The sequence below is a fragment of the Leptospira noguchii serovar Panama str. CZ214 genome (genome assembly GCF_000306255.2).
GTDB lineage: Bacteria > Spirochaetota > Leptospiria > Leptospirales > Leptospiraceae > Leptospira > Leptospira noguchii.
Genome location: NZ_AKWY02000022.1, coordinates 1 through 57,671, shown reverse-complemented (window position 1 = coordinate 57,671; position 57,671 = coordinate 1). Strand labels below are relative to the sequence as shown.

Sequence of the window (57,671 nt, the reverse complement as noted above, 5' to 3'; positions counted from 1 at the left end):
TTGGACTGTTTCGGAACAAGTTCTTAAAGAATAATAGAGTTGTTGAAAATTTTATAATCTAAATCAAAAAACTTTTTCAATCAACCATTTCCATAGAGCAAAAACCGATGGAAAATTAATTTTCAATAAATCTAATATTTTTAAAATAAACCTAATTTCAAAATTAGCAAAATCCAGAACACAAACGTTTCCTTAATTACGTCTCTTTAGATAGTTATAAATTTATAATTTTCTACTTTTTTAATCTATTATTGACCCCGGAAAGACGATTATTACAATAAAACGTTTTCCGCGAACCTGTTTCTCCCGACAAATCACGAACCTTTCGCACTCTTGTATTGTTTCTTTGTTTGGCGATTGAACTGTTTCGCTTAACGTTTGTTCAGCATAGCAGAAATAGGTTCGCAATTATTATGTCTATAAAGTCTTATAAAGCTTTTGTAATTCATAATTTTGGATCCTATCAAGCCGCTGTTTAATCTCTTCTTTTAGAGAAGAGTGGATTGAAACGTTTTCTTGTTCACTTCGATGCCTCTCTTTTGTTGTTTAATCTCTTCTTTTAGAGAAGAGTGGATTGAAACCATTTCGTTGACGTTGTCGATAGTTTAGTATATAGTTTAATCTCTTCTTTTAGAGAAGAGTGGATTGAAACCGAAAGACGGCATTAATGATTTTTACAACTACAGGTTTAATCTCTTCTTTTAGAGAAGAGTGGATTGAAACAGAATAAAGAAAGGCGATGTCCCGCAAGGTCATCTTGTTTAATCTCTTCTTTTAGAGAAGAGTGGATTGAAACCTCAGTTGAAAAAAAGATTAGGACGAGACGGCAAGTTTAATCTCTTCTTTTAGAGAAGAGTGGATTGAAACGTGCAAAACATCCAACCCTAACAACGGGTACGGTATGTTTAATCTCTTCTTTTAGAGAAGAGTGGATTGAAACTTTATGACAATCCAGTTCTTAGGAATCCGACCAAGTTTAATCTCTTCTTTTAGAGAAGAGTGGATTGAAACTCAAGTTTGCCTGATAAAAACTTATTTCGGTCTGTTTAATCTCTTCTTTTAGAGAAGAGTGGATTGAAACTTTTAAATAGTAGTTTTGGAAATTAATTAACCAAGTTTAATCTCTTCTTTTAGAGAAGAGTGGATTGAAACATATCGCCTCCTTGTTTTGGTTGCGGCTTAAGAAGTTTAATCTCTTCTTTTAGAGAAGAGTGGATTGAAACCGGTAGTTTTGTTATATACCGCCTTCGGTTCGTAGGTTTAATCTCTTCTTTTAGAGAAGAGTGGATTGAAACTTAAATGAGCGCTGACAAAAAAGAATTATCAATTCGTTTAATCTCTTCTTTTAGAGAAGAGTGGATTGAAACGAAGGCTATAATTTTTCAGATGCTCAGCCTGGTTTAGCCTCTCCTTTCAGAGAAAAAGTAGATTGAAACGATTATTTATATAGTTTCCTTGGATTCAGTCGCATTGTGAAGTTTATAGATTTTTAAATCGCATTCTTACTGTTCAATTAAGTGGTAGTTCCCACAGATTTTGTCGCATTACGGACTTTTAAATATTCATTTTTTGTAATTAGAATTTGTATGTAATAGTTCCCACATTTTATTTTTACGAAAAAATCAGGTTTTATAAAGCAAATCTATTGTTTTGAGTTTTTTTCTGGTTTCATTTTTTACCGGGTTTTTGGATATTTTGCGGTGATTTTACTTTTTATATTTTAATTCTGGGTAGCATTTTATTTGCATTTGCCCCCGTTTTCAGGAACAATTCAACACCAGCACACGTATAATTTAACTTCTTCTTTCAGAAAAGAGTAAAATCATCAAAATCCAATTCGATTTCCTGTTTAAAATTCTCTAAAAGTCTGCCTCAAGCCTAAAATGATCAAAATTTGATCATGGAAGATTTACAAATACCCAGATGTGGTGACGATTTCTGTGGGAACTACAGCATTTTATTAGAAATTTCTAATAAATGATTCGTTCTGTCCTTTGAAGTTTTAGAAAAAATTTTCAATCAATTTCTAATATTGATTATAAAAATGAACATTAGAGTTGTTGAAAAATTCCATGTTCTTATCAACAAAATCGCCTGAATCGATTGGTTTCTATAAAACAGAAAATTCATTTTTCAATAACTCAATTGTATTTTCGCGAACTCTCACAGATTCGAATCTTACGACCTATTTTGAAAGGAGATTCTAAATTTTAAACAAACGATCAGAATATTGACCTATTAGCTCAAGTTTCGGAAATTTTAAAAAAATGAATCAACAACTTTTATAAAATGAGTTTTGGAGTGTAAAATTTGCGAAACGAAGATTTCAAACTAAAATTTGATTTTAGAACGATTATCCTTGGGTTTTGTAAAATTAGTGAAACAAAAATCAATCAATTGATAATTTGATAAAATTTAAACACCCATAAATAAATCGTGGAGTATTTTTTTATATTTCAATATTATTTATTTTTAATAAAGAGATAAACTATTTGTTTTTCCAAACAAATTCCCGCTTTAACCCAAGAATAATAACCCGATTTTATTTCTACCTTATCAAAAAATCCCAAAAGAATCAAATTTGCGCGTAAAACTATCGTTTGTAGGCATTACGAAAGTTAAAAATTTATTTCAGAGGCGATTTCAAATCTAAAAAGAGTTTACTTATTCTATAATTTATATTTTCCGAATATACAAAATTCCTAAAAATATAAACCTTCTTTTACTTTTTAAAATTTTTATTTTAAAAAATCATTTTATTTAAGTAAATTTGAATTTTTTTCCGAAATTCTATATAACATTTTTAATAACTTTCCAAAACTCGAAATGATAAAAGAGAAACAATCCATTTTTCTAGCACACGTTCTTCGTAAAGATGACGGTAGTTTCGTTGAACATCTCATAGACGACCACCTCTATTCGGTAGCGGAATTTACAAAAAAATTCTGTGAAAAATTCGAAACGGGAACTGTAGGTTATCAAAATGGTCTTTGGCATGATTTAGGAAAATTTAAATTAGAGTTCCAAGAAAGAATTCGAATTCGTTCGGGACATATTGGAGAAGAAGCCCATCTAGAAGGAAAAACGGCAAAGTCCGTAAAACACTCAGTCAGTGGAGCCATTCATTGTTTCAACAAATTCAAAAAAAGCGATATTATTAAAAAATTAATATGTCTACCAATACTTTGTCATCATTCCGGTTTAAAAAATTTCGGGATCGACGTAGATATTCAGTTAAATGACGAAAGAGAAATTTTGGCATTATCCGAAACGATTTCACATATTCCTCAACAGATATTAGACGGAATCGAATTAAAACAACTCGGTAGAAGTTTTAAAGATACTTCCCTATTGATTCGAATGTTATTTTCCGCCTTAATCGACGCGGACAGATTAGACACTGAAAGGTTTATGGATCTATCCAAATTCAAAGAAAGATATTCAAAAACTATAAACCTACAAGATTTAAATATCAAATTAGACAAACATCTAAACGAAATACAAAAACAAGCAAATGCTACAAAAGTAAATTCAACCAGAAAAAGAATCTTAGAAGAAGTTCAATCAAAAACAAGTATAAAACCCGGGTTTTATACTTTAACCGTTCCTACCGGAGGAGGTAAAACGTTAACTTCTTTATCATTTGCTTTAAAACATTGTATTGCAAACAAAATGGATCGAGTGATCTATGGCGTTCCTTATTTAAGTATCATAGAACAGACCGCCGATATATTCAAAAAAATATTGGGAGAAGATTCCGTTTTAGAACATCATTCGGGTATAGACATTTCTAAGGAAAAAGAAAATTCTATAAATAGACTTTTGACTGAAAACTGGGATCATCCTTTAATCGTAACCACAAATGTTCAATTATTTGAAAGTTTATTTTCCTCTAAAACCACAAAAGTCAGAAAACTTCATAATATTATAAATAGCGTAATTATTTTGGATGAGGCACAAATGATTCCTCCCCAATTTTTACAACCGATCGTAAAAACTCTAAAAGAACTAGTAGAATATTATAATGTAACAATAATATTATGCACTGCCACCCAACCTACGTTATCTTCTATAAAATCTACCGATCTCAATTTTGACGGGATTGACACAACAATAGAATTGGCTCCGGAACCGGAAAAACTTTTTCAAAAACTGAAACGAGTAATAATTCACAAACCGGAAGAGAAAAAACTAAGTTTTATAGAAGTTGCAACAAGAATTTTAAATTACGATCAGGTTTTAACAATTGTAAATCGTAAAAGCGACGCCAGTGGTATTTTCAATCAACTGACCGGAAATAAATATTATCTAACTACAAATCTTTGTGCAGAACATCGCAGAGACATTCTTAAAAAAGTAAAAAGTCATCTATACAATGGAGAATCGGTTTATTTAATCAGCACACAATTGATTGAAGCGGGAGTTGATATTGATTTTCCTATTGTTTTTAGAGCCGTTGCCGGACTTGATAGTATCGCCCAAGCGGCCGGAAGATGTAACCGCGAAGGTAAATTACTAGATAAAAACGGACAAGAAAAACTAGGAGAAGTATTTTTATTTTATCCAGAACAAGATCCTCCTTCTGGACATCTTTTACAAACCAAACAAGCAAGTGAAGATTGTATAAAAAACTTTGAAGAGTTAATTCATCCAGATGCCTTAAAACAATACTTTAACACTTTATTTTGGTTAAAACAAAATAAAGGATTAGATAAAGAGAAAATAGAAGAATTAAAAATAAATCTTCAATTCGAAACGATCAATGAAAAATTCAAATTAGTCGACGAAGATTCCAGAGCAGTCATCGTACCTTATAAAGAAGGTAAAGATATAATCATTCAATTACAAAACTCAGCAATAAAAAATAAATTTTTAGACTATAAACTGATCCGAAAGTCACAACGTTATACCGTAAATCTCAAAACAAATTTATACAACAAACTTCTATCCGAGGGAATCATTTCCGAAATCGAAGGGATTATAGGAATCTTAAATTTTGATTCTTATTATTATAATGATTTAGGAATATTAGAATCTCCGAATGAACAAGATTTAATCATTTAATGGAAACAAAAATATGAAGGAATCAAAAATATTTCAATTAAAGGTATGGGGGGAGAACGCGTGTTTTACTAGACCCGAAATGAAAGCTGAAAGAGTCTCCTACGACGTAATCACCCCTTCTGCAGCCAGAGCCATTTTCGACGCAATCCTTTGGAAACCTGCAATTCTTTGGATCATCCATAAAATTGATATTCTAAATCCGATCCTCTGGGAATCCGTTCGCAGAAACGAATTAGGTTCTAAAATTGCTCCTCAAAATATCACCCAAACAATGGAAGCCGGAATCGGTAATTTAGCTCTTTATATCGAAGAAGAAAGACAACAAAGAGCAGGACTGTTTCTTAAAGACGTATCTTATATCTTACACGCTAGTTTTAAACTTACAAAAAGAGCAGGAGACGGAGACAGTATCACAAAATTTGAAGAGATGTTCAAACGAAGAGCAGAAAAAGGACAATGTCATCATCAGCCTTATTTTGGTAACCGAGAATTTGCCGCCTACTTCTCGTTAAACGACCAAACCGAAAAACCAATCAAAATAGAACAACAAGATTTAGGTTGGATGTTATACGACCTTGATTTTGAAGACTATGATTTTGATTCAAAAAGTTATAAAGACGCCAGCCCTAAGTTTTTTCAAGCAGAAATTCAAAACGGTAGCATTACAATTCCTGATTTGAATACAAACGGAGCAAGACTATGATCTTACAAGAATTAGTAAAATATTATGAACGAAAATTAGAAGAAGGTGAAATAGCTAGAGAAGGATTCGAAACAAAAGAAATCCCTTATCTGATCGAAATCGATGACGAAGGTAACTTCATTCGATTTATCTCAACGTGGCAAGATGAAAAAAAGAAACGGGCTTCCTCATATACTATTCCAAAAGCAGTCATTAGATCTAGTGGTATCAACGCAAACTTACTCTGGGATAATTTTGAATATATCTTCGGCTTAGAAAAAAAAGAAAAACAAAAAGATTTTATCCGCAAAATTCAAGATTTAGAAAGTAAATTCGAAGAACCTTCCTCTTTAACATCCATTCTAAATTTCTTTTCTAAATTAAAAATGTCCGAACTTAAAAAAGATCCTCTCTGGAATGAAATCGAAGAGGAAAAACACTATCTCACTTTTAAACTACAAGGACAAAATGAAATCATCTGTTCCAATCAAAAAATCATTCAAACGATTGCTCAAAACGTTTCCGATGATGAAGCAGAAAAAGGTATCTGTTTAGTTAGTGGAAAATTGAGTCCCATAGAAAGACTCCATTCTAAACTCGGTTTAACAGGAGCCAACACTTCCGGCGCCAATTTAGTTTCGTTCAATTTAGACGCCTTTGAATCTTATGGAAAAAAACAAGGCTCTAACGCGCCTACGAGTAAATATGCAAATTTTGCATACGGAACCTCAATCAGTTCATTAACCTCAAAAGACAGTCGTCAAAAAATACTCATAGGAAATACGACCATGATGTTTTGGTCGGAAACTAAAAATGAGTTAGAAGATGAATTATCATTTTTATTAAAACCCTCAGATGAAGAGCAAAAGAAAGACATAAAACGAGAACAAGAATCCCGTAATAACCAAACGATCAAAGAGCATTTTGTTTCTCCTTTCACCGGAAAATTACAACATCTGTTAAACGACAGAACTAAATTTTTTATCTTAGGTCTTGCGCCTAACGCAGCTAGGATTTCCGTTCGTTTTTGGTATCCTTCCACAGTAGGAGAAATTTCTAAAAATATAAATCAACATTTTACAGATTTAAAATTAGAAATACCTAATATTGAATTCGGTTTTATTGGTTTAAATCGAATCCTGAGTTCCACTGCCATTCAAGGCAAAATGGAGAATGTCAATCCATCCTTAAGTGGTAAATTAGTAACTTCTATTATTAGCGGAAGTGAATATCCTAGAACCTTACTTTCTTCTATTCTGATCCGACTCAAGGCAGAAAAAGAAATTTCTTTTGTAAGAGTATCTGTACTAAAAGCAATCTTAAATCGTAAAGGAAGATTTGAAAAATTTAAAAACTATAAGGAGTTAACAATATCCATGGATGAAGAAAACACAAACGTAGCCTACCGACTCGGAAGACTTTTTGCAGTAATGGAAAGACTACAAGAAAGGGTAAACCCAGGAATCAACGCTACAATTCGAGACAGATATTTTTCCTCTGCATCTTCAAGGCCTGCTACTGTATTTCCGGTATTATTCAACTTAAGTATGCATCATGCTTCTAAATCTGGAAGTATTTGGTTCGAAAAATTAAAAGGTGAAATTTTAGCTCCTTTATCAGGAAGAATCCCCAACACATTCAGTTTAGAAGAACAAGGGTTATTTGCAGTTGGCTACTATCACCAAAGAAACGCTCTTTTTAAGAAAAAAGAAGAAGGAGAATTAGTATGAACAACCCAATTCAAAATCGGTACGAATTTGTTTATTTATTCGACGTTAAGGATGGAAATCCAAATGGAGATCCTGACGCAGGCAATCAACCCAGAGTTGATCCAGAAACCGGAAACGGTTTGATCACAGACGTTTCCTTAAAACGAAAAATAAGAAATTACGTGACTATTGTAAAAAGTGCAACTCCACCTAACGATATTTATATTAAGGAAAAAGCGGTTTTAATTGAAACTCACGAAAAAGCATACGTAGCAGTCGGTGCTAAATTAGAAACTCCTAAAAAAGAAGAAAAAGAAAAAAGAACCGGAGGTGATCAAGTCGGTAAAGCGAGAGAATGGATGTGTAAAAACTTTTACGACGTGCGCACCTTTGGAGCCGTAATGGCCCTAAAAGTAAATGCTGGTGTAGTCAAAGGACCAATTCAATTTACATTCGCTCGTAGTATAGATCCTGTCATCAACTTAGAACATAGCATTACTAGAATGGCAGTTGCAACCAAAAAAGAAGCAGAAGACCAAGACGGAGATAACAGAACGATGGGCCGTAAACATACAATTTCTTACGGGCTTTATCGCGCTCACGGTTTTATCTCTGCTCATTTTGCAAATGATACCGGTTTTTCTGAAGAAGATTTAGAATTATTTTGGTCTTCCTTACAAAATATGTTTGATCACGATCGCTCCGCTGCCAGAGGAGAAATGAACTGTAGAGGTTTATACGTATTCAAACACGTAGGAGATGGAAAAGACACCAACCAAGCAAAGTTAGGAGTTGCACCGGCACATAAACTTTTCAATCTAATTTCCGTATCCAAAAAAGACGATTTAACACCTGCAAGAGATTTTTCCGATTATTCGGTCAAAATTCAGGAATCGGATTTACCTGCCGGAGTGGAATTGATCAAAAAAGTTTCTTAAAAAGAGAAACCTACAAACAATATTAATTTAGTTTATTTTTATATTCAAATATATCAATGAACTAAATTAATTTCACACCAAACTAAAGCTGCAGAAAACTCATACACAAATTATTTAGGACTTATGATGCAATATTTCAATTTCTTCGGATTTTTTAAACTCAATACTGCTCTTTATGGATCGCAGCATAACAATCGCTTTTGCATTAGTTATACCGAACCCATGTTTTTTAGGTTTATCTTAAGTTTCTAAAAAATAGAAAACGAGTTCATTTTGGTAGTTTTTTTAAAACAAGTTTTTAATGTAACAATTCCCACAGATTACGTCTCATTCGGTGAGTTTGGTAGTTCAGAACATTTTCGTTAAATTCATAAAATGAAGTAGTTCCCACATTCTAACTTTTTAGATAAATTTATAATACTCATAGTTATATAATAAAGTGCCTAGTATTTTGTATCGAACCAGGATTTTATAAAAAAAATTACAGTACTCAATTTTATAGGGATCGATAGTATTATTTTATACATCTATGCAATAAAATAAAACGGGCTTTGAATTGAATATTATTTGTTAAATAAAAATTATTTTTAAAAATTTTATCTTCAGAATTAATATATAATAATTTAAGAATATACAGATTGTATTAAATATACGGAAACATACAATGCCTAAAAGCCATTTCATACAAATCAAAATAATCTCCGGAATAAAGACATAAAACATTTTTTAAATTACATTAAAATATATTTAATAACTAAACAACATGAAATTATATCAAAATACAAATCAAATTTTAAAAAGAAATTCTTTAACCCTCAAGAAACTTTTTCAAAGTATAGGAACATAGTTTTTCATAAAATTTGATGGAACCTATCCCCAAAGATAAAAAAGTTCAATCCAATTCGGATTCCATTACCGAGTGGAACGATTGGGAATTAATTCCCATATCCGCAATCAGTCATCACCTTTATTGTACTCGTCAAAACTCTCTCATTCACGTAGAAGGAATTTTTGAAGAAAATCATCTAACGGTTTCGGGAAACATCGGTCATACATTTGTAGATCAAGAACGATCCATATCAGACCATGGACTTAAAAAAGAAACCTCTCTTAAAGTTTATTCTGATAAGTTTGGTATACAAGGAATTGCTGATATTGTCGAATTCCCAAAAGAAAAACCTCCCTTCCCCATAGATTATAAAAATGGTCGCATTTCAAAATGGAAAAATCAAGAAGCTCAACTCTGCGCCGTTGCAATTTGTCTCGAAGAAATGCTCAACGTAAAAATTCAATTCGGGGCAATCTATCATATACAATCTAAAAAAAGACACGATGTAGAGTTTTCAGATTCACTTAGAATGTTTACTATTCAAACGATTGAGGAAATTAGAAAAATATTATTAAATAAAATTCTCCCTCCTCCCACTTCCAATCGTTCACTTTGTAAAAATTGCAGCTTGTTTGATACTCGTATGCCCGACTCATACTCAGATTTAAATTTTAAAGAATACTTATTTAGGACAAACGACTCTGGCGGATATTAAACAAAACATTCTATATATTACCCAAGAAGGTTTATACCTTCATCATGAACTGGACGTTCTTAAAGTCAAAAAGGGGGACGATACTATTTTCAAAATTCCTTTTCATCATCTTGAAGGAATTACTATATTTGGCATCTGCGGGATCAGCCCTTCCCTATTACAAAAGTGTTTAGAAAAAGGAATTTTTGTTTCTTATCTTACCGCACGCGGTAAATTTCAAGGAAGACTGGAAGGTTCAAACTCCGGTAACGTTTTAATCAGAAAAGCTCAATTCAAAAAATCTGAAATAGAAGAATATAAATTAGAAATTGCAAGATCGATAGTTGCGGGAAAACTTCAAAATTGTAGAAGTGTTTTATCTAGAACCGCTAGAGAATCCAATAACGAATTAGAAAAACAGAATATTAAAGAAGCGATCGGAAAAATTGAAAAAAATATTTCTCTATTAGAAAGTTCTGAATCCGTTGAAAGTATTCGAGGATATGAAGGTGATTCCGCTAAGACTTATTTTTCCGTTTTTGATTATTGTATCATTCAACAAAGAGAAGATTTTCAATTTCATAAAAGAACCAGAAGACCACCGAGAAGTAGAACGAATGCTCTTTTGTCTTTTTTATATTCCTTACTTACAAACGATTGTATCGCGGCTTGTCAAGCGGTAGGATTGGATCCTTATATCGGTTTTCTCCACTATGAAAGACCGGGAAGACCTTCGTTGGCTTTAGATCTAATGGAAGAATTCCGTCCATTCATAGACCGATTGGTTTTTACTTTGATCAACCGTAAACAAATTCAAGCCTCTAATTTTTTAGAAAAACCAGGATCAGTCTTTTTCATGAATGATAATTCTCGTAAAGAATTAATCAAGTCCTATCAAGAAAGGAAAAAAGAAGAAATATTTCATCCTTGGCTCAATATCAAATCCACTGTTGGGGAACTACCTTATCTACAAGCTAGAATTCTCGCCAGAAACTTGCGGGGGGATTTAAAATATTATATTCCTTTTATATGGAAGTGAAGTTATGTTTATCATTGTATGTTACGACGTAGAAACGATTACCAAAGAAGGTCGTGCAAGACTTAGAAAAGTAGCAAAGACCTGCGAAAGCCACGGTCAGAGAGTTCAAAAATCCGTTTTTGAATGCCAGTTGGAACCCGCCCACTATCTACAATTCGAAGCAAAACTTTCTAAAATTATAAATTTAAAAACAGATAATCTTAGAATCTATTCTCTTGACGTTATTTCTGTCTCTAAAATCAAACAATTTGGAGTTTCTAATATTCTTGATTTCGAAAAACCCATCATTTTATGACAAAACTCTTTTGTGTTCCTGTTTTTACAGATAAGTCGTAGGTCTTTTACGCTTAAACGTATATTCGTCGTTTGGCGACGGAACAACTTTACTCAACATTCATCAAACACGACTTCATTAAGTTCGCAATGTTTATGTTTAGAAAACTTAATATTTTATTTTTATAATAGAGTTGTGGAAAAATTAATTCTACATCTGTTTCTGTTTTATGGAAACGGTCGATTGAAGCAGTTTTGTTAATCGCAACTATGGAATTTTTCAATAACTCTAATATAACGCTGTAGATTTTTTTGCCCACAGTTCTTTTTCTTTTTAAAGAGTAGGTAGATTGAAACGTTTTACCATCATTTCACCAATCTCATTTAAAAGTTTCTTCTTCTCTTTTGGGAAGAAGTGGATTGAAACAAATCGAGGAAATAAAGAAAAATCCCTTAGAATAGTTCTTCAAAAAAAGAGAACTATTCATTTTTCTTTCACAATACATTTTTAGGATTCGTAGTCAACGATCTGCAGAGCGCCCCATAGGAAGCGATGCATTGAGTTTCCCAGAGCGACCCATAGGGAGTGTTTTGCTGAGTTTGAACGCGACCTGTCGAACTTACCTAAAACGCTTTCGTAAAAAGCGTTTTGCTGAGTTCAATTTTGATTCTAAAATCCTATTCAACTTGTGGGGTTGGTTATGATAAGAAACAATGCGGCCGAGTTTTCACTCAAAAAAATTAAAGATGGGGTCTACTTTTTTATTTATATCCATCTTGTTCAGAAGATTGAAAAACTGCTACTAACTGAAGTAAAACGAAAATACAGTGCATAGCAGTTGTGATATAACCCATTTGCACACTATTTACCGCAATAAAAATTCCCCACATAAGAATATTCGCAATTCCTAATAAACTGTGAATAGCCATGGCGGTAATGTGCCAAGAACGTTTCGGTTCGGCTTTAAAAAGTAAAACCCCAAGTATAAAAGCAAGGCCATGCGCCTCAAAACCACCAATTCCGATAAATTCCTGTCCTTTTAAAAGAGAAGCAGCAGGACCTACACCGAAAAAAATTCCCAAAACGTCCATTGAAATAAAACCACCCAAAGAAGCGACCATAAGCACCACTCCGTTGATTCGTAAAACTAACTTACGCGCATATAAAGACATATAATTTCCTTATAATTTTTTTTTATAAACCAATAACTACTCAAAATCTATTTCAAGATATTTTAGCTTTTTCTAAAATCACATTTTTGATATATAAAACTTAAATCAAAACTAGATACAAGACAATTCCTAACAAACAATGTGTTCTTTTTTAGATTACTTACTATTCAGACGTACTAAAAAGTTCCAGATCGATTTTACTAAAAGTTTGTCCAAAAATCTCAAAGAATTTTATGTGATCATTCTTTAGAAATTTTTAATGAAATACAGTAGTTCCTACAAATTAAGTCGCATTGGCAATTTATGAGCAGTTCGAATGTCATTCAATTTTCGTAGTAGTGTTCCACATTATAGAACTTTTTGCCGAAACTGGGATTTGCACAAAAATTGAATGTAACTTTTACTTTCCATACAGAAATTAAAATTCCTTAAGCAGTCCTCTTTCGTTAAACCCGCGTTAAATATTTAAATCAAAACGAAATCATAATTTACAATTTTTAACTTTTGTCATAGAAATTTGATATTTTTTTTATAAATTAGGAATATTTTGCTCGAGCAATTCGTCCTACCCTCTATTAATTATCCTTTTGGTTACCTTAGAATCAGAACGAGCCGGGGGCGCAATGAGTATTCGTTTTCGCATTTCTCTCTATCTTTCCATCGTGTTGTTCATAGGTTTCGGTATTCTTGCAAGTATCAGTTGTTACACCGCATATAAAAAGTTAGAACAAGAAGTTATCAATAGTTCGGAAATTACAGCGGAACGTTGGACCTATGAAGTTAAAGATTATTTAGATACTGGTATGGGTATCATACGAGGTTTCCGATTTCCCCTTCTCTTTAGTTCTCCTCCTCGTAACCAAGTCATTGCCGCTTTGAAAGAAATCTTAAAAGTCAATGAACATTACTTTGGTGCCAGACTCGCCTACGAACCAAATGCTTTGGACGGAAACGACTTAGAATTTCAAAATACGCTAGGACATGATTCCACAGGTAGATTTATTCCATATCTTCATCGTGGTCAAACTAAGGAAGAAATCGTTCTCGAAGCCGCTAAATACTACGACTCCCTAAGTCCAGAAGGTGATTGGTACCAAGTTCCTAAAAAAACGAAATCTCACTACGCAACCGATCCGTATTACTATGAAATCAAAGGGAAAGTAAAAATTCTCATGATGTCTCTTATGGTTCCGCTTTATGTAAACGATCAGTTTTACGGTGTTGCCGGTTTAGACTATCAATTGGAGGAACTTCAACAGAGAATCGGTGTTAAAAAACCGTTTCAAGATCTTGGTTATCTAACTCTCATTTCTCCCAAAGGAATTTATGCAGTAAACGGTTTTGACTCAAATCGAGTCGGTGAAAAAATTTCGGATGCAAAAGAACTGGAATACTACCTTAGCAAAAGTCAAGAAGGCGAAAAATTCACTACTGATTCCGATGGATATACACACTACTACTTTCCGTTTCATATAGGTAAAGACAAACGTTATTGGGTCATGCAAGTCAGTATTCCAAATTCGATCTATAGAGAAGCTGTACTATCGATTCTTTTCAAAGCTTTTACCTACACCTTAGCGGTATTAATCGCCGTCATTCTTTGTCTAAACGTTATATTCCAAAAATTGATTACTGCCGGTCTTCTCAAAGCGGTCGGTTTTTCGGAAGAAATCGCCGATGGAAACTTAATCGCTCAAAGTTCTCACGATAAAAAAGATGAAATCGGAACTCTTCTCACTTCCATGAATAAAATGAGAGAAAATCTTCTCAAAGTTCTAAGAGAAATCGGGGGTTCCGCAAACACTCTCAGAGATACTTCAGAAAAAATGGCCGATTCTTCTAGAAACTTTTCTGACGTCGCTCAAACACAAGCTTCCGCTGCAGAAGAATCTTCCGCCGCTGTTGAAGAACTCGCTGCTTCCGCTCAAAACGTTGGTAAGTCCATGGAAAAAGCTGTTTTGAGTATGAAAGAAATCGACGGGAATGTAATTCGACTAAAAGAGCAAATCGTAAACATCAACAGAGAAATGCAAGATCTAGTTGAACTCGCTGCTTTATCCAAAGAACAAGGTGTCACTGGGGAAAACGCTATGATCGCTTCTACTAGTGCGATGGCTGCAATCGGTGACAGCGCATCCAGAATTACTGAAATCCTTTCTATCATCACTGAAATTTCTGAAAGAACAAATCTACTCGCTCTAAACGCTGCAATCGAAGCTGCAAGAGCTGGAGAAGCTGGAAAAGGATTTGCGGTTGTCGCAGAAGAAATTGGAAAACTCGCTTCGCAAACTTCTACAAGCGTTCAAGAAATTGGGTCTCTCGTTAATTCTACAAACAACGCTGTTTTAAATGGTAACACTAAAGTCGCAGAAGCTTTTAACATTCTTAAAAAACTAAGAGAACAAGTTGAAGAATTTGATCGTTATGCTAAGAACGTTCTTACTTCTGTTAAAACTCAGGAAGAGAATACTAAAGAAATTGCACAAAGTGCTAACGAACTGATGACCTTTAGTTTACAAATTGAAGAAGCGGTTTTAGAACAAAGACGCGCTACGGATGAAATTACAAAAACGATCATGAATATTTCTGACGGTACTCAAGAAATCGCTTCAGGAGCAGAAGATCTTACTTCATTCTCCGACAACATGCATGGACAAGCTCAAAATCTGGGGAAATTGATTGGTAAATTTAAAATCAACTAACTCTTACAAATTCAGGGTTTTACTGTAAAACTTTGAAATGTGGGAACTCTCACAAACTAAAATAGTCGGAAAAACAGTTGAACCAATGGTTCTTGCTTAGGATCCTACTGAACAATAGGTACTCTGATTGATATGAACTCGAAACAAACGGACTTAAAAAATCGATTTCTTACTGGAATGTTTGTTTTTCTGTTTTTCTTAAAACCGGCTCATACGGCCGAATCACTCAACAGAGTTATCGCTACAGTCGGAACAGTTTCCATTTCGGAACTCGATTTAGACGACGCGACGGAGAAATACAACAGACTTCAAAAACACTTAAAACACGAAGACTACCGTAAATCTTTTAGAACTAGAATCATAGATTTTCTCATAGACAGAGCAATCGTAGACGTAGTCGCAGAAGAAGAATCAATCCAAGTAAACGAACAAAGAGTAGATTCCGAAATCGAAAAAAGAATGGAAGTGATGGGAATCACAAACCGTAAACAATTTGAAAAAACAATGGAAACTTCTTCTGGAATGCCATTCGAACTCTGGATTACGGAACTTCCGTATCAAATCAAAAAAGGACAACTACTTCAATTAAAAATCGCAGTTCCTCCACCCAACGAACAAGAAATCAGAAGTTGGTACAATCAAAACAAAGATAAAGTAGGATTTGAAATTCGATATAGAATCATTTCCATCGCTCCCGAAAATGATTCCATCCAAGAAGAAAACAGACTCTACAAAGAAGTTTCAGAAATCAGAAAATCAATTTTAGCCGATCCTTCCTCTTTCGCATTGATTGCAGGTTCTCCCAGAAACGATCCCGCACTCAGATCCAGAAGAGGAATGGTAGAATGGATTTCCTCTTTCGATCTTTACAAATATAGTAAGATCACAGCCACAATCGCAGCTCCTTTACCAAACGGCGGAGTTTCCGAAGTATTTAGAGACGAAAGAAAAAGATACTGTATCTTAAAGATAGAAGGGAAAAGACCCACTCCTCTGGAAAACCTGAGAGGTGGAATCCAAAATATACTCTATCGAGACAAAGAAGAAGATACATTTTATAGATGGTTAAAGGAATCTAGAACAGAAATTCCAATCCAAATTTTTGACGAAGCTTATAGAAAAGAAAACAAAATTCCCCTTAAAGAAGAGACGTTTCATTTAGATTGATTTTTTAAATATTACACAATCCAAACTTTCGACCGATATTCATCTCATAACTATGAAATTTCCGATTTCTCATACAGCCGTTTTCTTAAATCCGGAAACGGAATCTATTTTGAAATCCTTATCTTCAAATGAAACAAACCGTCTACTTTTACTTTCTATTCAAAAACTTTCCAAAGTCCTTCCTAAATCCACTGTTTTTTTTAACTCGTGGCCATTTCTCACACAGCCAAATAATTTTTATTTTTTGAATATTCAAATATTAGAATGTTCATTTGAAATCGAGTTCATTAAAAAAGTTTCTGAACAACTGCCAAAATCCAGAACCGAAGATCCGGATTGGGACGACGCTTCCTTTTTTTATTTTACTGGTTTATTTCCCTGTTTAGACGAAAATCTAAGTTTGGAAATTTATCAAAGACACGATCGTTATCTTTCCCAATATTCTTATAGCGAAAATTTACCTTCCGGCATCGTTCCTACAATTTTATCTAGGGAATTTACAAACGCAATTCCTGAATCAATCCAAACGAGCGCTCAAGATTATCTACTCAAAAACATCAATCACTACGACGTGGAAATCTTTTATCACTCTCCCGACCTAAGACAATATAGATTAGATTTCTCCTTAAAAAACAAAAGATCCTTAAACCTGGTCAGAGGATTTTTAAAATCTAAAGAAGAATGGAGCTACTCCGAACTTCATCCTTGGATCGAAAAAAATCCGGAAGTATTTAGAACCGGACCTTCGTATTTGGAATTAGAAGTGTTTCGCGGATGTGAATTAAGTTGTAGTTTTTGTCCTAGACAATTTACTTCTAACGATCAAGACGGAAAATTTTTAAGTCCGGAATTTTTGGAGAATCTGCTCAAACAACAAGAAGAATCTTTTTCCAACGAATACAGCGTTTGTTTCGGAGGTTTGGGGGAACCACTTCTCCATCCTAATTTTAAAGAACTCATTCTTACGGTATTCAAGTCGTCATCCCATTTAATGCAAGAATTAATGATAGAAACCGCGCTTTATACGGATCCAAATAAAGTTTTAGATTTTTTGAATATTCTAGATTCTACACATAAAGAAAAAACTACATGGATCATCAATCTAACCACCCGCAACCCAGAAAAATACGAAACCCTCTACGGTAAAAAGAAACTAGAAAAAGTTCTCTCAAACTTAGAAGGACTCGAAAAAGTTTTTCCTAAAAATAGAATTTATCTTCAATTTTTAAAAATTCAGGAGGCCGAGGACGAAGTAGAATCCTGGGTGGATGAAACGGAAAAACAAGGTTACGGAGTAATTTTACAAAAATACAATCGATATGCGGGTTTGATGCCCGAAAAAAGAGTTACAGATCTAACCCCTATTCAAAGAGAATTCTGCTGGCACCTCAATCGTGATTTATACGTAAATTCGAACGGGTCCGTTTCCATCTGTAAACAAACTCCAGGAAAGGAATTGGGAAATCTTCATAAGGAAACCTTAATAGATATTTGGCGCAAAGGACTTCCCTCCTTTAGAGATTCGTTAAATTCTAAACACGAAACTACCGGCGCCCCTTGTCTAAATTGCGATGAGTGGTATACGTTCAACGCGTAAAGTCTACGCGTTCATTCAAGCCAGAACCAGTTCCTTAAGACTGCCTGGAAAAGTCTTATTAGAATTTCCTTCCGGTTCTGGAAAAACTCTCATCGATAGAATTTATGATAGAATTCTGACCGTCCTACCAAAAGAACAAATCATTTATCTTATTCCCGAAGAAGACAAAGAACTACGTTCCTTTCTAAATCAAAGAAACTATCTTTTTTTTGCAGGGAATTTACTCGATGTTAGGCGGAGATACATCGAAGCAGCCAATTTTTTTAACGCAGATTCAATTTTGCGTTTAACTGGAGACAATCCGTTTTACGACACAATTCATCTAGATCAACTTTTGCAATCGTTTCAGTTTTTTGAATCGGATCTTTCTTATGTTTCCGGACTTCCCTTAGGAATGGGAGGAGAAATTTTTACAAGAAAGGCCTTAGAATGGATGCCTAATGTTTTAGAAGAACGACACAGAGAACACGTTAGTCTACATATCAAAGAAAATCCAGATCTTTTTCATATAACAAAACTTTCTTCCTTACTTTCAGAAAAAGAAAAATTAATCCTTCCAAAATTCAGACTTACGATTGATGAGCCTAAAGATTTTAAAACTACTTCCCAGATTTTTAATCTTTTGAACGAGCAAAATCCTATTTTTGGAGCCAGGGAATGTATAAAACTTTTTGAAATAGATCCGAATGTTTTTGCCGGTAATCAAGAAGTGGAACAAATCCGTTTTCAAACTTTATCCGTTAAAAAAACTAAAAAATTTAGAATCGGAGTTTTTGCAGGTGACCCGAAAGATTTTGGAAGTGGTCACTTTGAACGTTCCAGAATTTTATTTGCATTATTATCCACAATACCTTACGAAACTTTCTGGTTGAAAGAGTTCCCAAAAGAAGGAGATTTAGACCTACTCATTGTAGATTCTAGAGACATTCCAATTCCAGAATATTCAAAAACTAAGGTGCTTCTTTTAGACCATTTCGGTTCGGATAGAAAAAAATTTCATCACTACGACCTTCTTCCTCATTCTGATATAGAAGATCATTTTTCTCTGGATCAAATTCTAATTCCTCCAAGACTTTTTAATTTAGATAAAAAACCAATCGATAATTCGTATATTCTTTGTTATGCAGGAAACATAGATTCTCATTTCACGTTCAGTTTGGATTCTTTTTTGGAGTCTTTGAGTTTTCGGGAAAATGTTTCTAGAATTATTAGAGTTGGTGGAAGCATTACAGTTTCAAATAGAATCGATTTCTTTTCTAGAGTTTCTAAATTTGAATTCCAAAATCTCCTGGCAAACTGTTCCGGTTTTGTTGGTTATTTCGGTCAGTCTTTGTTCGAAGCAATTTTTTTAGATAAAAAAGTTTGTACATATTCTATCAGTCCGATTCATTCTTCCCTTTCGTTACTCTGTAAAAAAAAATATGATATCCCTTTTGTAGGTGATCTAAACACGGCATCTTTTGGGAACGAAGTAAAATTACAATTCAGCTCCCAACCGGTCAGCGGCAAAGGTTATTCCAAACTACTTTTGGAGATCGAGCGGATTTTAAAATGAAGTCCAGTTTAAGTGATGCAAAACAATCGATCAATTTATGAATCAAACATTATGTCAAACTACATTGATTGTTATGGCCCGTCGTTTCTTACTTATCAAAACGTTTCCTGTAAGTTGCGCTTACTCACTTATGGTTGATCAGATTCATTCAAACTTTTTTATATAAAACTTACGTTAAATAACGTGAGTTCAACGTAAAAAAAAATCTGGGCAAATCCGCCCTATCACAGGCAGCCGAACCGGTCTCTCCGCTCTGGTAAATAAATTGAATGCAAGAAATTTAATACAATATTTCATCTTTAGTTTTAATATAGAACGCGATCCATAGAGAGCGTTCTGCTGAGTTTTCTCGCATCGTCCCCTTTCGCGTTCAATAAAGTGAGTCTTCTTATAAAGTTAAAAAGAATTTTTAAAGGAACTGAAATACACGAAAACTCATCATCAATTAAATTTTTGTATAAAATTGTTGTTTTACGGCCATCACAAAAATGAAAAACTATTTTTAACCTGCTCCAAAAACTTAAGATTACTGATAAGACTTAATCTGTGGAATTTATAACACTTCATTATAAACTTCTAAAACATTATTATTTATCTCCATTGAGGTTTTGGGATAAATTTTTTATAATAAAAATTTGATTTATCTATTAGTTCCCACAAATTAAGTCACATTAAAAATTTAAAACATTCAACTTTTATAATTTGACTTCTTGCATTTAAAACTTTAAAAAACATCACATAAATTCGTCCCAAAATTCAACGGATCACCATATAACACACGTTAATTTTAACTATTCGATTTTTATAGAATAGAGTTGTTGAAAAATTCTATAGTAGCTATTAACAAAACTACCTCCATCAACCGTTTCCATAAAACGAAAACTGATAAAGAATTAATTTTTCAACAACTCTATTAATCATCTCGATAAAATTAAGTGCCGTGAACTTTTACTAGAAGTCCTGTTTTGATATTTTCTATACAAACTGAGTAGAGTGTCCAAAATTTTGTTTCTAAACCCATTATAATTGTACAATTAGTAAAAGGTCGTAACTACTCTCGTTTTGAAAGATCCACAACTGCTTTCCGAATAGAAGCAAGAGCAGTTTTGCCGCTTACCGTCATCAGTCCTAGAATCCACACAAAATCGATTTTACCGACATTAGAAGAATTGACGTGAATCATTCTCTAAGGTTCCTTATCGGTATGAGTGAATTCATTGAAATCAAAGTTGGGGAAAAATCCTATCAGTTTCCGTTGATCTCTGGAACCGATGGCAAAAAAGGAATCGATATTAGAGAGCTACATCAAAAGACCGGACTGATTTCTTATGATCCTGGTTTTTTTAACACCGCTTACGCTGTTAGTCGAATCTCTCGAAGAGACCCGAATTCAGGTGAACTAAACTATCGTGGTTACGACATTGCAGATTTAGTACAACATTCTACATTTGTAGAAACCAGTTATCTATTGATTTATGGTAAACTCCCGACAGAACAGCAACTTAAAGATTTTTCTCTGAAACTTTCCAAACACTCTTTGATCCACGAAGACATGATCAACCTATTCGATGGATTTCCGGGGAAAGGTCATCCTCTAGCGGTTCTTTCTGTGATGGTCACTTCTCTTTCCAGTTATTATCCAGAAGAATACGAAGAATCCTTGGACAAAGGAATCGATCATTCCGCAAGGCTTCTTGCAAAAATTAGAACAATCGCCGCCTTTTCTTACAAGAAAATTGTAGGACAACCCTTCGTATATCCTCTAGACAAACATCCTTATTGTACAAATTTTCTTTATATGTTGTTTTCGATTCCTTCCAAAGACTATATTCCTACCGAGGACATAGATCGAATTTTGAACCAACTCTGGATACTTTATGCAGACCACGAACAAAATGTATCTAACACAACCGTTCAGGTAATCGGCTCTACACAAGCCAACCTATTCGCTTCCATATCTTCTGCGATCAATGCGCTTTGGGGTTCTAGGGAAGGTGGCCGTCAGGTCGCGGCGGTAGGATTGATAGAGGATATTCTTAAATCTAGAAAGTCTGTGCCGGAATACTTTGAAAAATTCAAAGGAGATTCGGAAAGATTATTCTCTAACGGTTTTGGACACAAGGCCTATGAGGCAAAAAGTAGAAGAGCAATCATCGCAAGTAAATTGTTCCACGATTTTTACAAAAAAAATCCAGTGGGACCAATCGCAGAAATAGCTCTTAAAATCGAAGAGTACATGCAAAATGATGAATATTATATCAATCAAAAGTTGTATCCAAATTTAGAATTCTACAGTGCAGTAATTTTTAATTCACTTGGAATACCAAGAGAACTTTTTACGGCTATGCAGGTAATCGGAAAACTTCCAGGTTGGCTGGCACATTGGAGAGAACAAAGAGTTTCCGGAAATTATAGTAAGGCTCGTCCAAAACAAATTTATTCTGGAGAAATGGGTAGAAAATACGTTCCACTTTCGGAAAGATAATCGTATGCAAAATCTGAGATGGAAAGACTGGCTTTCCCAAGCGGAACGCGATCTAGAATGGGCAAAAGCGTCTTTACACTCCGGTTTTTTTGCCCAAACTTGTTTTGTCTGTCAACAAGTAGGAGAGAAAACTCTCAAAGCACTTGCCTACTTTCGAGGTGCAGATCTCGTAAAATCCCATTCGGTAAAAACCATCGCAAAAGAATTGGGAGAAAACGGGGAAATCGAGTCTATGGGGCAAAAATTAGATTTATATTATATACCAACTCGTTATCCGGATGCGTTTATGGAAGGCGCTCCTTTTGAATATTTCGAAGAATCGCAAGCAAAAGAAGCGATCGAACTTGCAGAAAAAATCATTGATCTCATCAAAGTAAAACTCTTATGAGCGTTATTGTTTTTCCAAAACGAGATCCGCTTGGCGGAATGAGCCGGGAAGAGCTGATCAAGAAAATTCAATTTTTGATCCAAGATAAAACGATCAAAGCCTATCTTTTTGGAAGCGTTGCACGAAACACACAAAACCCTTACAGCGATATAGATTTAATTCTGATCGCTGATATGAAAATTCCTTTTCTAAATAGACCCGAGTCCTTTCCGGACCTTCTTTCTCTTCCAGTTGAATTGAATCTTTTTGTTTACAACGAAGAAGAATGGGAAAAAATCCGTGAACAAAGTCAATACGCCGGTTTTTGGAAGTCAGTTTTTTCAGAAATGATTCAGATTTTTTGAATATACTCGTTTGTATTACGTTGCGCGCAGTTCGATATGACTACTCAGATTTATTGGATTAAAAACAAGATCATTCATTTGAAAAACGAATGTTTCAAAAATCTAGTAAAACGTGATTTAACAAGAAACCTCAATATAAAAGTCATAGGAATTTGATATGTTTAAAAACTTCTTTTTAAACTTCACACTATTCTCTCTTTCAATGTTCTTATTTCGTTGTGAGGAACCAAAAGAAATTTCAGAAGAATCGTTCCGGAATTGGATTCGTGAAAAATCGGAACTGCACGAACTCAACAAATCTCGCACCATCGAATATTTAGGAATCGAAAATGAAAAAGCCGTTCTTAAAGTATCAAGTTTATCTCCTGACAATTCCAAAAAACGAAAGGAGTAATTCTTCTATACCAAAGCAAGTCTTTCCTTAATCACCTGGACTAATGAAAATTTGTATAAAATCACAATTTCCAATTATAATAAATTGTATAAATATCTCTTACTACAAAAAAATCGAAGTATTTTTTTTGATCAATATACCTTTGTGATACGAGATAACTCGGAAAATACATTGATCAATAAAAGGATTCAAATTACGAAAAACGAACATACAGTTTTTATTTTCTACCTACATGCAGATGAAGTTACATGTTTCTCTCTGAATATAAAACATTCTCCCAATAAAGATGATCTGAAATACAAAGAACTGTGGTTAAAACTTATAAATGAAATTCTAAAATAATGTGAATTCGTTTTTATATAAAAGTTGAGATCTAAACTTTATCGATCAATTTCTAAGATGTGGGTAGTTCCCACAGATTAAGTCGCATTATGAACTTTTAAAACATTGTATTTAGCTCGTATGAAGTAGCTCCTACATTTTCAAAACTCATCCTTAAAATCCAGAATTTGTGAGAGTTCCCACATTTTAGTCGCGTCTCCCGGAACACAAAAAAATACCGGCTAATCACGTAAGCAACCGCCGGCTGAATAGGTTTCAATTCTGTAAGTCCAGTTAATCAGACCGGTTCTTATCGGTCAACGTCTTCAGGAAAGTTACGATCAACTTTGTATCAGAATCCGAAAGATCTTTTCCAAGTTGAAGATGAGCCATTTTTTTGACCGCTTCTTCCAAAGAGGCAACCTTTCCGTCGTGAAAATAAGGTCCAGTAATCGCCACGTTTCGTAATGACGGAACCTTAAACATAAAAGCATCCGAAGAATTTTTAGTCAGATCCTGACGCCCTCTATCGGAAGAATTTTCATAAGGATTCACTTGACCTAGTTTACGAAAAGAATTCCCACCCAAAAGAGGACCAACGTGACAAGTAATACAACCTGTTGTTATAAACTTTTCTAAACCTTCCTGTTCTACCGCAGAAAGAGCGTTATGATTTCCTTTTTGAAAATCATCAAAGCGGTCCTGAGTTTTTAAAGTTCTTTCAAAGGCAGCAATCGCTCCAGTGATATTATCATAAGTGATTTTTTGCATCCTAGTAAGTGTATTAGAATTCTCTTTTGTTAGAGAATCAGGATATGCCTTTGCAAAAAGTTCTTGGTATTCCGGAATTTGACCAATTTTCTTTTCTACTTCTGACGCGGAAGGCATAGCCATTTCCACCGGATTTAAAATTGGTCCTTTGGCTTGTTCTTTGAGATCCTTGGCCCTACCGTCCCAAAACTGAGCTATATGAAAACCGGCATTCAAAACGGTTGGAGAATTTCTGGCTCCATTTTTTCCAAACGCACCCGGAGATGTAGGAAGATTATCCACTCCAGGGGCCTTTCCGACAACATTATGACAAGAATTACAAGACTGTGTATCGTTTGCAGAAAGTCTTTTTTCAAAATATAACTTTTCGCCTAACAAGATCAATTCGGAAGTATCAGATTCTCCACCTGGCATTTTATCCGGAATGGTTCCGAAAATTTTTTTGGAATCATCGATCAGTTTTTTAGTCTTTTCAGACGGGCCACAAGTCACCAAAAAAATTCCCAGAAATGTTAAATAGAACATTCTCGTTGTAAATGGTTTCATACCAGTTCCTCTCTTATTTTTTAGAATGATTCTAAAACGAGATTCTATTTAAAATTATACCAAATTACAATTCTTTTTTAATTCCTATTTCGCTTTTTCCGTTCGATCTGAAAAACCAAACCTTGTGCATTGATTTTAGAATCGAATTCTAAAATCATTTTTTCTCTTTCGCCGCATACAATTCCTTGGGCCAAAAGTTCTCCTTCTAAATAATCCCTAACTTTTTCTGTGCAAGATTCAAGAAGAGCTTTTCCTTCTAAGTCTGATTTTTCCCCATAAGAAAGAATACTCTGCATCGTATGTAAACCCCGTTTCATCTGACGCGCGCCAGACTCTAAATTTTTCCAAACTCCAAAATGAGTCAGATAAACCTTGTCCGCACCCGTAGAAAGAATTTTATCAATCGTATGGATCGCCTCCTCCGAATCAAAATCTGTGGGAGTCGTGGACGGATAAAGAATCGGTTCCTTTCCAACCGCAAAATCCTTATATCCCAATCCAAAAGAATCTCCCGTAAATATACCGTTACTCAAAGAATCATAGATACAAAAGTGATGATTTGCATGACCTCTTGTATAATAAAATTTGAATATTCTATTTCCCCATCGAATTTCTTCCTCGTCTTCCGGACATTTAACTCTTTCTTGTGGCACCGGCAAAATTTCTCCGTATAACTTTTTAAAGTTTTCTTCTCCATAAACCTGAATCGAACTTTGGATCAATCTTTCCGGATGGATTAGATGTTTGGCCGCTTTGGGATGCGCTAGAATAGTCGCATTCGGACAATGTTTTGCCAACAACCCAGTTCCGCCGGCGTGATCCAGATGAACGTGAGTAATTATGATATATTTTACGTCTTCTGGCTTACGTCCCACCTTTCGTAATTCCTCAAGTAAAATAGGAATCGAATGATTTGTGTTATTTTCTACGAACGTCGCCTCTCCATTTTCTACAACCAGGTAAGCGCAAGCAATTCCTGGAGAAATATAGTCACAATCAATTGTGTATAAACCCGGAAATATTTCTTTCTCATAGGAAAACATTTCAACCCTCCAGACTTCATAATTCATAGAAAGTATTTATGGATTTTAAAGAATCTGATTCTATTATATTTTCATCAAATATTAGAGTTGTTGAAAAATAAATTTTCTATCTATTTCTGTTTCATGGAAACGATCAATCAAAGCAGCTTTGTTAATTACCACTATGGAATTTTTCAACAACTCTATTGTTCTTTTTAAAAGAACTTCCAGTTTAATCGGACTTAAAAGCACTTGAGTTCGTGAAAGAATTTATGATTTATTTTTTGAAAAAAGTTGGAATCAGAATTTTACAGATCATTCCTTAAATGTGGGAACTCATACAAAAAGTAAATGTTTGTGATGTGACTTAATTTGTGGGAACTACCACAAACCACAATTTTACGAACAAATTCTTAAATTGTAAGAACTCATACTTTTAGAACATTCTTTCTCATTTTCTCCACAAACTTACGTTAAAAACGATGTAGAAAAACCAGAACAAAACCCTTTTGGGTTTATATTACCCAAGTAGATAAAAAACTATAGATTTGTTATGGGACAGAATGTTCTTGTAAAAACCCGTGATTGTAGGAACTCTAACGAAAATGAATCCTACTTTCGTCGGTCTTTCCGTCGCGTTCCTATCCGTCTTAATAGCGATTCTTTTGGAAGGCGCACATTTTCTTTCCTTCTTTAAAATTTCCGCATTTCTTCTTATTGTAGGAGGAACAGCGGGGGCAACCTTTGCAAGTTTTTCCCTTAACCAAATCAAAGATCTTGTTATCAATCTTCAACGTTCGGTTTTTCCAAAACGAAAACTTCCACTCGGAGAACTCTTTTTAGACTTTGCGGAACGAGCGCGTAAGAACGGTCTTCTTTCTTTGGAAGATAATCTCAAGTCCATTCAAGATCCGTTTCTTCAAAAAGGAATTCAACTTATCGTAGATGGAACGGATCCTCGCGCAGTGGAAGAAATTCTTTTTGAGTCCGCTATGGCTATGGAAGATAAAGAAACAAACTCAGCAAAAATTTTAGAAACTGCAGGAGGATTTTCTCCTACGGTAGGAATCATCGGAACCGTTATGGGTCTTGTAGGAGTTTTGGAAAATTTAGGTGCGGGTACAAAAGCCCTTGGAGAAGGAATCGCAACCGCATTTATAGCCACCTTTTACGGAATCGCATTTGCAAATTTACTTTTTTTTCCTCTTGCCAATCGAATTAAATCCTGGTCCAAGGAACAATCCGATCGTAGACAAGCAATTATTCGAGGAGTAATTGCCCTTCAAAGCGGGGATAATCGCCGAATTCTTATGGAAAGAATGAATCCGTTTATCGATTGAGAATTTTAAAATTTTCTAAAGAATGATCGCATAAAATTCTTGGAGATTTTTGGACAAGTGCTTTGTAAAACGGTATTATCTATTTACTTCAATGAATAAGAAACAAAAAAATAATTTTTAACAACTCTATTTTTTAGGAGAAAATTTTTCCTTTTATTTAGTATATTTTATTTTTCTAATATTATTAAAACTTTCAATCAGCAGCAACTATAAAGAGCAAGTTTACTAAACCGGGCTAAGAAACTCAAACAATGTCTACGTTTAATTCCGTGAGAATGTCTTCTAATTCCCTTTTATCTTGAACTTCGATTAGGCGATCCTCTCCAAACTCATCGGCTTCAAGACGAACTACAAAATAACCCGAGTTCTCTTCTCCTTTTAAAAAACTAACGTCTAAATTGATCAGATCTAAATCTTCTTCCTGAAGAGGAGTCAAAAGTAAATATTGATTTTCATCTATTTCCAAAGCTTCCGCGACAATAAAAGAATGAGGATTTCCTTCTTCATCCAAAAGTTGAACGGTCTCTTGAGTCCGCTCTTCCTGAAATTCTGATTCCTCTGCTTCAAAAAGACCGCTCATCTTTTAAAACCCTCTCTCTGAACCTTAAATGTAGGAACTAACGCAAATCTCTATATTATGAACAAATTCTAAAATTGTTAGAAACTTACATTTTTGGAAAACCCTTTCTCATTTTCTTACGCCAAACTCACGTTATTTAATTTCCGAATCGAACTCAAATGGAAGTTTATTCTTTTTTTCTGAATTACATTTTTTGCATGCAGGAACTAGATTTGCTTTGATAGATTTTCCACCTTTTGCAAGAGGAATGAGATGATCCATGGTCAACTCTTCTGGAAGAAATTTTTTACCGCAGTAGTGACAGGTCCCAGAACTTTTTTTCTTTTTCCACCAAGAAGTCTTACGAAGATCCTTTGCAATTCTTCTTTGTTTTGTAAGTTCTTCCTCGTTAATCCAGACTTCCGATTCCATTCAAAAATCCTAATCCTTATAAGTAATCCAATCGGAGCCGGGTCCGGATACGGATAACTTTGTCAGATCATTTCGATTGACCGCAAAAATACCTTCCTCCAAACCCGCAGCAGTTAGAAATAAAGTGTCACCTTGAAAAAGCAATTCTCCTTCGATTTCAACTTTACCCTGAAGAACAGTCAAAATCTGAAAGACTGGTTCTTTATAAACATTCGGAATTTGGAATGTTTTTCCGTTTTCGAAAATTTCCAAAGTTTCCATCAAAAATTTATCGTTTGCCGTTAGACGAAATCTATTTCCAAAATCCCAGGGTTTTAGAATAGGTTTCATTACGTCTTCTTCACAAGGTCCGCCGTAATCTAAAACATCCAGAGCTTTTTGAAGATGAAGTTCTCTCGGTCTTCCATAATCGTAAACTCTATAGGTAGAATCTGAGGATTGTTGTATTTCCATCAAAAGAATTCCAGCACCAATCGCGTGTATTCTTCCTGGTTTCAAAATAAAAGAATCTCCTTCTTTTACTGGAATCTCTCTTAAAATTTCTTCGGCCCGATTTTGTTCGACTAGAGTTTTAAATTCTTCTTTGTTTGTAGTTTGCAAAAAACCGCATATAAGTTTAGAACCTGGCTCCGCTTTCAAAACGATCCATGCTTCTTTTTTTCCGGAACTCTGCGGATCGTATGTTTCTGCATAAACGTCATCTGGATGAACTTGTACGGAAAGTTTTTCTTTTGCGTCTATGATCTTAATCAAAAGCGGAAAGGATTTTCCTCGAAAGGATTGTCCCAAGATCAAATCTGAATTTTCCAAATATGCAGTTCGAAAATTTTTGCCTGACAAAGGTCCGTTACTGATTATAGAAACGTCGTTTCCATAATCGGAGATTTCCCAAGACTCTCCTATATTTCCTTCTGGAATTTTTCTTCCCGGAAAATCTCCTAATTTTCTACCGCCCCAAATTCTTTCTTTATAAATCGGATGAAAGCGGATCACTTTCTGCATAATACCTATTTTTTCCTTCCTTCTAGGAGTTCAATTTTTACTTTGAGACGATTTTTTTTAAAATGGACAAATCCATCTAGTCTTAATCCGGAAAGATCCAACTCATAAATTTTTCCAGGCAACAATTTACCAGCTCCCATTTCCAAATTGAGGTTTCTAAAACTTTTATAGGTTCCTTTACCGCCACAAGAATCACAAAACAAATTGGAACCTTTACAATCAGGACATAAAACACGAACTACCAAGGGAATTTTTGCGGAAAGTGGGAAATTTAACTCTTCTGGAATTAAGAGAATTCTAATATCGTAATGTATACCGGAATACTTTTTTCTCTCACGATTCCTCATTCCAGCTCTAAGTAATCCTTTTCTAGCCAAATCCACCGCCTGCCCCGCATATAAGATTCTGGAACTTGGAATTTGTTTGGTTTTTGTCGAAGAAAGTTGTTCTGTTCTTTCTTCCAATGAAGACTTAAATCTTAAAAGAATTTCAGGATGTCTGGAAAGATATTGTAGATCGTATTCTTTCCTTCGAGTAGGATGAGTCAATACCTGATAAGAATGTGCAAATTTCTGAAATAGATCCGAAGATCCAGTTTCCCGGTTATCGGGATGAAATATCTTAGCCAATTCTCGATAACGGGACTTTACCCTTTCTACAGAAGCAAGTGGAGAAAGACCCAGATTTTTATAATGATCCGGAAAATCATTTGTAGACCCCGGATCATTCACGAAAGAATCTTAGTCCTTAGGATTCTCCTGATACGGTCCTCCATTTTCCACTTCTTTGAGTGTGGTTTCCACGTCTTCCGCTGCAGTTTTAATACTTCCTTCCACATATTTATCAATTCGACGAATGATTTCCAAAAGGTTGGTTCTGTAAATTCGAACCAGCTTTATTCTTTGCGCTGGTTCTCGGATCGTAGCTACATTATAAACCATTTCTTTTGTACCCGAGTCCGTTTTTTTTCTTACAACCAATTCGATAGAATTAGGTCCTTCGTTGGTGATTTTATCATTTTTGAGAATACTAATTTCTTCATACTGTGGACGCATTTTAGAGATCAATGACTTCCTACTCCAAAATACGACGGATTCCAACTTTAATGAGGAATTTGTGGCTCCTGTTCCGGATACTTTCAATACAAATCTAAGATCGAGCATGTATCGATTTCTACTTTGAGGAATTTGGTCTTCGTAAGCTGGAATAAATTGACTATAAAGATTATCTTGTATTTGTTTCCTTTGATTTAAAAATCCAAGACGACTTTCAATTCTCTTATGAAACTCTATAATATCCTTACCCAATACTTCTAGATCTTTTACCTGCCCTTGTTCATAAGGAAGAATTTTCACTTTACCGTCCGGTTCAAACTCTTGGCTCGAAATACCGGCAAACGTGGAAATTAAAATCAGGAAATAAAATAATTTTTCTTTCATTGTCGATTTTTCCAAACGCGGTCTCTTATTAGTTTCGGAGCTTCTTGTATTTTCCCCATAATTTTATCAAAAATAGATTGAACTTATCGTCAAATTCTGGGAAAAGGGAAGGAAAGGTCGGTATGGAAATTAGTCACAGAAAATCAGGAGAAACTAATATTGTAAGTCTTTCGGGCAGTCTCGACATCTACACTTCAATCGATCTCAAAACATTTTTCGAAAATAGTATCCATAAAGATAACAAAAACGTTGTCGTAAATCTTGAAAAACTTAACTACATAGATTCATCCGGAATCGGAATGCTAATTAAACAGTTAAATTATGTTCAAGATCTCAACGGATCTTTTTTCATCGCCAATATGAAACCTGCAATCGAAAAAGTTTTCAAAGTCGCCGGTTTGACTTCTTACTTCAAAACAATTAGTCCTTCAGAATTCAGTTCCAATTACCCTTAATGATTGGATTTTAATCTTTAAGTTAGTTATTTTTTCAGAAAGTTCCCACATTTTACAGTTGAGCCCAAGACTTTGCAGTAATTCCAGCATTTTTTAAATCGTGGAACTCTGATAAAGAAAATCAAATTTCTACACAAAATCGTCGTTCTGCGATCAATCTTTACATAAAAACGCGGCTTTCGGTAAGAAATCTATAATTCATTTTCCTGAAAAAGTTAGAATCTAAACTTTGCAGATCGATCCTTAAAATGTGTGAACTACCGCAAACATGATTTTAAAAACAAATCCTAAAATTCATACTTTTAGAAAATTCTTTCTCATTTTTTACGCCAAGCCTACATAAAAAATTCACTTTGAACTTGTCCCAAAACCTAAAAGAATTTTATTAATAATTCTTTAGAAATTATTAATAAAAAGAAGTAGTTCCTACAAATTAAGTCACATTGGCAATTTGCAAATTTTCGAGCAGTTCTAATCTCGTTCCATTTTCGCAGTAGTTACCACATTGGACGATTTTAGGACAAGTATTCAATAGAAGTTAATTTTTAAAACGAATCCTTACATCTACACAAATTAAATTTAAGACTAAGAGAAGAGCCGCCAAAACGACCTGGCAATCAGCTTGTTTAAAATTATCTTTCTAGTAGGATTTACTCAGAACTACATAATAAAATAGTTAACACTTGAATCATGTAAATTCAGAAAAAGAAAGTCTGGGTGAATCCGGACCGCGCTTTCAGTTCCAGTCAATAAATTGCATGAAAGGAATGCAATACGATATTTCGCCTTTAGTTACAATTTAATTATAGAACGCAATCCATAGAGAGTATTCTGCTTTAGTTTCTCTACGCTTCAATCGCTTTCGAATTGGATACTATCGAACTACGTGAAACGTCACTTTATGATAGATATTTAGGTATTCAAATTTGATAGAGATGAGTAGGACAAACTCTGAGAAAAACTATGACCAACTTCCCAAAATATTCCGAAGGACCCTGCTGAGAATCGTAGGTTCCAACAAAAGAGCAAATGCAATTCCACATAATGCACCCCAAAGGTGAGCTTCATGATTAATTCCGTCCGCGGCGGCGCCTTTGGAAGAAAAATACGTATAAACCAAATACAAAACCGCATAAATCGCGCCCGGAATCGGAATTGGTATAAACATCATATAAAGAGAGAGATCGGGATAAAAAAGAATTGTGGCAAACAATACCCCACACACGCCTCCCGAAGCACCTAACGTAGAATAATGAGGATTGTCCAGATTTTTTCTCCAAGAAATTACACTCGTAATCAAGATCGTTCCCAAATAAAAAAGAACAAACCAAATCGGCCCCACAGTCATTTCTAGATTTTTTCCGAAAGAATAAAACGAAACCATGTTAAAGATCAGATGCATCCAATCCGCATGTATAAAACCAGAAGTAAGTAATGTATAATAGTTCTTATTTCGATTCAATCGATAAGGACTTAAAATGAACTTATCCAGTTTTTCTTCGGAAACAAAACACCAAATGCTAATAGCGAATGTTAATAAACAAATTAATAAAGTGACCAACAATGAATTCCTTATTTTTAATTTTTGACTGAAGGATCTTCCGTTTGAATCGATAACATTTTATCCCTCAAAATTGCGGCTCTTTCAAAATCAAGTTCTTTAGCCGCTTTCATCATCTCTTCACGAAGTTTTTCTTTCAACACTTCCTTGTTCGGAAATTTTTTAGAATTAAATTTTTTCTCCACGTCTTCCAGAACCAGATCCTCAGAAGTTCGCTCCTTCTCTTCTCTTTCGATAATATCTCCTATTTCCTTTTTGATAGTCAGAGGAGTTATACCAAATTTAAGATTATGATCTTCCTGGATCTTTCTACGACGTCTGGTTTCTTCGATCGCTTTTGTCATAGAATCGGTTGTTTTATCCGCGTAAAGAATCGCCGTTCCATTTACGTTTCTTGCGGCACGACCAATTGTCTGTATTAGAGATTTATAATTTCTTAAAAAACCCTCCTTATCCGCGTCCAAAATAGCAACCAAAGACACTTCTGGAATATCCAGACCTTCCCGTAAAAGATTGATCCCGATCAGAACGTCATAAATTCCCTTTCTTAAATCTCGAATAATCCCAACACGATCCAAGGTTTCCACCTCAGAATGTAGATAAGCCACTTTCAAACCGATCTCTTCGTAATAATCGGTAAGATCTTCCGACATTTTTTTTGTGAGAGTAGTAACAAGAACCCTTTCTCCCGCATCTATCCGCTTACGAATTTCCACAAGTAGATCTTCGATTTGATTTTTAGTAGGACGAATTTCCACAATCGGATCCAAAAGTCCGGTCGGTCGAATAATCTGCTCCACAATCTTAGAACTCTTTTCAATTTCGTATTCAGCGGGAGTTGCAGAAACATAAAGGGTTTTAGGAGTTAAAATTTCGAACTCTTGAAAATTAAGAGGTCTGTTATCCAACGCACTAGGAAGTCTAAAACCAAAGTCAACTAACGTCTGTTTACGTGCCTTATCTCCAGCGAACATCCCTCCGATCTGTGGAATCGTTACATGAGATTCATCCACAATTAAAAGGAACTCCCCTTGAAAATAATCGATCAAACAAGCTGGACGTTCTCCAGGCTTTCTTCCAGTAAGATGTCTGGAATAATTTTCTATCCCGTTGCAATATCCCATTTCCTGAAGCATTTCCAAATCGTAATTCGTACGAGATAAGATCCTCTCCGCTTCCAGAAGTTTATTGTTTTTTCTAAAAAAATCAGTCTGAGCTTCCACTTCCGCCCTTATGTTTTCGACTGCTTCTTTAACCTTGGGACCAGAAGTAATAAAGTGTTTTGCTGGATAAATATAAGCTTTTTCTAATTTAAAAATTGTTTGTGCGGTAACTGGATTGATTCTACTGATTGAATCAATTTCGTCCCCAAAAAATTCAATTCTGATTCCGTCGGTATGATACGCAGGATAAATTTCGATCGAATCTCCTCGAACCCGAAAGTTTCCCCTCGAAAAATCCAAATCGTTCCGATTATATTGTATGTGTAACAACTTACGAATTACCGCGTCCCTTTCAATCGTATCGCCCACTTTTAAAGCTACAACAGAGTTTGTATATTCCTCTGGAGAACCCAAACCGTAAATACAAGAAACGGAACTAACGATAACCACGTCTTCCCTTTCCAACAAAGAAGAAGTAGCTCTCAATCTAAGTTTATCTATCTCTTCGTTGATGGAACTATCCTTTTCGATAAAAGTATCCGAAGAAGGAACATACGCCTCCGGTTGATAATAATCGTAATAAGAAACAAAATATTCCACTGCGTTTTCGGGAAAAAACTCCTTAAACTCTCGAAATAGTTGAGCCGCCAAAGTTTTGTTATGCGATAAAACCAAAGTAGGAAGTCCCAGATTTTGAATAACCTGAGCCATCGTAAAGGTTTTACCGGAACCGGTTACACCTACCAGTGTCACCTTCTTTTCTCCCTTTTGAAAAGAATCAGCAATGTTTTGGATCGCTTTGACTTGATCCCCAGCGGGTTTGTATGCGGAATGAATTTTAAAAATGGAAGCCATACGACTAGGAAAGTTTTTTCTTGGCATTAAACTGAGCTTGTTTTTTATTTTCTAAAATTTCAAGATCAAGTTCGTCAAAAAGTTTTTGCATAACCATCATACCACGCATCAATGTCGCCGTGGAAGAAAATTTTCCCCTTTCTATGTCCTGCTCTAAATTCAGTTCTTTGAGGTTGTTTACAATTTGTATAAAAAGAGTCTGAGAAGAATCAATATAATATTCCACTTCTACTTCGGTGCCGTCCCCGTACTTGACTGCGTTTTCAACGGCTTCTAAAACTCCGATACAAAGATCGACTACTAAATCTTCGGGAGTACCTTGATTTTTGAGAAAAAATTCGAAACGGCTTCGAACATACTGCATCGGTTGAAACGTTATTTTACCAAGCAAAGTATAACATTCCTTAGGTGGAAATTTTTTACCTTGAATGATATCCGGATGAATATGAAATTCTTTAGAGTTAAACTTACTTCGTTTCACATAACTGGATTCTACAAAACTTTCCAGAATGTTTTCTACGATTGTATTTTCAAGATCGGGTTCGTCTTTGAATTTGCGAATAGTATCCATCCGAATCCAAGAAAAAAAATCATTTACCGTTCCGGTCAATCCCAGAGAAAGCATGGACCGAATTTGTTTTTCGATTTCTTCTTTAGAAAGACGAAAAGTCATACTTTACCCATTGAGATGTGAAATTCTGAAAGTGTAAATCCGTTTTTACCAAGACTTAATTTGGCGCATCGCTTCGTATGAAATCACAGCGACTGAATTACTTAAATTCAAACAGCGGGAAGAATCTTCCATCGGAATTTTTAAGATCCTTTCTTGATCCCATGAATTTTTTATTTCCAAAGGAACTCCAGAAGTTTCATTTCCAAACAAAAAAGCATCTCCTTTCCTATAACTTACGTTAGTGTAAGATCGCTTACCATAAATTGAAACCAGATATAAATTGGTTTCAGAAGGAAGAGCCACTTTATATTCTTCTAAAGAAGAATGAAAATAAATTTTCACCTTATCCCAATAATCTAATCCGGCTCTACGTGCCGCCTTTTCGGAAAGGTCAAATGACGCTTGTCCAACGATATGAAGTTCCGCCCCCAAAGCCACACAAAGTCTTGCTATGTTTCCGGTATTGGGAGGAATTTCAGGTCTATAAAGACCTATATACAAAGACATAAAATTATTTTTTCTTATTTTTATTCAAAGAGTTTTGAAGGATTGCTCCAAAAGAACTTGTAGAACCGCTCGAGTCCACGCTCAAATAACTACTGTAATCTATTCTTTCTTGAATCTCTTTTGCCTTTTGAATAGAAAGAGAAATCTGCTTTTTTTCTGGATTGACCTCCATTACAAAAACGTCAACTACTTCTCCGGGTTTAAAACTCTGACTTAAAGGAACTCGATTGGAAACTCCAGTTTCTTTTCCCGGAACAAGACCGTTAAAATGATCGTCTAACTTTACAAATACGCCAAAAGGTTTGAGAGAATCGACTGTTCCTTTTACAATGTCACCTTCTTTAAAAGGAACCGTTTGTGCCCAAGGGTCCTTTAGAAAATCCTTAACCGTTAATGCGAACTTCTGATTTTCCCAATCGATTCTAAGAACTCTAGCTCTTAAAGTCTGACCTACTTGAAATTCTTTTTCCAATTCCGGATTTTTTTTATAAGTAGCTTCGCTAATTGGAACAAGCGCCGTCAGACCTCCGTCCATCTCTACGATCAAACCGAAGTTTTGGATCGTCTTTACTTTGCAAGTAACGAACATTCCTTCTTTTAATTCTTGTTTCAAAACTCCTAATTTAGCTTCCTTGGCTCGGTCAGAAATTTTCTTTTGAGAAACGACTAACTTGTTTCTACTTCCAAAATCTTGGATTAAAAACTTTAAACGTTTTCCAACAAGACCTAATTTTTTTAACTCCGGATCAATTTGAGAAAAAGGACAAAACGCATTGAACTCTCCGATTTTTACATCGGCTCCGGAATCCCCTTCGGAAACGAATTGACCCAGTACAGGAATTTCAGCTTTTTTAGCAATTTCTAATAGATCTTTGTTTAACAAGTCTCCACTCAAACAAGTAGTAAAGTGAACATCTCCGTGATCTTCCTTTAAAAAATAAGCTTCAAATTCTTCTCCTGGATTTGGAAGTCCGGATTCTATAAATTCTTCCGAAGAAATGATCCCCGGAAGTTTTCCTTCTTTTGCGGTTACGAAAACAAAATCTTTTTTTGCGGAGTTTACGATCGCGGTGATTTTGGTTCCAGCTTCCATAGATTTTTTCTTTTTAAAGGAAGCGTCTAACATTTTTTCGAAGAGTTCTTTTTCGGATTCTTTCATTTTTGTTTTCCTCTTTTTTTTGGACTGGAAGGTTGTCCTTTTTTTCCGCGCTGATCTAACTTTCTATTCGAAGAATTTTCGTAAAGATCGTAGTAAATTTCTCCTGCTATAATTTTGCGAAGAGTTTTCAAATTCTTTAAATCGATGAGCGGGTCTTCCGTAAAAACATTTATAAATGCGGGTCTACCTTCTATAATTTTTCCTTCGTGAGGAGCTTCTATAAAACCGCAAGTGGATTCGGTGGCAATCCGAATGGTTTCTTGATTACCGAATACGCGGGAAATAATTTCCATTTCTTTCCAACTTCCAATTCCGGGATGAACGTGTAAATTGCCTGTGCCCGAAGCAAGAAGTAGGTTTAGATTTTTTTGTCTTCCTAAAAAAGCAAGATAGGATTTATATTCTTTTTCGGCGTTCGATCGATCCTCTTCTTGAAGTTCAGTTAACTTTCCTGCAAACTCAGGTTCGGGTGCAATGTTTTTTGCAAAGTAAGAACTCCATTCTTTCATTAAATTTAAATCCGTTTCCCACTCGGAAGTTCCTGCGATTTTCTGATAATAATACACGGAGAACATAGGACCCCAGTTTAGATTTTGAAACGCTCCGGAAGAAATCCTCCCCGAAATATCATCCGGTATCGGATGATATAAAATTGAAATCCCAGCATTCATTCCTTCTAAAATACTGAATTCGTCTCCAAAGGCAGATAACGCTAGTTTGGTTCCTTCCGAGTCCGCTGCTTTTTTAAGTTGATATAAAAACGAACCGTCAAAGGAAAAAGATTCTCCCTCTTGATAACGATAGAACAAATGAACGAAAGAGGAAGATTTCTTTTTAATTTTGGACATAGCCTCTTTGGAAGAACGAATCAATTCGTAACCCGGAAGATTCACAAACTTCTTTGTTTCAGAACTTTCTGCAATCCAAGGTGGATCGGATTTTTTTACCCAAGGAGATTTTTTTTTGGAACGTTGTGCGTCTTTCAAAAGTGTCTCCACCCAAAAAGGATCTCCTACCGAAAGAATTCCAGTAAAACCGTGAGCCAGAAAAGATTGGAGAGAAAGATAAACACCGGCCCGATCTTTTTGTCCCCCTAACGAATCTACGGAAAGAGTGACATTCGCGTCACAAAACCCGGGAAGTACATAAAAAATTTTATCTTGGAAAGAATTTATTTTTTTAATGGATACAACCTTACCGTTTTCGATCCGAATTTCAGAAGGTTCTGAATATTCCTTTTTTCCGGGAAGAATGTATTTTACAGGGCTTAGGGTAACAGACTCTGAACCGACGGATGATGCTACCAAAGATAAGAACGTAAATAAAGAAACGGCACGTTTTAAATAAGCACAAATCTGTTGTGACTTTAAAGGGTGTTTCTTTTTTCCCTTTCTTAAAATGACTCTCTTGACAAACAAAACAGATTCCACAATGCTCATGGAGATGGGGCAGGAAATCCGAGAAATATCCGACAATATCCGCCTAACAATCAAGAACGGAAAAATCCTGTCTTTAAAGACCCACAGGATAACCCATTCCGTCGAAGAACATATCCAAAAGGCAGTCGGACTGATTCTGGATAAGGTGACTCATCCAACTTTAGTTCCTACGGTTTATACAATAATAAAAGAGTTGGCAATCAACGCTTGCAAAGCAAATCAAAAAAGGATTTTTTTCGAAGAAAAAGGTCTAGATCTAAACGATCCTTCCGATTACGAAAAAGGAGTTAGAGAGTATAAGAGTCTTTTCAGTGAAAAGATGTCCGAACTTTACGGACAAAAAGCGCAAAAGAAAGGATATTATTGTTTGATCAATTTTCATTATTCTTTAAACGGAATTAGGATCGAAGTAGTCAACAACGCGCCCATTACTCAACAGGAAGAAAAATCTCTCCGCGAAAAACTGGAAAAGGGTATGCGGTATAACGACATTGCACAATTCTATTTGGACAACGCAGACAACACGGAAGGCGCCGGAATTGGATTGGCTCTCATTTTAATTATGCTCAAAGGAGAAGAGATCGATCCTTCCTACTTCAGAATCATCATCAGAGAAGACGTTACGATCGCAAGATTGGAAATTCCTCTCACTCCCGACTTTCAAAGTCTTAGAAAACAAGATTATAAAAATTAAATGCGACTTCCTCTTTCCGTTTGTATCATCACACTCAACGAAGAAGACAATCTAGAACGTTGTCTGAAACCTTTAGATTTTGTTTCCGAAATTATAATCGTAGATTCAGGCTCCAAAGATAAAACCGTAGAAATCGCCAAAAAATATAAGGCCAAAGTACGTAAAAGAAAGTTCGATAACTATGTAAGCCAAAAGAACTTTGCACTTTCTCTAGTTCAAAACGAATGGGTTTTAACCTTAGACGCAGATGAGGAAGTTTCTACGAACTTAAAAGAAGAAATTTTAGGACTTTTTCGAAACGGACCTCCGACCGCAGACGGTTATTCTACTCCTAGATTAACCTGGTATTTAGGAAAATGGATTCGTCACGGAGGTTGGTATCCAAACCGAAGAATCCGCCTTTTTCACAAAATCAAAGGCAAGTTTGGAGGTGGGATCGTTCACGAAACAATTCAACTCCAGGGTATATGCAAAAAACTGAATTCTCCTGTGTATCACTATTCTTATAAAAGTATTGGAGATCATATACGTTTTATCAACACCTATTCTGAGTTAGGCGCTCAAGAAAAATTCAACGCCGGTAAGAAAAGCGGTCTTTTTCTAGCGTTTCTGGAAGGTTTTTACAAAACATTTTGGATGTATTTCATTCGATTGGGTTTTTTAGACGGTAAACAAGGTTTTATTTTGGCGACTTTTGGATTTTATTATAATTTTCTTAAGTATATTAAACTATATGAAATGAATCTAAAAGATAAAGAAGAAAAATAGAAGTTACTATTCTATAAAATCTAAAGAAATATTCTTAATATTTATTTTTTTCGTGAAATTGTTGTTTTGCGATTGTTTTCGAACAAAAATTCATTTTATAGGATTTCCCTCAATTAACGTGAGTTCGGCGTAAATTCGATTCGTTTTATAAAAATCTGTTTCTTTTGCATGGAAATGGTCGATTAAAACAGTGTTGTTAATCTGAACTATGGAAATTTTCAACAATTCTATTATACGACTTAATCTGTGGGAACTCTCACAAATCGTAGATTTACCAGTTAAACTTTGAAAATTGTGGGAACTATTACAAAAAGAATCATCATCCAATCAGATTTTTGCACAAAACCGCTATTTGGCGGCCATCATCAAAATTTAAATCCCATTTTAACGTGGGTTCCGGCTGAGAAAAAGTTTTCTAAAAGTATGAGTTCCTATAATTTTATAAAATTTTTTCGTAAAATCGTGATTTGCAGTAGTTCCCACATCATTTTATAGACAGACTTAAGCCTTGTGTGAGTTCCTACACTTGAATACAACAAATTCAAATGTTATAAAGTTCTATTCTTTAAATTGCAGTAGTTCCCACATTTAAAGAATCAATCTGTAAAGTTCAGATTCCAACTTTTTTCAGAATTATGAGTTCCTACACCGAGTTCACGTTAAATTAATGTGGGTTCAACTCTTGGCAAATCACTCGCTTTAAAAATCCAGAATCATATTTTTATCCATTCCAAAAGTCTAAAGCGACGTAAATTCAACGTAAGAAAATAGAGAACGTTCTACTGAGTTTCCCCGCATCGATCCCTTCACGTTATTTTTAAAAACGTTTTTCATTTTTTCAAAAAGTTCTATTTTCAATCAGAATTTTACGTTGTTTTGTTACAAAGAAGTTCTTTCGAACATTTAATATAGTGTCGATAAATCAAATATGAATTGCTCTACAATTCTATTTTATCGATTCTTTTGTTTATTCCTTTTTATAACTTATATCTCCTGCGGTTCTGTTTCCAACCAAAGAACTCTCTCTGAAAGAAAACTTTCTTTCACTCAAATCGAGGAAGCTCAATCTTTTCTACATACGTTAGAAATACATTTTCAGATCATCACAGAAATTCTCCAAAAACTTAGAATCTTGGCGGTCACAAGTTCTCATAGAAATTATACCCAAGAAGATAGAAATCAGTTCGATGTACAATTTCAGGAATTGATAAAAGGAATTTGTAGTATTATAGAAAGCGCTCGTTTCAAAAACATTTCTTTACTAGATATTGAAAACGCTTCTCGACCCATAAGTATATCGTTACAAATCAATTCACACAATTCTCCGGTTCTACTACCATTACCCGAACTTCAACCGAAAGAATTTGGTCTTTACACTTGGAACTTAAAAAACTTTCAAAGTAGAATGAATGTAAAAACAAATGTCAATGCAGTTCAATCTATAGACATTTTAAATAAATCTCTTTCAAAGATGGCTTTTGAAAGAGCTACAGTTGGAGCTTCGTGGGAACGGTTAAGTTATAGTAAACGTTTGCGTGACTCATTGTCAAATATGGATCAAAAAAAATCCCAATAAGGCTTATTACCAATAAGAGAATATTAAAATTTCTTAAAGATTATAATTTTAGAATTTACTTTTTGTTATTTTTCTGCGGAGGTGGGGGAGTATTTGGTTTTGGCTCGTTAGTATTATTTTTAATATTCCCTTTCATAAAACCTTCGGTAATCGGTTTTATTTGACCATCATATATTACATTCTTACTACCTTTTTTCTCATTCGCCATAAAACCTCTCAATATTTCAGTTGTTCGATAGAATACATCCCATCGCTCAATGATATACGCTGAATTCAAATTGTAAAATTCTTTTTACCGTTGATTGTATAAAGGTCATAAAAGTTCTCTTTGGGTGCTAAGCCTTAACTCGACCAAAGTAGGTAAGAAAATGATTGAAATCTCGAATCCAAATTACCTCTTCTGAATTTAAGTCATGGGACCAAATGTCATATCACCAAACTTATTTGTGATATGTAACTTTATGTTAACGTAAATTTGACGTAAAAAAACCTAGACGAATCCGGCTGCCATAAGCAGCCGAACCGGGCTCTCAGCTCTGATCAATAAATTGCATACAGGAACGTTATACGACTTATCTTCGTAGATTTCAATTGGCTCAACCTTAAAAGACCGATTGACTAGACTGCCCCATAAACTTACGAACAACTTATTTTCTATGATCCAATTTCCATTCGTTATGAAAACAAAGATACATTTTAGTAAATTCAATAATTGAAATAAAACTTCTAAAACTAAATAATTTGATAAACCGAAAACCGATGACAAAACTATAAAATAAAAATTTGAATAATCCTTATGTGTACTAAGATAACGAAATAATAACGTTGTGAGAAATCCAGGAATCAATACAATAATAATTCTCAGCGCCAAATCTGAAATTTCCATATATTTTTTATTATCCCTTCATCTATTTTCATTCAAAACTTATAATAAAATGTCCAAGGTTCATATCGAAGTTCATGGGAACTCATTAAAATCGTTATAAAATTTATGCTCCTCTGTTTTTATAAAAGCGAAAACCACTTTTAAACTTTTTTTAAAAAAGAATAGCAGATGGGTATTTTAGAAAAAATATTTTATGATTCTGAACACAGCACTACAATAAACAGAAATCAATTATTTTAGAATAGATAAATATTATTATAAATTCAAGTTTTTTCATATTCAAAACCTATCCCAAATAAAAACTACTGAAATTGCATTATAAATTTATCAAGTATTTATAATTAAATTTTTCTTAAAATATCCGAGATTTTTTGATTTAGATTTTTGGAATTGTTTTAAATATCGAATGTAGAACATTAAAAAGTTTGGAACGATGAAGAAAAAACTATTTTGGGACTTCTTCATCGTTATTGCAATTAATATAATGTTATAGGACTTACACCACACTCTACAAATCGTTTTCTCAACTTACAAATGATCTTGCAAAAACTGAACTAACTCCCGCCTTAGATACTGGTCCACAAAAGACATTCTGAGTTAGCACATTGAACTCACTCAACTAAACGCCTTTTCTATGGGTTGAAGTTTAATCTCTTCTTTCTTTATTGTGATTGATGCGGTTCATAATGTAAAGAGCAAGTAGACCGCCCAATAGAACCGCAAGTAAGTTTACATTTGAAATTTGATAGATACCGAATTTAGGAGAAACGAGCCAAAGAACTACTGAACGAATAAAATCTTGAAGCAAAGAAAGTATAATTAGAGATCCCAAAAGAGCCACGATAAGAGCTCCCCAAAAACCGCCTAGAAGATCCTTACGTTTGTAATAGTAATAATACCAAGAAAGTCCACCGGAAATACCGACTACGAATAAAACATCCAGAATGGTAGTCCACCAAGGTGAGCCCGAAAAAGAAGCAAGAGGAATCAAAAAGAGTTGTCCGCTCAGTTCGTGTAAAAAAGAATCAGGTAAATTCAATAGGCTCATTCCAATACAGCATTTTCGGGAATTGTTTTTTTAGTCGACTCATTTTAGTAATTGCTCTGAAACTTGCTTCTTTTGGTACAAAAAAGTCAAAAGTTCCAAGGAAATTTAACAAGAAACGAATTGAAGAAATCGAATCTTGTTTGTAAAGCCAAACAAAAAAGAGAAAACTAAATTTGAAAACCAAAATAAATCAAACGGTTAAAACCTTCGGTATAGTAGGATTTCCTCTTTCACATTCTCTTTCTCCTTTAATTCATAATTCAATTTATAAAGATAGAAATATTAACGCCTCGTATCTAATTTTTGAAACTCCAGATTTCAATGTAGAAAAAATACAAGAATTCCGAAACTCTGGAATCTTAGGACTTTCTGTAACCATTCCCCACAAAGAAAAAGCTTTTGCTCTCGCCAACAAAGCAGATGACACATCTAGAATTATGAAAGCTTCCAACACATTGTTGATCGGACCGGACTCGATTTATGCATACAACACCGATGGAGAAGGTGCCTATCGTTCCATATTAGAATTTTCTCCAGAATCTTTAAGAACTGGAAAAGTAGTAATCTTAGGAAGCGGAGGAAGCGCGAGAGGAATCGCATTTAGCCTTGCAGTTTCGGGTAAAATTCAAAACTTACTTGTATGTTCCAGAAATGAAATCACCGCAAAAGAAATCTGTTCTTTAGTTACTAAAAATTCAAACGTAAAAGCGGAACCAATTTCGCAAGATCTGTTATTTGATCAAAAAGAAGAAATTTCATTAGTCATTCATACAACTCCTCTGGGAATGAAAGGACAATCACCAGGTCCGTATCTTCCCGAAAAATTTTTTAACTCGAACATGACTCTTTTTGATATAGTTTATAATCCTCTAGAAACTCCTTTGGTTAAAGCGGCACAAAAAGCGGGAACCAAAATCATTCCCGGATCAGAAATGCTTTTGTATCAGGCAATGAAACAGTTTGAACTTTTTACAGATATTTCGCCTAACGTAGATGATATAATCAAAACCAGAGAACGTCTTTCTAAAGCATTAGAAAATAGATGAATTCAGATTCCGACTTTTTAGAATTTGCAAACGGACTTTCCAATTTAGAAAAGAGCAGAAATTTCAACGTTTTTACCAGCTATTCCTTGGAACCTTTTGCCAAAACCTTAAAAAAGTTTGGCTTTGATCAAAGAAACAAATCCACTCTTTGTAGAATCTCAGTGATAGGAACAAACGCAAAAGGTTCTATCACTCATTTTTTAGGGGAATACTTTCGAATCTACGGTTTTAAAACGGGACTTTACACTTCACCTCATTTGATTAGCCCTTTGGAAAGAATACGGATTGGAACCAAATCTCAAAATTTTAGAAACATTCTCACAAAAGAACTAGATCAATTGTTAAGCGAATGGAAATCTCTCAACGCCCTAGAAGATTTAAAATCTTTTTCTTTTTTTGAACTTTTTACGTGTGCATCCTTCTCTTTTTTTGAAAAAGAATCTACGGAAATTCAAATTTATGAGGCAGGACTTGGGGGCAGACTAGACGCAACCAAACTTTGTGATCCCGACATAGTTGTTTTAGGAGTAATAGGTTTAGATCATAAAGAAATATTAGGAAATACTAAAAAAGAAATTCTAGAAGAGAAACTCAAAATTTGTAATTCTAACACGAAAGCACTTTTTGCAATCGAACAAAACGAACCGGAATTAAACGAAAAAATCTCATCTTGGTGTTCTCAAAACGGAATTTACTGTACGATCATCCCTCAAACTCCATCTAACAGAACGTATCTAAAAAAAAATCAGATTTTTTCTTATCAAGTATTTCAGAATATTCTAAAATTTGATTTTTTCTTAAAATCAACCAATAAAAAAATTGATCCAGAATTTCCTAGGTCTGAAAACGTTTCTTTGGTTTCAAATACACTTAGTTTCGAAATTTTTGAAAAATATATGACCCTTCCATCGGGTAGATTAAGCACTTTACGGCATTCTCCACTTGTCGTTTTTGATCCTGCACACAATCCTGATGCTTTTACAGAAACTCTACAAAGTTTATCCTTTCTTTTTCCATCTCATAAATTTCGAATTTATGCGGGTTTGTTAAAAGATAAGGATGGCAACGGTATTTTGGAAATTTTAAGAAAAGCACGTAAAAAATCGGATATTTTAGGATTTCAATTTCTAAAGGAAAATGGATTTGTTATTCCAGCCAACTGCCAAGCAGAAGAAACGATCTCCGATTATGAATTTAGATCCGTATTACAGCGTTTAGACGATTCTTTTGAACCGATTTTGATTTTAGGTAGTTTTCGTTTATTCCCGATTGTTTCCAGTCTACTCTGACAAAACTAACAATAAGAAACGCGGCTTTCTACAACGAATGTAAAAATAAAAAGTGAATTTTTATAGAAACGTAAGAGCTCTACAAATTAAACCTCTTTTTCTTTGCGATTTTGAAAGTAATTTGTCGATGAAATACTACATTTTACAGACAAACCAAAATGTTGAGAGAATTCCTACATTTTTAAAATCTAACCGCAGAACCTGGATTTGTAATAGTTCCCACAATGACTAACTCAGTCGTATTGAGATACCCAAAGTAAAAGTGAAAAAAATAATAGTTAATGGATATAACGCCAGGAAGAAAAGGAGGGACGTACATGACAGTTAATACAAGCGGAAAGTGGTGGATAGGCTCAGAACCAACCGACATCGCCGAATTTCTCTCTGCTTACTCACAAGATGGGTATCCTATTTCAGAATTTCGCCTGAGTAAGTGCGAATGCGGATCTGTCACTTTCGGGTTAGAAGCAGACAACAACGAAGGAGTTGCACGTAGACTGTGCGCTCAATGTGGCACTGCCCATTTCATTTGCGATAGCGCGGAGCACTGGCCTGACGTGGAACCCGAACAATGGAAATGCATCGAATGTGATTCTCTTCACACCAATGTGGGCGTGGGCTTTGCCATGCACAAGGATCCGCCTTCTGAAATTCACTGGCTTTACGTTGGATGTCGTTGTACTCAATGTGGTGTGCTCGGTTGCTTTGCAGAGTGGAAAGTTGGATATTCATCTTCCTCCCATCTATTAGATACGGTTTAAGATCTGGGCGAAACTTCGAATATCTCCTTCGTTAGGCAAAATCTCTATTCAAAAATTAATTAAGGAAAGAAATTCGCCTACTGATCTTTATAAAATTGAGTATCTAAATGTTTATCATAAATGCCGTTTCACGTAAGTTCGATAGAATCCAATGCGAAAGCAATTCTTATGTTGCGACTCATAGTGAGTCATTGCATTGAATTTTTTATTCGCCCAGATTTTCTTTTTCTGAATTCACATGATTAAAATGTAAACTATCAAATAACGTGAGTTCAACGTAAAAAAACCTGGATGAATCTAGAGCTGCCATAAACAGCCGGACCGGGCTCTCAGCTCTGGTCAATAAATTCTATATAGGAACGTTATACGACTTATCATCGTATATTTCAATTTAGAACGCGATCCATAGAAGCGAGACGCTGAGTTCAGGAAAGCGTTGTGCTTTAGTTTCCAACGTGATCCATAGTGAGCGTTCTGCTTTAGTTTTCCCACGTTTTGGGTGGCAACTCAATGAATTTGCTTCCCATGGGGTCGCAATTCAGGTGGAGAAGTTCGGAAGATTTTTCTCTATCAGAAAAACATACTTTTTGCAAGTAAAAAGACTCATTCTTGTCGGAACACTTGAAAAATGTGCGTTGAATATGTTAGGAAGCGTTGTGCTTTAGTTTCCCCGCATCGATCCCTTTCGCATTATACCGAATTCACGTTAAATAGGTATTTTATTATGTAGTTCAAAGTAATTGTGGCTTCATGCTTTCTCTCCGAATCGGTCAAGCAAGCTTCGCTATGTCTTTGTCACTTCGATTCACTGGTGGAGAAATCCGTTTATGAAAGTTAACCTTTATGCAAAAAACAAAATGTAGAATTTATTACAAATCTGAATTTTACAGATTAATTCATAAAATGTGGCACTACAAAATCACGATTTTACGAACAAATTCTAAAAATGTAAGAGTTCATACTTTTAGAAAATTCATTTTCTTATGCCGAACTTCACGAAAACTTTAAAGTTGTTGAAAAATTCCATAGTGGCGTTTAACAAAACTGCTTCAGTCGACCGTTTCTATAAAACAGAAACAAATGGAGAATTCATTTTTTAACAACTCTTTTGCTCTGCGATTGTCATTCGATGAGAATCTATTTTTCTTAATATTTTATTTTTTTAATATTCAAAATTTTAAATTAAACTTCGCAAAAGAATCGATCTCAACAAACTGGCCCGGAATCGCATACGGATTGTTTAACCTTTTCGGAACCGCTCCCACATCCAAAGTCTCCTCATCTAAACCTAACCAATAAAAAGTTACGGCTAAAATCAACATCGCCACCATTCCGTAAATCATCACGCCGCCGGTCAATCCTTCGTGCCTACCAAAGTTCCCTGCAAGTTTTTGATACCTACCCGCGTCCCGATTCGTTTCACGAATAATTCTTTCTTCGTAAAAATACAAACCGATAAACTGATCTTGAGGAGCAGAAAGAGACGCATAATAAAGACCGGTAAGATTAACACGACTACGAGCACGATCGTATAAATCGTTAGCCTTTAAATTAAAATAATAATAACCTAGGTAAAACAAAAGAGTACCATATAAGGAATAAATCGAAAAATCGTTATACGAATAATCCAAAAAAACATTCTGTTTATTTTTATAATAAGTGATCGTATCTCCCTGTTTTAGAACCAAATCTAGTTTTGTTTCCTCATCCTTTTTGATCTCCACTCCTTTTAAAAGATCAACGTGACCTTCCATCGAAAGTCGAAGACGATTATAACCCGTTTTGACTCGAACGTTGTCAATAGGAGTTTTACCTAAAAATTCCGAACCTAGATAAACGTTTGCACCTTCTGGATTAGAAGTCACAGAAATCAATCCATCCTTAGGAGTTTTAGAAAGAATCATTTCAAAACTTCCACCGTCCTGAATCGAAACTCTTTTTTCTTCGCTCTGAAATCCATCCATGTAATATTTAACTTTGCGATTTCCGGGAAGAATATCAGATCTTTGTAAAGGAGTTTTTCCCAAAAATTGCCCGTCCAAAAAAACGAGAACCCCATCTAAATCCCCTGACTTAAACGAAAAAGAGATCGTATTTTTTCCAACTAATTCTTTTTTAATTTCTCCGATCAAACCTTCTAATTCCTGATAAGAACGTCTAACGCTAGTTTTAGCACGAAATTCTTTTCGAGAAGCGTCTTTAGAAGATCGCAAAACAAGTTTGAGTTCCATTTGAGACTCGCTTTTTTTTTCGTATGTTCCAGCGAGATGATAAAAACACCCTGCTTTTTTACCGGATAAAAATAGAGTGCTGTCTTCGGGCGGAGTTTCCTCCGAAATAAACTCGGTTTTTAAGGTGAGAAAACGAGGATCCTTTTCTGGAGAAGTTTCTTTTATATTCTTTACTCTCTCCAAAACGTCCCCGTCCCACTCCCCTTTTTTTAATCTTTCCTTTTGGGTGGGATCTCCAAAACCGTGCTGAATACTTTTTGGCACCACGTCCGGATCAAAAATTTGAAAAAGTCCTTTTAAACCTGAAAATAAAACTCCTCCGTAACCCTTACTCAAATAATCTAAATTCGGGTCCACATTTTGATTTTTAAGCGGGAATATACATAGTTTTCTTTCGGTTTCGAACGTAACCTTTGTATGCATTCCAGATTCAGGAAAACGATAATATTTGTCGATGCCTTGCGCAAAAATCCCTATATTCAAAATAGATAATATTAAAATAAATGCAGATAATCGAATCATTTTTTTTTCACGCTTAAAGCAGCGACCAAACCGACGATCCCTACGATAGGCATCACCAAAGCTAAAGGAGCAAAATAAACATAATCCCTTGCAAAGGAAATTTGTTCACCTAAACCGGGACCAAACCAGTCGGAACCCGCGCTTACTCCCAAATAACTAAAAAGCGCCAACGTCATTACAACCCCAGGTAATCCTGTAGTAAATAGAACTTTTAAGACTGGAAAAGTCGAAGGAAAAATATGATTTTGAAAAACATTAACCCTAGAGGCCCCAAAAAAAGAAGAAGCGAGAACAAACCCACTTCCATCCGCTTCTCGAATTTTACTTTGAAGAGTTTCGTATGAAAAAGCCCAATCACCTAACAAAATTGCAACAATCAAAACGTAAGCTCCTTGTCCTAACGCGTGAACCGTAAGCAAAGCGATGAGCAAAGAAGGAACGGAAACGAACACGGAAGAAATCGGAGTAAAAAACCATTTTCCAGTAAACGGAAAAGAATATTGAAAAAGACAAATCAAAGAACTGAACACCAAAGTAAATAATCGAGAAGGTAGAGAAAATATAAGGGTAGAAATTGTTCCGTAAGAAAAAAGACTATATACGTCCCGACCCAATCGATCACAACCAAAAGGATGGTTCCAAGTTACAGAACAAAAACTGTCTTCTAAAAAAACTTCTGTAGGTGGACTCTTCCATACTACGCCAACTAAAGTTAAAAATACAAAAAAAATTTTAAGACCATTACCAAAGGAGATCAAGAAATGTTCTCCTTACCGGTAAGACTTTTTTGAAAACGAATAGAAATCCTACTGAAAATGTAAAACGTAAGACCACTGTAAAAAAGAAGCGCGCTCAACAATTCTGCATCCATAGTCTGAATCGCGTAATACATAGATTTACCAATTCCAGGAAAAAAAAATATCTCTTCCACGATCATCGCTCCAGAAAGAAGAGAACTAAAATCTAGAAGAATTAAAACAACAAGTAATGGAAGAATTTTCAATAAAATATGATTCCATAATATTCTATTTTTAGAATATCCCCTGGCTCTTAAAACCTTTGTATAAGGTGATTTTAATTCAATTTCGGTAAAACTAAGAGCAAACTGATAGATCCTGGCCCAAACTCTAGAACCTAAAGCAATTCCTGGTAAAATCACATACGTGCTATTCCAAGGTTCGTAACCACCAGGAGGCAACCATTCCAGTTGTACAAAAAAAATCAAAAGTAAAACAACACTCACTACAAAAACCGGAGTGGACAAAATCCAATTGCTCAGAAATAAAAATACGTTTTTAAAAATTCCTTCTTCCTTTTTAGAACCAATAAGCGCCAGTGCTACCGCAAAAAAACTCCCCCAACCTACCGAAAAAACCGCAAGGTGTAACGTAGGAAGAACTCTTGAAAAAATATGTTTCCAGACAGATTCTCCGGAAGTGGTTTTACCGGATTGAAATATTATAATTCCTTTAACAAAGGAAAATACTTTAGACAAAAAGGATTTTTGTTCCAGAAAAGATTCTTCCTTAGAAAAGGACGAATCCGCATAAAGATATTCTTTATTCAGAGAACGTAAATGACCAAAAAGAATGGAGAAAAAAATTAATGCGACAAGAAATAAAAAGAACCTAGAGATTTCTCCCTGCACGATTAGACATTCCGAGAAAAGGCTTTTTGGATTTCCTCAAAGGACCCGGAACGAATCAATTTTTCCCTATCTTCCTTTACATTTAATGCTTTTGCAATCTGCGCGAGCGTCTTGATATGCTCTTGAAATTTAGTTTTAGGAACGATAAGAAGAATAAAGATATGAACCGGTTGATGATCGATCGAATCGAAATCGATTCCGTTCGGATTGAGTCCCATCACACATTTGAGTTCGTCTACAAGATTGACAGAACAATGAGGAATTGCAACCCCACTTCCGATCCCAGTAGACATTGACTTTTCTCTGGCAAGAAGAGATTCTAAAATTTCTTCTTTATTTTCTGCGTCTATTTGATGTGCATCGATCGCCTTTTGTAGAAGTCTGGAAATCACTTCTTCTTTGTTTCCGGATTCCAAATTAAAAATGACTGTTTCTGGTTGAAGAAGAGTCAAGAGCTGATTCATATCCGCCCCACTGACTTTTCGTCTTGTTGTCTATGTTTGTTACAATACACGATCATCATTCTAACTACAATTCAAACGACTCTAATTGTCCGAAATTATCGACTCTGCTTCCCAGAAATATACGGATCAAACTGGCTTCAATGAAAAAATAGAAAACAGAAAAGGTGAAAATCGGTAAAGAAAAACGTACCAAAACTTGGATGACATAAAAAAGGACTACGGTCGCTAAAACCGCTATGAATGAATAAATCCAAGCGGTATATAAATTTCTTCCGGGCGAAGTAAAAAGAATCGAGAACGATACCCAAGCGGACAAAAGAACGGGAAAATATTCCAAAGCTAAATTCCCAACTCCTACGATCAAACCAGTTATAAAAATCAAAGGGATCAGAAAATAATTCGGACTTTTTAAAAAAACTGGAATCAGAAAAAGAATCGAATATGCTCCCATAGTTTCCAAAGAAGAAAATTTCAAAGGAGAATAACCTTCCTGTGAAAAAGAAAGAACGCTGAAAATATCGGAAATTGATTCGTCCCTAAAAGATAAACTCGGTTTACCCGCAATTCCGGAAAAAATATCTATCGTTGGCAATAAAAGATAAAAGAATAAAAAGATCAAAAGCTGAACCAAAGAAAGTGGCATTTGAACCCTAAAACGATTTTCTAAGAGGGAAGATAAAAAAATTCCCGTAATTCCAGCGAGTATGGCCCAGACTATCGTTCCAGGATGAATCGGTAAAAGAAGGACAAAAATTCCTGTATGAACGATCCATTTTAAGGAATAGATCTTACGTTTTATAATCGTAAATTGATAAACAAAACAAACTCCCAGAATAATCACATAACAAATCCATAATGGAGCGGTTCCAAACAAGACAATTCCTATAAACGAAAAAAGTCCCATGAGAATATCCGGATAAAACGGATCTGACTTTCGAAAAAAACCCGTCTTAGTAACTAAGAGATAATCAGGCATTTTGATTTTCCAGGTCTCTGCTTTTTACTTCTCGAATTTTATTTCTGATAGAAATTCCAGAAGGGCAAAGGAAAGTACAAATTCCACACTCGATACAAGCGTCCGCAAAAAATTTTCCCTGTCCGTTAACAAGAGAAATCGGATTACATTCTAAAGGACAATTATAAGTACATTCTCCGCATTCGATACAAGGAAGTTCGTTCCGTTCCTGAATTTTACCAGAAACGAATATTATAGAATGATGTTTATAAATATCTAGAAAATATTCCTCGGATGAAGAATGAAATTCTCCCCCGTCGAAAAAGGAATTGAAAGTGAAGTTTGGATATTCGTTCTTTTTTTCAGAAAGTAAAAAGCCTAGACTTTGGCCGTCTCTGAACTTGATCGGGGATTCTTCTTTTTTAAGACCGCCGTTCTTTCCCACATAATAGATCGTGATATGTCTTTCTATATATGGGATTTTTTTGAACAAGGCTCTGTAAAGGTGATAGAGAGTTTCAGGTCCTATATAAAGAATATTCTCTTTTTGGAATATTTTTTCGGATAGAGCTTTTTTTACAAAATACTGCGGGTATCCTAGTGGATATTCGTATTTTCGAAAAGAAACCGGAGACATTATATAATCTTTAATAGAAGCTTCTGGAAACCATACTTTCAAATATTCTAAAAATAGAATATGCAATTCTTTGTATTCCTTTAAAAGGATTTTTTGAAAATCAACAGACTGAGTTTTAGTATATGGGGAAAGTACGATCAAAGAAGAACGAAACGTTTTAAAAAGAGTAGATAATGTTGTATTTGGAAAATCGAGAGAGACAAGTCCGAGTTCGTCCATTCTCTGTAAAGCTTGTTCTAATTTTAAAGAAGAATCGATTTTGGTTTCACCGGACAATTGAAAACTTCCGTCCTGTACGATCCGGATCTTTGTGGAATGTTCTCCTTGAATGAGACTCGCAATCCCGTCTACAGGTGACAAAAGTGTTCCGACAGACTGTCTAACGAGTGGTTCTCCTGCAAATACTCGAGTCGGAAATTCTTTTAAATAGAGGGCTCCCGATTCGGGAAATAATGTAAATGGTTCTTCCAGGACGGTCTTACGAGAAAATCTTCCGTGGACCAATCCTGGTTTGAGGGTAAAAGCGGAGGGCTTCAAAACTCTTAGGTGAGATTTTTCACCATGTAGATTTCGTCTTTGATTGGAAGTTCTTTCTTTAGATTTTTGATATAAGGAAGAATTTCACCCATCGGCTCATAAAATTCACAGTTTACTTGCATACGGCGAGCAACGGTGAAATATTTATAGAGTTTTTCTTCTCCGGATCTTTTGGACCATTTTTTCTTGGTGCATTTTACGCGGAGAATATACTTATCCGCCTCGGATTCATATTGCCTTACAGTCACACAGTGTAGGCAATTAGCGCAGTAAACTTTCTCACTCATTCGGGTTCCTATAAAAAGTAACGGTTTTTTGTCAATTTTTCAGAAAAAAGTGCAAAGTCAAGCATAAGCCTTAGAGCTTCGACTCTGAGTCTTCATCTAAGTTGGTACGAAGGCCCTTTAGTTGGAATATTATAAGTTTCTATTTTTTTATATAAAGAGTCTATTCAAAATTCGGTCGAGCGACCATAAAAACGATGCTCTGAGTTGTGAATATTCAGCAAATGCCTCTATGGGTTGGTATTCAAGATTTGAACTTCACAAAAAATGTGGGAACTACTACGAAGATTTAACGACATTATAACTGCTCGCAAATTGTCAAATGCGACTTAATTGTAGGAACTACTGCATTTTATTAAAAATTTCTAAAGAATGATCGCGTAAACTTCTTTGAGATTTTGGAACAAGCTCTGAGAACAATTCTTAATCTAATGTGAAGTTCGATGTAAAAAAATTTGGGTGAATCGCTCGCATATTTCAAAGCTAAAATGGCTTCGCAACCTGTCGAGCGCCAATAGAAGCGAGACGCTGAGTTAACGCGATCCGTAGTGAGCGTTGTGTTGAGTTTCAAACACTTTCGTAAAAAAGTATTTCACTAAGTTCTTTTTCACTCCAATTCCTTCGGAATTTCCAAACTCAATGCTGCTTTTAGGATCACAGCATAATAATTGCTTTCGCATTAGTTATATCGAACTCACGTTAATCTACGAGAGTTTTATGGTTGGGAGTTTTTTCTAAAAGTAGTTCCCACACTTTTAAGAATTAAGATTTTTTACTGGGAGAAATAGCTGAGTTTTTCAAAGTTTCACTGTGAAATCTTAATTTGCGGTAGTTCCCACAGATTATTTTTACGGAAAAACCAGATTTTATAAAACGGAACTTCTTACATTAAACTTATATTCAGGAAGCCTTTATAAAATAAAGTATGAGTTCGGGCCTTCATTCTTCTGAAAAAGTTGGGATCTGAACTTTACAGACCGATTCCCTAAAATGTGAGAACTACCGCAATTTAAAAAAATAGAAGTTTATAAATAATCGAATCGTATCCCAGTCTAGGAACTCACACAAAACTTAGGTTTGTTTATAAAATGATGATGTGGGGAATTACTACAAATCACGATTTTACGAACAAATTCTCAAATTGCGGGAACTCATACTTTTAGAAAATTCTTTCTCAGCCGAATCAAATAGATTTTTCATTTTTGTAAAGTTCGCAAAACTGCGATTTTATGTAAAAATTTGATTTGGCAATGTTCTTTTTAGATTTTATTTTATAGAGATAAATCTCTTTAAAATAAAATCTATAATTATCTTTTTCTCAAAGAAAAAGGACACAAGAAAACTCTTAGCCCTCTCTAAAAGTTATCCACAGAGAAATTTATGCCTGAGTAGAAAGCTCTTTTGCAGATTCTTGTTTGGAAACTCCCAGTTTCCAAAATGCATCCTTCAAAGATAAATATCCAACGTAGAAAAATCCGAGCGCATAAATCGCTAAGAAACCTACGATCTGAGGTTTTCCAAGTGCAAAAGAAAGAAAAACGGTCCCGATACAATAAAATCCCATTAGAAATTCAAGTACCACATGAAAATCCAAAGGCACCGTATATTTCAGTCTCTCTTTCAATACATCTGTATTCTTTTCAATTTTAAGTTTAGGAGTACGTTTGAATGAAGATTGAATCCCAAGAATCGCTTCTAACCAGGCTCTTGTGTTTACGATCGCAATTCCAGTCCCGATCATAATTAGAATTGGAAGATACAACATTCTTTTTTTCCAATCTTTATGAAGAATTTTCTGAGAATACGCGTAAAAGATCATAGGTCCTACAGATCCTACCGATAAAATCGCCGCAGTTCCCATTAAAATTTCGATCGGTAAATCATAAAAGCTGAAACCAGACCAGTAGTCCATCAACAATAAAGGAGCACTAAAAAGTATATTGATCACCATTAAAGGATGAACTGAATAATTGATTAAGTGAACAATTGCCTCTGACTTAATTCTCCAAGGAAGATCCGCCCGTAGAATTCTTGGAAGCAACTTGACAGCGGTTTGTATAGAACCTTTACACCAACGGAATTGTTGCGATTTATACGCAGAAATCATTGCTGGAATTTCAGCCTTACATTCAATATCTTTAAAATAGCGGAATTTCCATCCTTTCATTTCTGCGCGGTAAGAAAGATCAAAATCTTCTGTAAGAGTATCGTGTTCCCATCCGCCAGAATCGATGATACATTCTTTTTTCCAAATTCCAGCAGTCCCATTGAAATTCATCCAGAGATGAGATCCATTTCTGGCAACCTGCTCGATCATAAAATGCCCATCAATTCCAAAAGATTGTGCTTTTGTAAGAACATTATAATCCGCGTTGATATGTCCCCAACGAACCTGTACCATTCCGATTTGAGGATCATCAAAATAAGGTACGGTTTTAATTAAAAAATCAGAGGCCGGCATAAAGTCCGCGTCAAAAATTGCGATGTATTCTCCTCGAGCAACTTTCATTCCCGCTTCTAAAGCTCCTGCCTTGTGCCCGGTACGTTCCGCCCCCGATCGATGAAGATGATGAATATCAAATCCGAGTGATTTATAATGATTGATTAGATTTCTAGACTTTTCAACCGTCTCGTCTGTAGAATCATCTAAAAGTTGTATTTCAAGTTTATCTTTTGGATATTTAAGCGCGACAGTTGTTTCAATCAATCGATCTACTACGTAAAATTCGTTAAAGATCGGCAATTGCACAGTCACTACAGGCAGATTTGGATCATTGACGTCTAAAATTTTGTCCGGCTCGGATTCACAATAGGTATGATTCTTTTTATAAAGATATACCATGATATAGGTATGAATCCCAAAGAAAAAGAGAGCGACTATGTCGATCCCATAAATAGCCAGAAACAATATAGTTACGACGGTCAGCATAATGATAGCCAGGAAATATTATTCTCGTTAAAAGTCAAAGATTTTGCACCGCATAAAGTTTTTAGTTTTTTAATCCGGCCCTTTATTTTTTATCCAGAGGCCTAATGTGGGAACTCCCGCTGCCGATACTTTTCAATGGATGGACTACAACCTCCCTGGTTGTATCTTCCACTGCGAATTTTCACTTTGAAATGGACGGGGGACGAAAGTTACACCGTCCCCTTTTTTTGCCTGCCTTAAAGAAATGTGTGTAGTTACCTTGCTTACTCTCTCATATACTTAAATAACGTTATAAAAAAAGGATCATTCCAAAATTCATTTTTCGATAAAAGAATCTCTATAAAATACGAATACAACTTTCTCAATATCACTTTTCTTCATAAAATCGTTGTTTTACGATCTTCATTCTATAAAAAATTTATTTTAACGTGAGTTGGATGTAAGAAAGTCTGAACGACACCGATTACCACAGGAGGCTGCTCAGTTCTGATCAATAAATTGTATACGGGAAAAGTTATACAATAATCGTCTTTAGTTTCAATATAGAACACGATCTATCGAACGACCATAAGAGTGAGACACTGAGTTTGAAAGAGCGTTCTGCTAACTTCCTCGCGTCGGATCCTTTTCGCCGTTATACCGAACTCACGTTAATATAAATATGAGGTAATAGTTCTGCGATAGATAAATAGGAACAATGATTTCTAAGTTTTGTGAGAGTTCCTACATTTTAGGAAATTGGAATATTCTGTATACCAAACTAGTACAGGAACCTACCACAGATTTTATATTTTTTAAAATGTAGGAACTCATAAAGGATCTGTTTTAAAGAAACCTAATTTGTGAAAACTACTACAAAAAGTGATTGTTTAAAAATTCGTAATGTGACTTACTGACAATTGCATAATATATCACCAAAAAGAAGTACCCAAATAATCTAATAAAAAAAGACTGTAGAAATGGGTAATATAGCGGGAGTGAAACGAGATTTCAAAGGATTAGAGAAACGTCGTTTAAAAGGCCTGAAGCTGCGAGGGGAAGGGATTAAAAGATCTGAAGTGGCGCGTCGTCTGGGAGTGACTCGGCATGCAGTAAGGCAGTGGGAGAAACAAGTAGAGG

Annotated in this window: 49 protein-coding genes, 3 pseudogenes and 1 CRISPR repeat array; of the genes and pseudogenes, 26 read left to right on the top strand and 26 right to left on the bottom strand. The window is 35.0% G+C overall.

Annotated elements, in window-relative coordinates; genetic code table 11:
• Window positions 1–473 precede the first annotated feature (473 nt).
• Window positions 474–1,367: a CRISPR direct-repeat array (repeat unit 37 nt; unit sequence GTTTAATCTCTTCTTTTAGAGAAGAGTGGATTGAAAC).
• A gap of 1,459 nt (window positions 1,368–2,826) precedes the next feature.
• The 7 genes from LEP1GSC059_RS12730 (at window position 2,827) to cas2 (ending at window position 11,250) form a co-directional block, all read left to right on the top strand.
• Window positions 2,827–5,064, top strand: coding sequence for a CRISPR-associated helicase/endonuclease Cas3 (locus tag LEP1GSC059_RS12730; protein ID WP_017215443.1), 2,238 nt, complete (start codon window positions 2,827–2,829; stop codon window positions 5,062–5,064).
• A 13-nt stretch (window positions 5,065–5,077) separates the two neighbouring features.
• Window positions 5,078–5,767 (top strand): type I-C CRISPR-associated protein Cas5c, encoded by a 690-nt coding sequence (cas5c, locus tag LEP1GSC059_RS12725; protein ID WP_017215442.1) that lies wholly within the window; start codon window positions 5,078–5,080, stop codon window positions 5,765–5,767.
• Complete coding sequence (gene cas8c / locus LEP1GSC059_RS12720) at window positions 5,764–7,476, top strand: type I-C CRISPR-associated protein Cas8c/Csd1 (RefSeq protein ID WP_020980896.1); 1,713 nt, start codon at window positions 5,764–5,766, stop codon at window positions 7,474–7,476. Before cas5c ends, cas8c begins: the two co-directional genes overlap by 4 nt.
• Complete coding sequence (cas7c, locus tag LEP1GSC059_RS12715) at window positions 7,473–8,393, top strand: type I-C CRISPR-associated protein Cas7/Csd2 (RefSeq protein WP_020980891.1); 921 nt, start codon at window positions 7,473–7,475, stop codon at window positions 8,391–8,393. The genes cas8c and cas7c overlap by 4 nt, the downstream gene beginning before the upstream one ends.
• Before the next feature lie 863 nt (window positions 8,394–9,256).
• The gene (gene cas4, locus LEP1GSC059_RS12710; protein WP_017215440.1) at window positions 9,257–9,937 is read left to right on the top strand and encodes a CRISPR-associated protein Cas4; all 681 of its coding nucleotides are present in this window, start codon (window positions 9,257–9,259) and stop codon (window positions 9,935–9,937) included.
• Window positions 9,891–10,955 (top strand): type I-C CRISPR-associated endonuclease Cas1c, encoded by a 1,065-nt coding sequence (gene cas1c, locus LEP1GSC059_RS12705; RefSeq protein ID WP_337587749.1) that lies wholly within the window; start codon window positions 9,891–9,893, stop codon window positions 10,953–10,955. The genes cas4 and cas1c overlap by 47 nt, the downstream gene beginning before the upstream one ends.
• A 4-nt stretch (window positions 10,956–10,959) precedes the next feature.
• Window positions 10,960–11,250, top strand: coding sequence for a CRISPR-associated endonuclease Cas2 (cas2, locus tag LEP1GSC059_RS12700; RefSeq protein WP_002180511.1), 291 nt, complete (start codon window positions 10,960–10,962; stop codon window positions 11,248–11,250).
• A 740-nt stretch (window positions 11,251–11,990) separates the two neighbouring features.
• On the opposite strand, the gene LEP1GSC059_RS12695 is transcribed toward cas2, so the two are convergent.
• Entirely contained in the window at window positions 11,991–12,401 is a 411-nt protein-coding gene (locus LEP1GSC059_RS12695) for a hypothetical protein (protein ID WP_017215437.1), read from the bottom strand.
• Window positions 12,402–13,024: 623 nt separating this feature from the next.
• On the opposite strand from LEP1GSC059_RS12695, the gene LEP1GSC059_RS12690 reads away from it, so the two are divergent.
• The 4 genes from LEP1GSC059_RS12690 to LEP1GSC059_RS12675 all read left to right on the top strand — a co-directional run bounded on the left by LEP1GSC059_RS12690 (window position 13,025) and on the right by LEP1GSC059_RS12675 (window position 19,422).
• Window positions 13,025–15,103, top strand: coding sequence for a methyl-accepting chemotaxis protein (locus LEP1GSC059_RS12690; protein WP_020980872.1), 2,079 nt, complete (start codon window positions 13,025–13,027; stop codon window positions 15,101–15,103).
• 132 nt (window positions 15,104–15,235) lie between these two features.
• The gene (locus LEP1GSC059_RS12685) at window positions 15,236–16,270 is read left to right on the top strand and encodes a putative peptidyl-prolyl cis-trans isomerase (protein WP_002177425.1); all 1,035 of its coding nucleotides are present in this window, start codon (window positions 15,236–15,238) and stop codon (window positions 16,268–16,270) included.
• A 52-nt stretch (window positions 16,271–16,322) separates the two neighbouring features.
• The gene (locus LEP1GSC059_RS12680; protein WP_002177406.1) at window positions 16,323–17,867 is read left to right on the top strand and encodes a spiro-SPASM protein; all 1,545 of its coding nucleotides are present in this window, start codon (window positions 16,323–16,325) and stop codon (window positions 17,865–17,867) included.
• Window positions 17,842–19,422: a glycosyltransferase family protein gene (locus tag LEP1GSC059_RS12675; RefSeq protein WP_020980864.1), complete on the top strand. Its 1,581-nt coding sequence runs from the start codon at window positions 17,842–17,844 to the stop codon at window positions 19,420–19,422. The genes LEP1GSC059_RS12680 and LEP1GSC059_RS12675 overlap by 26 nt, the downstream gene beginning before the upstream one ends.
• Before the next feature lie 1,051 nt (window positions 19,423–20,473).
• Here LEP1GSC059_RS12675 and LEP1GSC059_RS24540 read toward each other — a convergent pair.
• Window positions 20,474–20,605, bottom strand: a complete 132-nt coding sequence (locus tag LEP1GSC059_RS24540; protein WP_017215434.1) for a hypothetical protein — start codon at window positions 20,603–20,605, stop codon at window positions 20,474–20,476.
• 21 nt (window positions 20,606–20,626) lie between these two features.
• Between LEP1GSC059_RS24540 and LEP1GSC059_RS12670 the strand changes: the two genes are divergently transcribed.
• From LEP1GSC059_RS12670 to LEP1GSC059_RS12655, 4 genes are all read left to right on the top strand, one after another.
• Window positions 20,627–21,907, top strand: a complete 1,281-nt coding sequence (locus LEP1GSC059_RS12670; RefSeq protein ID WP_002177388.1) for a citrate/2-methylcitrate synthase — start codon at window positions 20,627–20,629, stop codon at window positions 21,905–21,907.
• A gap of 4 nt (window positions 21,908–21,911) precedes the next feature.
• Window positions 21,912–22,295: a HEPN domain-containing protein gene (locus LEP1GSC059_RS12665; protein ID WP_002177416.1), complete on the top strand. Its 384-nt coding sequence runs from the start codon at window positions 21,912–21,914 to the stop codon at window positions 22,293–22,295.
• Complete coding sequence (locus LEP1GSC059_RS12660) at window positions 22,292–22,639, top strand: nucleotidyltransferase domain-containing protein (RefSeq protein ID WP_002177394.1); 348 nt, start codon at window positions 22,292–22,294, stop codon at window positions 22,637–22,639. Before LEP1GSC059_RS12665 ends, LEP1GSC059_RS12660 begins: the two co-directional genes overlap by 4 nt.
• Window positions 22,640–22,796: 157 nt before the next feature.
• Window positions 22,797–23,033, top strand: a complete 237-nt coding sequence (locus LEP1GSC059_RS12655) for a hypothetical protein (protein ID WP_020980887.1) — start codon at window positions 22,797–22,799, stop codon at window positions 23,031–23,033.
• Between the two features lie 615 nt (window positions 23,034–23,648).
• Here the strand turns inward: LEP1GSC059_RS12655 and LEP1GSC059_RS12645 are convergent.
• Window positions 23,649–24,671 carry a cytochrome-c peroxidase gene (locus LEP1GSC059_RS12645; protein ID WP_020980885.1) on the bottom strand — a complete coding sequence of 341 codons (1,023 nt, stop codon included), beginning with the start codon at window positions 24,669–24,671 and terminating at the stop codon, window positions 23,649–23,651.
• A 77-nt stretch (window positions 24,672–24,748) separates the two neighbouring features.
• Window positions 24,749–25,714 carry an MBL fold metallo-hydrolase gene (locus tag LEP1GSC059_RS12640; RefSeq protein WP_017215430.1) on the bottom strand — a complete coding sequence of 322 codons (966 nt, stop codon included), beginning with the start codon at window positions 25,712–25,714 and terminating at the stop codon, window positions 24,749–24,751.
• A 584-nt stretch (window positions 25,715–26,298) separates the two neighbouring features.
• Here LEP1GSC059_RS12640 and LEP1GSC059_RS12635 point away from each other — a divergent pair.
• Entirely contained in the window at window positions 26,299–27,033 is a 735-nt protein-coding gene (locus tag LEP1GSC059_RS12635; RefSeq protein WP_002177402.1) for a motility protein A, read from the top strand.
• A 244-nt stretch (window positions 27,034–27,277) separates the two neighbouring features.
• Here LEP1GSC059_RS12635 and LEP1GSC059_RS12630 read toward each other — a convergent pair whose 3' ends face one another.
• From LEP1GSC059_RS12630 to LEP1GSC059_RS12610, 5 genes are all read right to left on the bottom strand, one after another.
• Window positions 27,278–27,613, bottom strand: coding sequence for a DUF1292 domain-containing protein (locus tag LEP1GSC059_RS12630; protein WP_002177413.1), 336 nt, complete (start codon window positions 27,611–27,613; stop codon window positions 27,278–27,280).
• Between the two features lie 132 nt (window positions 27,614–27,745).
• Entirely contained in the window at window positions 27,746–28,024 is a 279-nt protein-coding gene (locus tag LEP1GSC059_RS12625; RefSeq protein ID WP_002177408.1) for an HNH endonuclease, read from the bottom strand.
• A gap of 9 nt (window positions 28,025–28,033) precedes the next feature.
• Window positions 28,034–29,026, bottom strand: a complete 993-nt coding sequence (locus LEP1GSC059_RS12620; RefSeq protein WP_017215428.1) for a type I phosphomannose isomerase catalytic subunit — start codon at window positions 29,024–29,026, stop codon at window positions 28,034–28,036.
• A 5-nt stretch (window positions 29,027–29,031) separates the two neighbouring features.
• Entirely contained in the window at window positions 29,032–29,757 is a 726-nt protein-coding gene (locus LEP1GSC059_RS12615; protein ID WP_002177417.1) for a J domain-containing protein, read from the bottom strand.
• Between the two features lie 9 nt (window positions 29,758–29,766).
• A complete protein-coding gene (locus LEP1GSC059_RS12610; RefSeq protein WP_002177390.1) occupies window positions 29,767–30,465 on the bottom strand; it encodes an LIC_12936 family protein in 699 nt (232 codons plus the stop codon).
• A 122-nt stretch (window positions 30,466–30,587) separates the two neighbouring features.
• Between LEP1GSC059_RS12610 and LEP1GSC059_RS12605 the strand changes: the two genes are divergently transcribed.
• Complete coding sequence (locus LEP1GSC059_RS12605; RefSeq protein ID WP_000406135.1) at window positions 30,588–30,920, top strand: STAS domain-containing protein; 333 nt, start codon at window positions 30,588–30,590, stop codon at window positions 30,918–30,920.
• 961 nt (window positions 30,921–31,881) lie between these two features.
• On the opposite strand, the gene LEP1GSC059_RS12600 is transcribed toward LEP1GSC059_RS12605, so the two are convergent.
• The 6 genes from LEP1GSC059_RS12600 to LEP1GSC059_RS12575 are packed head-to-tail and all read right to left on the bottom strand — an operon-like array spanning window position 31,882 to window position 38,277.
• A complete protein-coding gene (locus tag LEP1GSC059_RS12600) occupies window positions 31,882–32,481 on the bottom strand; it encodes a rhomboid family intramembrane serine protease (RefSeq protein ID WP_020980894.1) in 600 nt (199 codons plus the stop codon).
• A gap of 17 nt (window positions 32,482–32,498) precedes the next feature.
• Complete coding sequence (uvrB, locus tag LEP1GSC059_RS12595) at window positions 32,499–34,499, bottom strand: excinuclease ABC subunit UvrB (protein ID WP_002177396.1); 2,001 nt, start codon at window positions 34,497–34,499, stop codon at window positions 32,499–32,501.
• Between the two features lie 4 nt (window positions 34,500–34,503).
• Window positions 34,504–35,172 carry an ATP-binding protein gene (locus LEP1GSC059_RS12590; RefSeq protein WP_002177399.1) on the bottom strand — a complete coding sequence of 223 codons (669 nt, stop codon included), beginning with the start codon at window positions 35,170–35,172 and terminating at the stop codon, window positions 34,504–34,506.
• A gap of 45 nt (window positions 35,173–35,217) precedes the next feature.
• Window positions 35,218–35,679, bottom strand: a complete 462-nt coding sequence (locus LEP1GSC059_RS12585; RefSeq protein WP_002177395.1) for a tRNA (cytidine(34)-2'-O)-methyltransferase — start codon at window positions 35,677–35,679, stop codon at window positions 35,218–35,220.
• A gap of 4 nt (window positions 35,680–35,683) precedes the next feature.
• Entirely contained in the window at window positions 35,684–36,838 is a 1,155-nt protein-coding gene (locus tag LEP1GSC059_RS12580) for a S1 RNA-binding domain-containing protein (protein ID WP_017215423.1), read from the bottom strand.
• On the bottom strand, window positions 36,835–38,277 hold the full coding sequence (locus LEP1GSC059_RS12575; protein ID WP_036057534.1) for a hypothetical protein: 1,443 nt from the start codon (window positions 38,275–38,277) through the stop codon (window positions 36,835–36,837). Before LEP1GSC059_RS12575 ends, LEP1GSC059_RS12580 begins: the two co-directional genes overlap by 4 nt.
• Between LEP1GSC059_RS12575 and LEP1GSC059_RS12570 the strand changes: the two genes are divergently transcribed.
• The 4 genes and pseudogenes from LEP1GSC059_RS12570 to LEP1GSC059_RS12555 all read left to right on the top strand — a co-directional run bounded on the left by LEP1GSC059_RS12570 (window position 38,276) and on the right by LEP1GSC059_RS12555 (window position 41,315).
• A complete protein-coding gene (locus LEP1GSC059_RS12570; RefSeq protein WP_017215422.1) occupies window positions 38,276–38,971 on the top strand; it encodes a hypothetical protein in 696 nt (231 codons plus the stop codon). The genes LEP1GSC059_RS12575 and LEP1GSC059_RS12570 overlap by 2 nt on opposite strands.
• Window positions 38,972–39,739, top strand: coding sequence for a glycosyltransferase family 2 protein (locus LEP1GSC059_RS12565; protein WP_002177421.1), 768 nt, complete (start codon window positions 38,972–38,974; stop codon window positions 39,737–39,739).
• A gap of 269 nt (window positions 39,740–40,008) precedes the next feature.
• Window positions 40,009–40,234, top strand: a pseudogene (locus LEP1GSC059_RS24700) (hypothetical protein).
• 433 nt (window positions 40,235–40,667) lie between these two features.
• The gene (locus tag LEP1GSC059_RS12555; RefSeq protein ID WP_020980876.1) at window positions 40,668–41,315 is read left to right on the top strand and encodes a flagellin N-terminal helical domain-containing protein; all 648 of its coding nucleotides are present in this window, start codon (window positions 40,668–40,670) and stop codon (window positions 41,313–41,315) included.
• Window positions 41,316–41,531: 216 nt separating this feature from the next.
• Here LEP1GSC059_RS12555 and LEP1GSC059_RS24890 read toward each other — a convergent pair.
• From LEP1GSC059_RS24890 to LEP1GSC059_RS12540, 3 genes and pseudogenes are all read right to left on the bottom strand, one after another.
• Window positions 41,532–41,781: pseudogene (locus LEP1GSC059_RS24890) on the bottom strand (hypothetical protein); the annotation flags it as partial.
• Window positions 41,782–41,895: 114 nt separating this feature from the next.
• Window positions 41,896–42,201, bottom strand: a pseudogene (locus LEP1GSC059_RS24885) (hypothetical protein); the annotation flags it as partial.
• Window positions 42,202–42,847: 646 nt separating this feature from the next.
• Complete coding sequence (locus tag LEP1GSC059_RS12540; protein ID WP_002177393.1) at window positions 42,848–43,240, bottom strand: hypothetical protein; 393 nt, start codon at window positions 43,238–43,240, stop codon at window positions 42,848–42,850.
• 182 nt (window positions 43,241–43,422) lie between these two features.
• On the opposite strand from LEP1GSC059_RS12540, the gene aroE reads away from it, so the two are divergent.
• From aroE to LEP1GSC059_RS23715, 3 genes are all read left to right on the top strand, one after another.
• Complete coding sequence (aroE, locus tag LEP1GSC059_RS12530) at window positions 43,423–44,295, top strand: shikimate dehydrogenase (protein WP_002177412.1); 873 nt, start codon at window positions 43,423–43,425, stop codon at window positions 44,293–44,295.
• On the top strand, window positions 44,292–45,584 hold the full coding sequence (locus tag LEP1GSC059_RS12525) for a folylpolyglutamate synthase/dihydrofolate synthase family protein (protein WP_020980873.1): 1,293 nt from the start codon (window positions 44,292–44,294) through the stop codon (window positions 45,582–45,584). Before aroE ends, LEP1GSC059_RS12525 begins: the two co-directional genes overlap by 4 nt.
• Before the next feature lie 317 nt (window positions 45,585–45,901).
• Entirely contained in the window at window positions 45,902–46,345 is a 444-nt protein-coding gene (locus LEP1GSC059_RS23715) for a hypothetical protein (protein ID WP_020980889.1), read from the top strand.
• 1,169 nt (window positions 46,346–47,514) lie between these two features.
• Here LEP1GSC059_RS23715 and LEP1GSC059_RS12510 read toward each other — a convergent pair.
• The 8 genes from LEP1GSC059_RS12510 to LEP1GSC059_RS12475 all read right to left on the bottom strand — a co-directional run bounded on the left by LEP1GSC059_RS12510 (window position 47,515) and on the right by LEP1GSC059_RS12475 (window position 56,465).
• On the bottom strand, window positions 47,515–49,098 hold the full coding sequence (locus tag LEP1GSC059_RS12510; RefSeq protein ID WP_020980888.1) for a PEGA domain-containing protein: 1,584 nt from the start codon (window positions 49,096–49,098) through the stop codon (window positions 47,515–47,517).
• On the bottom strand, window positions 49,095–49,856 hold the full coding sequence (locus tag LEP1GSC059_RS12505; protein WP_020980898.1) for an ABC transporter permease subunit: 762 nt from the start codon (window positions 49,854–49,856) through the stop codon (window positions 49,095–49,097). Before LEP1GSC059_RS12505 ends, LEP1GSC059_RS12510 begins: the two co-directional genes overlap by 4 nt.
• Complete coding sequence (locus tag LEP1GSC059_RS12500; protein ID WP_020980867.1) at window positions 49,853–50,746, bottom strand: ABC transporter permease subunit; 894 nt, start codon at window positions 50,744–50,746, stop codon at window positions 49,853–49,855. The genes LEP1GSC059_RS12505 and LEP1GSC059_RS12500 overlap by 4 nt, the downstream gene beginning before the upstream one ends.
• Window positions 50,747–50,748: 2 nt before the next feature.
• The gene (locus tag LEP1GSC059_RS12495; RefSeq protein WP_017215412.1) at window positions 50,749–51,210 is read right to left on the bottom strand and encodes a PTS sugar transporter subunit IIA; all 462 of its coding nucleotides are present in this window, start codon (window positions 51,208–51,210) and stop codon (window positions 50,749–50,751) included.
• A 64-nt stretch (window positions 51,211–51,274) separates the two neighbouring features.
• Complete coding sequence (locus LEP1GSC059_RS12490) at window positions 51,275–52,186, bottom strand: hypothetical protein (protein ID WP_020980878.1); 912 nt, start codon at window positions 52,184–52,186, stop codon at window positions 51,275–51,277.
• The gene (locus LEP1GSC059_RS12485) at window positions 52,179–53,339 is read right to left on the bottom strand and encodes an oxidoreductase (protein ID WP_017215410.1); all 1,161 of its coding nucleotides are present in this window, start codon (window positions 53,337–53,339) and stop codon (window positions 52,179–52,181) included. The genes LEP1GSC059_RS12490 and LEP1GSC059_RS12485 overlap by 8 nt, the downstream gene beginning before the upstream one ends.
• Before the next feature lie 5 nt (window positions 53,340–53,344).
• The gene (locus LEP1GSC059_RS12480) at window positions 53,345–53,626 is read right to left on the bottom strand and encodes a hypothetical protein (protein ID WP_001291938.1); all 282 of its coding nucleotides are present in this window, start codon (window positions 53,624–53,626) and stop codon (window positions 53,345–53,347) included.
• Window positions 53,627–55,001: 1,375 nt separating this feature from the next.
• Window positions 55,002–56,465 carry a cellulose synthase family protein gene (locus tag LEP1GSC059_RS12475; protein ID WP_002177414.1) on the bottom strand — a complete coding sequence of 488 codons (1,464 nt, stop codon included), beginning with the start codon at window positions 56,463–56,465 and terminating at the stop codon, window positions 55,002–55,004.
• Between LEP1GSC059_RS12475 and LEP1GSC059_RS12470 the strand changes: the two genes are divergently transcribed.
• Both LEP1GSC059_RS12470 and LEP1GSC059_RS12465 read left to right on the top strand, forming a co-directional pair.
• Window positions 56,439–56,657, top strand: coding sequence for a hypothetical protein (locus tag LEP1GSC059_RS12470; RefSeq protein WP_036025734.1), 219 nt, complete (start codon window positions 56,439–56,441; stop codon window positions 56,655–56,657). The two genes, LEP1GSC059_RS12475 and LEP1GSC059_RS12470, sit on opposite strands and share 27 nt — an antisense overlap.
• A gap of 854 nt (window positions 56,658–57,511) precedes the next feature.
• A partial coding sequence (locus LEP1GSC059_RS12465) for a helix-turn-helix domain-containing protein (protein ID WP_020980441.1) occupies window positions 57,512–57,671 on the top strand: 160 nt, incomplete at its 3' end.

Coding starts and splice junctions, on each gene's coding strand:
- LEP1GSC059_RS12655 (WP_020980887.1), top strand. CDS start 22,797: ATGTTTAAAAACTTCTTTTTAAACTTCACACTATTCTCTCTTTCAATG.
- cas7c (WP_020980891.1), top strand. CDS start 7,473: ATGAACAACCCAATTCAAAATCGGTACGAATTTGTTTATTTATTCGAC.
- LEP1GSC059_RS12630 (WP_002177413.1), bottom strand. CDS start 27,613: ATGAGCGGTCTTTTTGAAGCAGAGGAATCAGAATTTCAGGAAGAGCGG.
- cas8c (WP_020980896.1), top strand. CDS start 5,764: ATGATCTTACAAGAATTAGTAAAATATTATGAACGAAAATTAGAAGAA.
- LEP1GSC059_RS12510 (WP_020980888.1), bottom strand. CDS start 49,098: ATGATTCGATTATCTGCATTTATTTTAATATTATCTATTTTGAATATA.
- LEP1GSC059_RS24540 (WP_017215434.1), bottom strand. CDS start 20,605: ATGATTCACGTCAATTCTTCTAATGTCGGTAAAATCGATTTTGTGTGG.
- LEP1GSC059_RS12640 (WP_017215430.1), bottom strand. CDS start 25,714: ATGTTTTCCTATGAGAAAGAAATATTTCCGGGTTTATACACAATTGAT.
- LEP1GSC059_RS12580 (WP_017215423.1), bottom strand. CDS start 36,838: ATGAAAGAATCCGAAAAAGAACTCTTCGAAAAAATGTTAGACGCTTCC.
- LEP1GSC059_RS12685 (WP_002177425.1), top strand. CDS start 15,236: ATGAACTCGAAACAAACGGACTTAAAAAATCGATTTCTTACTGGAATG.
- cas5c (WP_017215442.1), top strand. CDS start 5,078: ATGAAGGAATCAAAAATATTTCAATTAAAGGTATGGGGGGAGAACGCG.
- LEP1GSC059_RS12495 (WP_017215412.1), bottom strand. CDS start 51,210: ATGAATCAGCTCTTGACTCTTCTTCAACCAGAAACAGTCATTTTTAAT.
- LEP1GSC059_RS12480 (WP_001291938.1), bottom strand. CDS start 53,626: ATGAGTGAGAAAGTTTACTGCGCTAATTGCCTACACTGTGTGACTGTA.
- LEP1GSC059_RS12565 (WP_002177421.1), top strand. CDS start 38,972: ATGCGACTTCCTCTTTCCGTTTGTATCATCACACTCAACGAAGAAGAC.
- LEP1GSC059_RS12590 (WP_002177399.1), bottom strand. CDS start 35,172: ATGACTTTTCGTCTTTCTAAAGAAGAAATCGAAAAACAAATTCGGTCC.
- LEP1GSC059_RS12470 (WP_036025734.1), top strand. CDS start 56,439: ATGATTCTTTTTATAAAGATATACCATGATATAGGTATGAATCCCAAA.
- uvrB (WP_002177396.1), bottom strand. CDS start 34,499: ATGGCTTCCATTTTTAAAATTCATTCCGCATACAAACCCGCTGGGGAT.
- cas4 (WP_017215440.1), top strand. CDS start 9,257: ATGGAACCTATCCCCAAAGATAAAAAAGTTCAATCCAATTCGGATTCC.
- LEP1GSC059_RS12645 (WP_020980885.1), bottom strand. CDS start 24,671: ATGAAACCATTTACAACGAGAATGTTCTATTTAACATTTCTGGGAATT.
- LEP1GSC059_RS12555 (WP_020980876.1), top strand. CDS start 40,668: ATGAATTGCTCTACAATTCTATTTTATCGATTCTTTTGTTTATTCCTT.
- LEP1GSC059_RS12625 (WP_002177408.1), bottom strand. CDS start 28,024: ATGGAATCGGAAGTCTGGATTAACGAGGAAGAACTTACAAAACAAAGA.
- LEP1GSC059_RS12490 (WP_020980878.1), bottom strand. CDS start 52,186: ATGCCTGATTATCTCTTAGTTACTAAGACGGGTTTTTTTCGAAAGTCA.
- LEP1GSC059_RS12670 (WP_002177388.1), top strand. CDS start 20,627: ATGAGTGAATTCATTGAAATCAAAGTTGGGGAAAAATCCTATCAGTTT.
- LEP1GSC059_RS12585 (WP_002177395.1), bottom strand. CDS start 35,679: ATGTCTTTGTATATAGGTCTTTATAGACCTGAAATTCCTCCCAATACC.
- LEP1GSC059_RS12695 (WP_017215437.1), bottom strand. CDS start 12,401: ATGTCTTTATATGCGCGTAAGTTAGTTTTACGAATCAACGGAGTGGTG.
- LEP1GSC059_RS12475 (WP_002177414.1), bottom strand. CDS start 56,465: ATGGTATATCTTTATAAAAAGAATCATACCTATTGTGAATCCGAGCCG.
- LEP1GSC059_RS12680 (WP_002177406.1), top strand. CDS start 16,323: ATGAAATTTCCGATTTCTCATACAGCCGTTTTCTTAAATCCGGAAACG.
- LEP1GSC059_RS12525 (WP_020980873.1), top strand. CDS start 44,292: ATGAATTCAGATTCCGACTTTTTAGAATTTGCAAACGGACTTTCCAAT.
- LEP1GSC059_RS12675 (WP_020980864.1), top strand. CDS start 17,842: ATGAGTGGTATACGTTCAACGCGTAAAGTCTACGCGTTCATTCAAGCC.
- LEP1GSC059_RS12570 (WP_017215422.1), top strand. CDS start 38,276: ATGGAGATGGGGCAGGAAATCCGAGAAATATCCGACAATATCCGCCTA.
- LEP1GSC059_RS23715 (WP_020980889.1), top strand. CDS start 45,902: ATGACAGTTAATACAAGCGGAAAGTGGTGGATAGGCTCAGAACCAACC.
- LEP1GSC059_RS12635 (WP_002177402.1), top strand. CDS start 26,299: ATGAATCCTACTTTCGTCGGTCTTTCCGTCGCGTTCCTATCCGTCTTA.
- LEP1GSC059_RS12730 (WP_017215443.1), top strand. CDS start 2,827: ATGATAAAAGAGAAACAATCCATTTTTCTAGCACACGTTCTTCGTAAA.
- LEP1GSC059_RS12620 (WP_017215428.1), bottom strand. CDS start 29,026: ATGCAGAAAGTGATCCGCTTTCATCCGATTTATAAAGAAAGAATTTGG.
- LEP1GSC059_RS12575 (WP_036057534.1), bottom strand. CDS start 38,277: ATGAGCATTGTGGAATCTGTTTTGTTTGTCAAGAGAGTCATTTTAAGA.
- cas2 (WP_002180511.1), top strand. CDS start 10,960: ATGTTTATCATTGTATGTTACGACGTAGAAACGATTACCAAAGAAGGT.
- LEP1GSC059_RS12660 (WP_002177394.1), top strand. CDS start 22,292: ATGAGCGTTATTGTTTTTCCAAAACGAGATCCGCTTGGCGGAATGAGC.
- LEP1GSC059_RS12690 (WP_020980872.1), top strand. CDS start 13,025: ATGAGTATTCGTTTTCGCATTTCTCTCTATCTTTCCATCGTGTTGTTC.
- LEP1GSC059_RS12665 (WP_002177416.1), top strand. CDS start 21,912: ATGCAAAATCTGAGATGGAAAGACTGGCTTTCCCAAGCGGAACGCGAT.
- LEP1GSC059_RS12610 (WP_002177390.1), bottom strand. CDS start 30,465: ATGAAAGAAAAATTATTTTATTTCCTGATTTTAATTTCCACGTTTGCC.
- LEP1GSC059_RS12605 (WP_000406135.1), top strand. CDS start 30,588: ATGGAAATTAGTCACAGAAAATCAGGAGAAACTAATATTGTAAGTCTT.